Annotated in this window: 33 protein-coding genes and 2 pseudogenes; 14 read left to right on the forward strand and 21 right to left on the reverse strand. The window is 72.3% G+C overall.

All coding sequences use genetic code 11. The annotated features are described in order from the left end of the window. Positions 1-89: 89 nt before the first annotated feature. From ACZ5XS_RS40855 to ACZ5XS_RS40865, 3 genes are all read right to left on the reverse strand, one after another. Positions 90-2,105 carry an NADPH-dependent 2,4-dienoyl-CoA reductase gene (locus ACZ5XS_RS40855; protein ID WP_468660229.1) on the reverse strand — a complete coding sequence of 672 codons (2,016 nt, stop codon included), beginning with the start codon at positions 2,103-2,105 and terminating at the stop codon, positions 90-92. Positions 2,106-2,340: 235 nt separating this feature from the next. Next, on the reverse strand, positions 2,341-2,706 hold the full coding sequence (locus ACZ5XS_RS40860; protein ID WP_468660231.1) for a hypothetical protein: 366 nt from the start codon (positions 2,704-2,706) through the stop codon (positions 2,341-2,343). A 131-nt stretch (positions 2,707-2,837) separates the two neighbouring features. Then, positions 2,838-3,713: a hypothetical protein gene (locus ACZ5XS_RS40865; protein ID WP_468660233.1), complete on the reverse strand. Its 876-nt coding sequence runs from the start codon at positions 3,711-3,713 to the stop codon at positions 2,838-2,840. 322 nt (positions 3,714-4,035) lie between these two features. On the opposite strand from ACZ5XS_RS40865, the gene ACZ5XS_RS40870 reads away from it, so the two are divergent. Then, entirely contained in the window at positions 4,036-6,087 is a 2,052-nt protein-coding gene (locus ACZ5XS_RS40870; protein ID WP_468660278.1) for a SpoIIE family protein phosphatase, read from the forward strand. Between the two features lie 89 nt (positions 6,088-6,176). Here the strand turns inward: ACZ5XS_RS40870 and ACZ5XS_RS40875 are convergent, their stop codons facing one another. Further along, positions 6,177-7,019, reverse strand: coding sequence for a putative protein N(5)-glutamine methyltransferase (locus tag ACZ5XS_RS40875; RefSeq protein WP_468660235.1), 843 nt, complete (start codon positions 7,017-7,019; stop codon positions 6,177-6,179). A 263-nt stretch (positions 7,020-7,282) separates the two neighbouring features. Between ACZ5XS_RS40875 and ACZ5XS_RS40880 the strand changes: the two genes are divergently transcribed. Further along, positions 7,283-7,684, forward strand: a complete 402-nt coding sequence (locus ACZ5XS_RS40880; protein WP_468660280.1) for a MarR family winged helix-turn-helix transcriptional regulator — start codon at positions 7,283-7,285, stop codon at positions 7,682-7,684. Between the two features lie 22 nt (positions 7,685-7,706). Here ACZ5XS_RS40880 and ACZ5XS_RS40885 read toward each other — a convergent pair whose 3' ends face one another. Beyond that, positions 7,707-8,498 (reverse strand): GNAT family N-acetyltransferase, encoded by a 792-nt coding sequence (locus ACZ5XS_RS40885; protein ID WP_468660237.1) that lies wholly within the window; start codon positions 8,496-8,498, stop codon positions 7,707-7,709. Then, positions 8,495-9,421 (reverse strand): NADP-dependent oxidoreductase, encoded by a 927-nt coding sequence (locus ACZ5XS_RS40890; RefSeq protein ID WP_468660239.1) that lies wholly within the window; start codon positions 9,419-9,421, stop codon positions 8,495-8,497. The genes ACZ5XS_RS40885 and ACZ5XS_RS40890 overlap by 4 nt, the downstream gene beginning before the upstream one ends. Positions 9,422-9,640: 219 nt before the next feature. On the opposite strand from ACZ5XS_RS40890, the gene ACZ5XS_RS40895 reads away from it, so the two are divergent. The 6 genes from ACZ5XS_RS40895 to ACZ5XS_RS40920 all read left to right on the forward strand — a co-directional run bounded on the left by ACZ5XS_RS40895 (position 9,641) and on the right by ACZ5XS_RS40920 (position 14,994). After that, positions 9,641-10,246, forward strand: coding sequence for a sulfite oxidase-like oxidoreductase (locus ACZ5XS_RS40895; RefSeq protein ID WP_468660241.1), 606 nt, complete (start codon positions 9,641-9,643; stop codon positions 10,244-10,246). 136 nt (positions 10,247-10,382) lie between these two features. Then, entirely contained in the window at positions 10,383-11,063 is a 681-nt protein-coding gene (locus ACZ5XS_RS40900; protein ID WP_468660282.1) for a ferredoxin reductase, read from the forward strand. A gap of 230 nt (positions 11,064-11,293) precedes the next feature. Continuing rightward, positions 11,294-11,878 (forward strand): Rv1733c family protein, encoded by a 585-nt coding sequence (locus tag ACZ5XS_RS40905; protein ID WP_468660243.1) that lies wholly within the window; start codon positions 11,294-11,296, stop codon positions 11,876-11,878. Positions 11,879-12,331: 453 nt separating this feature from the next. Further along, positions 12,332-13,300, forward strand: coding sequence for an acetylxylan esterase (locus ACZ5XS_RS40910; RefSeq protein WP_468660245.1), 969 nt, complete (start codon positions 12,332-12,334; stop codon positions 13,298-13,300). 10 nt (positions 13,301-13,310) lie between these two features. After that, the gene (locus ACZ5XS_RS40915; RefSeq protein WP_468660284.1) at positions 13,311-13,715 is read left to right on the forward strand and encodes a nuclear transport factor 2 family protein; all 405 of its coding nucleotides are present in this window, start codon (positions 13,311-13,313) and stop codon (positions 13,713-13,715) included. A 112-nt stretch (positions 13,716-13,827) separates the two neighbouring features. Beyond that, positions 13,828-14,994 carry a serine hydrolase domain-containing protein gene (locus ACZ5XS_RS40920; protein WP_468660247.1) on the forward strand — a complete coding sequence of 389 codons (1,167 nt, stop codon included), beginning with the start codon at positions 13,828-13,830 and terminating at the stop codon, positions 14,992-14,994. 527 nt (positions 14,995-15,521) lie between these two features. On the opposite strand, the gene ACZ5XS_RS40925 is transcribed toward ACZ5XS_RS40920, so the two are convergent. Continuing rightward, complete coding sequence (locus ACZ5XS_RS40925; protein WP_468660249.1) at positions 15,522-16,247, reverse strand: class I SAM-dependent methyltransferase; 726 nt, start codon at positions 16,245-16,247, stop codon at positions 15,522-15,524. Positions 16,248-16,668: 421 nt separating this feature from the next. Here ACZ5XS_RS40925 and ACZ5XS_RS40930 point away from each other — a divergent pair, with 421 nt between their 5' ends. Next, a complete protein-coding gene (locus ACZ5XS_RS40930) occupies positions 16,669-17,937 on the forward strand; it encodes a glycoside hydrolase family 16 protein (RefSeq protein ID WP_468660251.1) in 1,269 nt (422 codons plus the stop codon). Positions 17,938-17,972: 35 nt separating this feature from the next. Here the strand turns inward: ACZ5XS_RS40930 and ACZ5XS_RS40935 are convergent, their stop codons facing one another. Continuing rightward, complete coding sequence (locus ACZ5XS_RS40935; RefSeq protein WP_468660253.1) at positions 17,973-21,185, reverse strand: SpoIIE family protein phosphatase; 3,213 nt, start codon at positions 21,183-21,185, stop codon at positions 17,973-17,975. An 869-nt stretch (positions 21,186-22,054) separates the two neighbouring features. On the opposite strand from ACZ5XS_RS40935, the gene ACZ5XS_RS40940 reads away from it, so the two are divergent. After that, complete coding sequence (locus ACZ5XS_RS40940) at positions 22,055-22,255, forward strand: hypothetical protein (RefSeq protein ID WP_468660292.1); 201 nt, start codon at positions 22,055-22,057, stop codon at positions 22,253-22,255. Between the two features lie 8 nt (positions 22,256-22,263). Here the strand turns inward: ACZ5XS_RS40940 and ACZ5XS_RS40945 are convergent. Beyond that, positions 22,264-22,332, reverse strand: a pseudogene (locus tag ACZ5XS_RS40945) (DUF4440 domain-containing protein); the annotation flags it as partial. A gap of 110 nt (positions 22,333-22,442) precedes the next feature. On the opposite strand from ACZ5XS_RS40945, the gene ACZ5XS_RS40950 reads away from it, so the two are divergent. From ACZ5XS_RS40950 to ACZ5XS_RS40960, 3 genes and pseudogenes are all read left to right on the forward strand, one after another. Further along, complete coding sequence (locus ACZ5XS_RS40950; RefSeq protein WP_468660255.1) at positions 22,443-23,270, forward strand: class I SAM-dependent methyltransferase; 828 nt, start codon at positions 22,443-22,445, stop codon at positions 23,268-23,270. A 287-nt stretch (positions 23,271-23,557) separates the two neighbouring features. After that, complete coding sequence (gene rho / locus ACZ5XS_RS40955) at positions 23,558-24,700, forward strand: transcription termination factor Rho (RefSeq protein WP_468660257.1); 1,143 nt, start codon at positions 23,558-23,560, stop codon at positions 24,698-24,700. Positions 24,701-24,807: 107 nt separating this feature from the next. Beyond that, a pseudogene (locus ACZ5XS_RS40960) lies at positions 24,808-25,644 on the forward strand (D-alanyl-D-alanine carboxypeptidase family protein); the annotation flags it as partial. 59 nt (positions 25,645-25,703) lie between these two features. On the opposite strand, the gene ACZ5XS_RS40965 reads toward ACZ5XS_RS40960, so the two are convergent. The 3 genes from ACZ5XS_RS40965 to ACZ5XS_RS40975 all read right to left on the reverse strand — a co-directional run bounded on the left by ACZ5XS_RS40965 (position 25,704) and on the right by ACZ5XS_RS40975 (position 29,565). Continuing rightward, positions 25,704-27,110 carry a glycosyltransferase 87 family protein gene (locus ACZ5XS_RS40965; RefSeq protein WP_468660286.1) on the reverse strand — a complete coding sequence of 469 codons (1,407 nt, stop codon included), beginning with the start codon at positions 27,108-27,110 and terminating at the stop codon, positions 25,704-25,706. Further along, on the reverse strand, positions 27,107-28,507 hold the full coding sequence (gene mptB, locus ACZ5XS_RS40970; RefSeq protein ID WP_468660259.1) for a polyprenol phosphomannose-dependent alpha 1,6 mannosyltransferase MptB: 1,401 nt from the start codon (positions 28,505-28,507) through the stop codon (positions 27,107-27,109). Before mptB ends, ACZ5XS_RS40965 begins: the two co-directional genes overlap by 4 nt. Before the next feature lie 128 nt (positions 28,508-28,635). Next, positions 28,636-29,565, reverse strand: a complete 930-nt coding sequence (locus ACZ5XS_RS40975) for a glutaminase (protein WP_468660261.1) — start codon at positions 29,563-29,565, stop codon at positions 28,636-28,638. Between the two features lie 232 nt (positions 29,566-29,797). Between ACZ5XS_RS40975 and ACZ5XS_RS40980 the strand changes: the two genes are divergently transcribed. After that, positions 29,798-31,549: a right-handed parallel beta-helix repeat-containing protein gene (locus ACZ5XS_RS40980; RefSeq protein ID WP_468660263.1), complete on the forward strand. Its 1,752-nt coding sequence runs from the start codon at positions 29,798-29,800 to the stop codon at positions 31,547-31,549. Here the strand turns inward: ACZ5XS_RS40980 and ACZ5XS_RS40985 are convergent. The 9 genes from ACZ5XS_RS40985 to ACZ5XS_RS41025 all read right to left on the reverse strand — a co-directional run bounded on the left by ACZ5XS_RS40985 (position 31,483) and on the right by ACZ5XS_RS41025 (position 42,966). Beyond that, the gene (locus ACZ5XS_RS40985; protein ID WP_468660265.1) at positions 31,483-32,910 is read right to left on the reverse strand and encodes a UDP-glucose dehydrogenase family protein; all 1,428 of its coding nucleotides are present in this window, start codon (positions 32,908-32,910) and stop codon (positions 31,483-31,485) included. The genes ACZ5XS_RS40980 and ACZ5XS_RS40985 overlap by 67 nt on opposite strands. Before the next feature lie 37 nt (positions 32,911-32,947). Continuing rightward, the gene (galE, locus tag ACZ5XS_RS40990) at positions 32,948-33,970 is read right to left on the reverse strand and encodes a UDP-glucose 4-epimerase GalE (RefSeq protein WP_468660267.1); all 1,023 of its coding nucleotides are present in this window, start codon (positions 33,968-33,970) and stop codon (positions 32,948-32,950) included. Positions 33,971-34,038: 68 nt separating this feature from the next. Beyond that, positions 34,039-35,910 (reverse strand): glycosyltransferase, encoded by a 1,872-nt coding sequence (locus tag ACZ5XS_RS40995; protein ID WP_468660269.1) that lies wholly within the window; start codon positions 35,908-35,910, stop codon positions 34,039-34,041. Continuing rightward, positions 35,907-36,935: a UDP-glucuronic acid decarboxylase family protein gene (locus ACZ5XS_RS41000; RefSeq protein ID WP_468660271.1), complete on the reverse strand. Its 1,029-nt coding sequence runs from the start codon at positions 36,933-36,935 to the stop codon at positions 35,907-35,909. The genes ACZ5XS_RS40995 and ACZ5XS_RS41000 overlap by 4 nt, the downstream gene beginning before the upstream one ends. A 320-nt stretch (positions 36,936-37,255) precedes the next feature. Continuing rightward, positions 37,256-38,671 carry an aspartate ammonia-lyase gene (gene aspA, locus ACZ5XS_RS41005; protein ID WP_468660273.1) on the reverse strand — a complete coding sequence of 472 codons (1,416 nt, stop codon included), beginning with the start codon at positions 38,669-38,671 and terminating at the stop codon, positions 37,256-37,258. Positions 38,672-38,787: 116 nt separating this feature from the next. After that, positions 38,788-39,804, reverse strand: coding sequence for an asparaginase (locus tag ACZ5XS_RS41010; RefSeq protein ID WP_468660288.1), 1,017 nt, complete (start codon positions 39,802-39,804; stop codon positions 38,788-38,790). A 32-nt stretch (positions 39,805-39,836) separates the two neighbouring features. Next, positions 39,837-41,279: an amino acid permease gene (locus ACZ5XS_RS41015; RefSeq protein WP_468660274.1), complete on the reverse strand. Its 1,443-nt coding sequence runs from the start codon at positions 41,277-41,279 to the stop codon at positions 39,837-39,839. After that, on the reverse strand, positions 41,276-41,953 hold the full coding sequence (locus ACZ5XS_RS41020) for a FadR/GntR family transcriptional regulator (RefSeq protein WP_468660290.1): 678 nt from the start codon (positions 41,951-41,953) through the stop codon (positions 41,276-41,278). Before ACZ5XS_RS41020 ends, ACZ5XS_RS41015 begins: the two co-directional genes overlap by 4 nt. Before the next feature lie 176 nt (positions 41,954-42,129). Next, positions 42,130-42,966, reverse strand: coding sequence for an undecaprenyl-diphosphate phosphatase (locus ACZ5XS_RS41025; RefSeq protein ID WP_468660276.1), 837 nt, complete (start codon positions 42,964-42,966; stop codon positions 42,130-42,132). Positions 42,967-43,174: the final 208 nt, after the last annotated feature.

Here is a 43,174-nt window from a genome sequence, read left to right on the forward strand (position 1 = left end):
GTGGGGGAGGAGCCACGTGGGCGTTTCGGCAACGCGGCGAGGTGCGGTGCCAGGCCGCGCGACCCGGACGGGCATAGTGAAAGGACCCCTTACAGTGCCGCCGCCAGCTCGGTGCCCTGCTTGATGGCCCGCTTGGCGTCCAGTTCGGCGGCCAGGTCGGCACCGCCGATGAGGTGGACGCTGCGGCCCGCGGCGAGCAGTGCCTCATACAGGTCGCGGCGCGGATCCTGCCCCGTGCACAGCACGACGGTGTCGACCTCCAGCACGGTGCTCGCGTCACCGACGGTGACGTGCAGGCCGGCGTCGTCGATACGGTCGTAGCGCACACCCGGGACCATCGTGACGCCGCGGTGCTTGAGTTCGGTGCGGTGGATCCAGCCGGTGGTCTTGCCGAGGCCCGCGCCGACCTTGGTGGTCTTGCGCTGGAGGAGGTGGACGGTGCGCGGCGGGGCGGGACGCTCGGGGGCGGTGAGTCCGCCGGGTGCCGCGTACTCCATGTCCACACCCCACTGGCGGAAGTACGTCGCCGGGTCCTCGCTCGTCTTGTCGCCGCCGTCGGTGAGGTATTCGGCGACGTCGAAGCCGATGCCGCCCGCGCCGAGGATGGCGACGCGGTCGCCGACGCGGGCGCCGTCGCGCAGGACGTCGAGATAACCGACGACGCTGGGGTGGTCGACACCGGGGATGTCGGGGGTGCGCGGGGTGACGCCGGTGGCGACCACGACCTCGTCGTAGTCGGCGAGGTCCTCGGCGGCCACCCAGGTGTTGAGCCGTACGTCGACACCGTGGGCGTCGAGCTGGTGGCGGAAGTAACGCAGGGTCTCGTCGAACTCCTGCTTGCCGGGGACCTTGCGGGCGACGTTGAGCTGGCCGCCGATCTCGCTCGCGGCGTCGAAGAGGGTCACCGCGTGGCCGCGCTCGGCCGTGCTGACGGCACAGGCGAGACCGGCCGGTCCCGCGCCGACGACGGCCACCCGCCTGCGCAGCCGGGTCGGGGCGAGGACCAGCTCGGTCTCGTGACAGGCGCGCGGGTTGACCAGGCAGGAGGTGATCCGGCCGCTGAAGGTGTGGTCGAGGCACGCCTGGTTGCAGCCGATGCAGGTGTTGATCGCCTCGGGGCGGCCGGCCGCGGCCTTCGCCACGAAGTCGGGGTCGGCGAGCATCGGGCGGGCCATGGACACCATGTCCGCGCAGCCGTCGGCGAGCAGTTCCTCGGCGACTTCGGGGGTGTTGATGCGGTTGGTGGTCACGAGCGGGACGGACACCTGGCCCATCAGCCGCTTGGTCACCCAGGTGTAGGCGCCGCGGGGCACCGAGGTGGCGATGGTGGGGATACGGGCCTCGTGCCAGCCGATGCCGGTGTTGATGATGGTCGCCCCGGCGGCCTCGACGGCCCTGGCGAGGGTGATCACCTCGTCGAGCGTCGAGCCGCCCGGGACCAGGTCCAGCATGGACAGCCGGTAGATGACGATGAAGTCCTCGCCGACGGCCTCGCGCACCCGCCGGACGATCTCGACGGGGAAGCGCATGCGGTTCTCGTACGAGCCGCCCCAGCGGTCGGTGCGGTGGTTGGCCTGCGCGGCGATGAACTCGTTGATCAGGTAGCCCTCGGAGCCCATGATCTCGACGCCGTCGTACCCGGCCTGCCGGGCCAGGCGGGCGGCACGGACGTAGTCGTCGATGGTCTTCTCGACGTCGGCGTCCGTGAGCTCGCGCGGCACGAAGGGGCTGATCGGCGCCTGGAGGGGGCTCGGGGCGACGAGGTCCCGGTGGTAGGCGTACCGGCCGAAGTGCAGGATCTGCATCGCGATCCGGCCGCCCTCGCGGTGCACGGCCTCGGTGATGAGCGTGTGCTCCTCGGCCTCGGCGTCCGTGGTGAGTTTCGCGCCGCCCTCGGCAGGCCGTCCCTCGTCGTTGGGCGCGATGCCGCCGGTGACGATGAGCCCCACTCCCCCGCGTGCCCGGGTCGCGTAGAACTCCGCCATCCGCTCGAAGCCGCGCTCGGCCTCTTCCAGGCCGACGTGCATCGAGCCCATGAGGACGCGGTTGGGCAGCGTGGTGAAGCCCAGGTCGAGCGGGGACAACAGGTGCGGGTAACGGCTCATCAGGGCCCTCCGTGCGCGGCGGTGTCGTGCCCTCTTGTTCTAGAGGACCGGACCCGCTTTATGCAACTAGTTGCACAATCGGGGAGGGGTGATGCCGACCACGTCGGGCGCCGGGGAAGCCGGCACGGAGGATGCCGTGCGGGGCGCGGCCGACTCGACGGCATCGACCGCGCGCTCGCGACCTGAGAGCATCGGGCGGGAGGCCCACGCGTCCCGCGCGCCGGCCGTGCCCGGTCTAGTGGCTCTCCAGCCGCACGTGCAGTTCCCTCTCCTGGTCTCCGGAGACCGTGGTGAGGTCGTGTACGGTGAAGAGGGAGTCGAGAGTGGTACGGAACCGGTCGACGGCCCAGTAGCCGCCCTGCACGTCGGCCATGACGGACGAGCCGAGACTGGCCGGCGGGCAGCCCTCGTGCTCGTCGGCCACGTCGAAGGTGCCGAGCCACACGGTCGGACGTACCTCGTGGTGGTCCCGGGGTACGTCCTCCGCGCACCGGTCGGACCCGAAGCACGCGCAGAGGCTGTCGAACACGATCCGGGCGTCCTCCTTGCTGCCGCTCAGTTCCACGGAGACGGATTCCGGGTGCGGTCGCTCGCTGTCCATCGTGATCGCTCCTCTCGTGGCCGCGCTGCGGTGCCGCGGGGCGAACCCTGCGGTACCGCACCCCACCCCCAGATAAGCACCACCGCGGGCAGAGCACTACCGGCGCCGCCCCACAGCCTCGGCCGGCGCGGTCAGCCCCGAGTGAAGCGGTAGGTCCTGCTGTCGGTCAGGACGCAGAACCCCGGCGACACGACGATCACCCGCAGGGTGCCGGTACGGCGGTCGTAGTCGATGCCCTCCGCCTCGAAGGTGCCCGAGCAGGAACTGCGCAGGGGCAGCTGACGCAGCGCGGTGACATGGCCGGTGACGTCGGACGTGCCGTTGGGTTCGGCCGTCAGGTCGATCTGGAGCAGCGGCTTGGTGATGCCGAAGAGCGTGCCCGCGGGATCGTCCGAGGAGCACAGCAGCTGGGTCGCGGTGAGGAAGTCGCAGCCCTGTACGTCGCGTACGGCGTGGTCGAGGCGGACGGTGGCGGCCTGCGGGAGGTTCGCCGAGGGCGAGGTGGCCGGGTTGACGCCCGGGGTGGGGAAGACCAGCAGCCGGCTCATGGTGCCGTACTCCCCCGCCAGCATCCACTGGCCGCCGGGCGAGACGGCGACCCAGGAGTTGTTCAGCGCCTCCCCGGAGCCCAGCGTGTGGACGTACTCCGACCAGGTCCCGTCCGGCGACTGCACGCGGAACATCTTGGTGGTGCCGGAGTCCCGCTGGTAGGGCTCGACATAGTGGCCGTCGTAGGAGGTGTCGGGGTCGCCCACGTGGTTCCAGCCGCGGCTGCTGAGGCCGACGGGGATGGTGCCGATCCCCGTGTACCGGTTGGCCGCCCCGGCCGGGACCTCGACGGAGGTGAGCCCCTGGCTCTCGGTCAGCGGGTCGGCCCGGTCGGAGCCCGCCTCGGTCCAGGTGTCGGCCGCGAAGGCGGGTGGGGCGGTTCCCAGGACAGTGGCGGCGGTGAGGGCGACGGCGGCCACGAGGACCGCCCGACAACGTTGCCGGGCGCGCAGGGGCATGGAAGGGCTCCTCCGGGGGGGTGGGAGTACTCGGCGGACAGTGTGGCCCGCCCGAATGGTCATGTACAGACCAATGCGTGAACGGGGGTGTTCGGCTCGGTCACTACGCCGTGATCCGGCTTCGCCGGACGGCCACCGCCGTGTTGCGGGATGGTGGAAGAAGCTCCCGGTGACGTCACAGAGACGGCTGGACGCGGTAGAACAGGGGAGTCATACGGGGGAACGGCGTGCCGCGAGGGCGGCCGAAGGCGGTGCGTGCAATGAGAGCAGCCGGGAGGGCCCGGTGACCGAGGGCGGCGAGCAGCAGGTACGGTCCGGCGACCTGGCCGCGCGGCCGGTGCGTGGTCCGGTGCAGCCGAGCGGGCTCCTCGACGTGCTCGGGGTGGCATCGATCGTCCTGGACACCGAAGGGCGCATCGTGCTGTGGAGCCCGCAGGCCGAGGAGCTGTTCGGCTACCCGGCCCGGGAGGCGCTCGGGCACTACGCGGCGCACCTGATGATCCACGAGCAGCATGTCGACCTGGTCGCCAAGCTGTTCGCCGACGTCATGGAGACCGGTCAGGGCTGGGCCGGCGCGTTCCCCGTGCGGCACAAGGACGGCACCACGAAACTGGTGGAGTTCCGCAACATGCGGCTGCTCGACGACCGGGGCGACATCTACGCCCTGGGCCTCGCCGCCGACCAGTCGACCGTACGGCGGCTGGAGCGGGACGTTGCGCTGTCCACGCGGATGGTCGCGCAGTCCCCGACCGGGCTGGCCGTCCTCGACACCGACCTGCGGTATGTCTCCGTCAACCCGGCCCTGGAGCGGATCAACGGCATCCCGGCCGAGGACCACGTCGGACGTGCCATCGGCGACGTCCTGCCGGACATCGACGCCGAGGCCCTCGAGTCCGCGGCCCGCGGGGTGCTGGAGACCGGACGGCCGCTGCTCGACCAGCGCAGCGTGGGCCGGACACCGGCCGATCCCGCGGAGGAGCATGCCTGGTCGGTCTCGCTCTACCGGCTGGAGGACGCGGCCGGGACCGTACTGGGTGTGGCCTGCTCGGTGGCGGACGTCACCGAGGAGCACCGGGCGGCCGTCGAGGCCGAGGCCGCGCGGCGGCGTCTGGCCCTCGTCGCCGACGCCTCCGCCCGGATCGGCACCACCCTGGACCTGGACCGCACCGCCCGGGAGCTGGCCGAGGTCGCCGTGCCCGACCTCGCCGACATCGCGGCCGTGGATCTGCTGGAAGCGGTGGTGCAGGGCAGGCCCAGCACGCTCGGCCCGGCGGAACCGGCCGTCATCCGGGCCCTGGCCGTCGAGGCGGACCGCGCCCCGGACGCCCTGCGTGCCGCCGACCCGCCCGGACACGTGGCCCGTTACGCCCCCGACCGCCACGTCACCGAATGCGTGCGCACCGGACAGCCGGTCCTGGTCGCGCAGGTCACGGCCGGGGACCTGCCCCGCATCGCCCGCTCCCCCGAGGCGGTCGAGCTGCTGGCCCGGGCGGGCGTGCACTCCTATCTGGCGGTGCCGCTGATCGCGCGCGGCGAGGTGCTCGGCGCCCTCGATCTCAAGCGCACCCGCAACCCGCTGCCGTTCACCGGGGACGACGTGCTGCTCGCGCGGGAACTGGCGTCCCGCGCGGCCGTGCAGATCGACAACGCGCGCTGGTACCAGAACGCCCGCGACACCGCCCTCACCCTCCAGCGCAGCCTGCTGCCCAGCCATCCGGCCGTGACGGGCGGCCTGGAGGTCGCCTCGCGCTACCAGCCCGCCGGCGCCACCGCCGAGGTCGGGGGCGACTGGTTCGACGTGATCCCGCTGGACGGCGGCAAGACCGCGCTCGTGGTGGGCGACGTGATGGGCAGCGGTCTCAACGCGGCGGCCACCATGGGCCGACTGCGCACGGCGACGAACACGCTGGCCTCCCTCGACCTGGACCCGGCCCGGCTCCTGGAGCACCTGGACCGGATCACCGACGGCCCTGACCAGTCGATCGCGACCTGTGTGTACGTCGTCCACGACCCGGAGCTGCGGCAGTGCCGGATCGCCAACGCCGGGCACCTGCCACCCGCCCGGCTGCGTCCGGGCCGCGCCCCGGAGCTGCTCGAACTGCCCACCGGGGCCCCGCTGGGCGTGGGCGGCGTCGCCTTCTCCACCACGACCGTCGACCTCGAACCCGGTGACCGGCTGGTGCTCTACACCGACGGCCTCGTCGAGACCCGGCAACACCCGCTCGACGAACGCCTGGACGCCCTGCTGGCCCTGCTCGACGGCCCGGACCGCCCGCTGGAGGAGGTCTGCGACCTCCTGCTGCGCACCCTGCACCAGCCCGACAACTCCGACGACGTGGCACTGCTCATCGCCCGGGTGCAGACCACCCCCTGACCTGATGTGGCAGGCGCGACCGGGGGCGCGGCCGAAGGCTCCGCCCGGCAACACCCGTGCGGGCGCCACGCCGCCGGCCCACGGTCTCGCTACGGCCGGGTTCCGACCACCACGTTGGCGTACATCTCCTCGGACACGGCCAGGCGCGTCTTGAGACCGCTGCGCAGGAAGGCCTCGACGGCCGCCGTCGCCTGGCGTTCGCTCGTCTCGACCAGGAGACAGCCACCGGGGGCGAGCCATCGGGGAGCCTCGGCCGCGACCCGGCGCAGGACGTCCAGGCCGTCCGCACCGCCGTCGAGGGCGACCAGCGGCTCGTGGTCGCGCGCCTCGGCGGGCAGGAGGGCGACCTCGCCGGTGGGGACGTACGGCACGTTGGCCGCCAGGATGTCGACGCGGCCGCGCAGTGTTGTGGGCAGGGCGTCGAAGAGGTCGCCCGCGTGGACGTGACCGCCGACGGCGGCGACGTTGCGGCCGGCGCAGCGCACCGCGGCGGGTTCGATGTCGGCGGCGTGCAGTTCGACGTGGCCGAGCGCGGTGGCGAGGGCGGCGCCGACGGCACCCGAGCCGCAGCACAGGTCCACCACGACGGACGCGTCGGGGACCTGGGCGAGGGCCTGCCCGACGAGGAACTCGGTACGGCGGCGGGGCACGAAGACGCCGGGCTCCACGGTGATCCGCAGCCCCCGGAACTCGGCCCAGCCCAGGACGAGTTCGAGGGGCCGGCCCAGGACGCGGCCGTCGACCATGGCGGCCAGCTCGGCCGGGGTGCGGGCGGCGGCGAGGATCAACCGCGCCTCGTCCTCGGCGAAGACACAGCCGGCGGCGCGGAGCGCGGCCACGACGGCGTCCTGGGACGAGCGGCAGGACTGCGGCGAAGAAGGAGAAGCGGGTGACGACGGAGAGGCAGGAGACGAGGGTGAAAGTGGAGGCATGGAAGCCGAGAGCCTTTCGGAAGCCGAAGGGTGCTCTCGCGGCCGCCTACTGGCGGTGATCCGCGCCGGTTCGAGGAGAGAGCACCCGACCTGACACAGCGGTAATGGGTCTCACCTCCTTGGTCGTTGACGACGGGCACAGCGCGGACACACTACCCCAACGATCACGAGTTGTATTATGCAACCTGTGGCGTGAGGGAGGAACCGTGAAAGCACCCGCACCAAGTGCCCATGACGCGGCCGTGGAGACCATCCATCGCGAGATGACGTCCTTCGCCCGCCGGGCCCGGGCCTCCGCCGGACGGATGCATCCCGAGCTGTCGCTGGTCTCGTACACCCTGCTCGGCCACCTGGAGGAGAGCGGCGGCTGCCGCGCCACCGACCTGGCCGCGCACTACGCCCTCGACAAGTCCACGGTCAGCCGCCAGGTGAGCGCCCTGGAGCGAGCCGGGCTCGTCGAGCGGCGCCAGGACCCTGAGGACCACCGCGTCCAGGTCCTGGACCTCACGGAGGCGGGCCGCCGCATCCTGGCCCAGGTCACCGAGAGCCGCCGCGCGGCCTTCCGGGAACGGCTCGCGCACTGGCCGGCGGACGACCTGGAGCGGTTCGCCCGGTACCTCGTGCGGTACAACGCCTGGCCGGCGGTCGGCTCCGGGGATGACTGACTCCCCTGCCCCTTCGCTGCGGCTACGACACCGGTAGGGCCGTACGTCCCTCGGGCAGCCGTTCCGGCACCCGGGCGGACATGAAGGCGGTGGTACGGCGCAGGCCGAAGCCCAGGGACTCGTAGAGCCGGATGGCATCGGTGTTGCCGGCGCCGGTGTGCAGGAACGGGGTTTCGCCGCGCTCGCGGATGCCGTGGGCGACGGCGAGGATCAGCCGGGTCGCCAGGCCTTCGCCGCGGAAGGCGGGGTCCGTGCAGACCGCGCTGATCTCGGTCCAGCCCGGCGGGTGCAGCCGCTCGCCGGCCATGGCCACGAGGGCTCCGTCCCGCCGGATGCCGAGGTAGGTGCCGAGTTCGATGGTGCGGGACAGGAAGGGGCCGGGCCGGGTGCGGGCGACCAGGTCGAGGATCTCGGGCACGTCGTCGGGGCCGAGGCGGACCGCCTCGGGTTCCGGGGCGGTGCTCAGACCGTCGTCCACGAACTGGACGCCCTCCATGCGGAAGGTGATCTCCCAGCCGTCGGGGACCCGCCCTCGGAACCCGAGCAGCGGCACCTCGGCGCCGGGGCCCGCGAGGGCCGCTAGGTCGGCCCAGTCGTCGGCGTCGGGCTCGTCGGAGAGGGCCAGCCACGGCGTGACGTCCACGGGGTAGCGCAGGATCCGGCCGTGCCGCTCGGCGAAGTGGGCATGCGGTCCGGTCAGCGCGGTGCGGGCGGGGTTGTCGAGGACGTGGGCGGCCCCGCCGATCCGCGGGCGGTCGGCGGTCTGCGCGGCGGGCCGGGGACCGTCCGTGGCCTGTACGGCGTCGGTGCTCATCCGGCGACCCCGATCACGACCTTGCCGCGGGCGTGGCCGCCCTCGACCGTGCGCAGGGCCTCGCCGGCCCGGTCGAGCGGAAACGTTTCGGTGATGTGCGGGTTCAGGTCGCCGTTCACCACGAGGTGCGCCACCGCCTCCAGGACGGCCGCGTTGCGGGCTCGGGCCACCCGGGCGCCGCCCAGCCGCTCCACGTCCTCGGGCGGGGCACCGGCGGTGATCAACTTCGACCGGTCGGTGAGCAGTCGGGCCGCCTCGGACAGCACGTCGCCGCCCACGAGGTCGTAGACCCCGTCGATGCCCTGGGGCGCGGCGGCCCGTGCCCGCTCGGCCCAGTCCGGCCCGGAGGGAACATGCACGGCGCCGAGCGACTCGACGAAGTCCTTCTTGCCCACGCTCGCGACACCGACGGCGCCCAGCCCGAAGGCGCGGGCGAGCTGCAGGGCCGCGGCGCCGACTCCGCCGCCCGCGCCGGTGACGAGCAGGGTCGTGCCGGACGGCAGACCGAGCTGGCGGATCCCGTCGTACGCGGTCGCGGCGGCGACGGGCAGGGTCGCGGCGTCGGCGAACGACAACGCGGCGGGCTTGTGCGCGGCCACCGCGGCGGGCAGCACGGCGTACTCGGCGTAGGCGCCGGCGGCCGTGTTGCCGAAGACCGCGTCTCCGACGGTGAATCCCTCGACGCCCTCGCCGACCTCCTCGACGACCCCGGAGGCCTCGCTGCCGAGGACGGCGGGGAACTCGCGGTCGCCGGTCTCTCCGGGACGGCGGTAGCCGGTGCGCAGCTTCCAGTCGACGGGGTTGACGCCGGCGGCTCGTACCGCGATCAGGAGTTGGCCGGGGGACGGCACGGGCCGGGCCACCTCGACGAGGGCCTCGGTCTCCGGACCGCCGTACCGCGTGAAGACGTACGCCTTGGGCACTGCCGCCACTCTCCTTCGCTGTCGCCGCCGCTCAGGCGGATGTATGAGACACGGGTTGCGACACCAGTCGGCAAGGAGGAGCGGCGGTCCGCTATTCCCGGGGCGCCGGACAGTTCACGCGGCCTTAATGATCGCGGCCGCCCCCAGGCCGGGGCAGGTCTGACGTGCGCGTACGGTTGAGCGCGTAAGGAACTGCCGTCGCTGACACGCTGGACCCATATGAACGTCACCCGAGGCTTCACCGGACGCGCCCGCCTCCACAACCCGGGACTGCCGCCCGGCCAGTACGATGCCGGCGACGACTGGCCCGTCCTGTCCGCGGAGGTCACGCCCGACCTGACGCCCGCCGACTGGACGCTGCGTGTCGACGGGCTGGTCGAGGCGCCCCGCACCTGGGACTGGGCGCAGGCGCACGAGCTGCCCGCGTCCGCCTACGAGGGCGACATCCACTGCGTGACGAGCTGGTCGAAGTTCGGGGTGCGGTTCGGCGGGGTGTCGCTGGACGCGTTCCTCGACGTGGTTCGGCCATATGACTCCGCGACCCATGCCGTCGCCTACTCCCACACCGGCTACACCACGAACCTTCCGCTCGCCGACCTGACCGGCGGGCGTGCCTGGATCGCGTGGGAGTACGACGGGAAGCCACTGGCCGCCGAGCACGGCGGGCCGGCACGGCTGCTGGTGCCGCACCTGTACTTCTGGAAGAGCGCCAAGTGGATCGCGGGCCTGCGGATCCTCGACCACGACGAGCCGGGTTTCTGGGAGCAGAACGGCTATCACGAGCGGGGCAACCCCTGGGAGGAGCAGCGGTACTCCGGTGACTGAGACGTCCGCTTCCCCCGGTCCCCCTGCCTCCACCACCGTCGGCTCCGTGACCCCCGACTCCGTTCCTTCCGGCTTCACGCCTGCGACGCGGTTCGCCGTGCCCGGGCGGATCGCCGTGAGCAACCGGGCCGCCTCCATGTGGCAGACCGCCACGCTCACCGAGATCCGCCGCGAGACCCGGCGCGCCTCCACCTACCGCTTCGCGGTGCCCGCCTGGGCGGGACATCTGCCCGGCCAGCACCTGATGCTGCGGCTGACCGCCGAGGACGGCTACGCGGCGCAGCGCCACTACTCGATCGCGTCCGCCCCCGACGACTCCGGGCACATCGAGCTGACCCTGGACCACGTGGAGGGCGGCGAGGTCTCGGGCTGGTTCCACACGGTGGCGGGACTCGGCGACGAGGTCCAGGTACGCGGCCCGTTGAGCGGCTTCTTCGCCTGGCCCGGCGACCGGCCGGCGCTGCTGATCGGCGCCGGCTCCGGTGTCGTACCGCTGATGTCGATGGTGCGCCACCACCGGGCGCGGGGCCTGTCCGTGCCGTTGCGGATGCTGGTGTCGGCGCGCGGCCCCGAAGAGCTCATCTACGCGCGGGAGTTGGGCGCCGAGACCACGCCGGTGTTCACGCGGAGCGCGCCGGAGGGCGTGCCGGTGGGACGTGTGTCCGCCGCACATGTGGCGCCGCTCCTGGCCGAGCAGCCTCCGGGTGGGTGGGAGGCCTATGTGTGCGGCTCCAACGCCTTCGCCGAGCACGCCTCGCGCCTGCTGGTCGAGGCGGGTCAGCCGGTGGACCGTATCCGGATCGAACGCTTCGGCTGACGGGCGGGGACCGACCGCGCCGCGGGCAGAGCCCTTCGCGTCACCGGACGGGACCGCCGTGCCCTCGTGGCCGGCTCACCCGGCCCCCGGAGCCCCTTGGCGTTTCGGCACCCCCCTGCTGGGCACTCCTGTCCGGCGGCCCGAATGCGGGGCCGCCGGTGAACGATGCCGGTGAAACGGGTACTAGATGCTTGGGGGCACTCGCAGGCGTGCGCGGTGCGGAGGTCGACATGCGAACCCGGGTGCGCGGCTGGCGCTGGCGGCGCAGTCCGCTGCGGCGCCGGTCGGACGTCGTCGAGGCGTGGACGGTGCTGGCCGTCGCGGTGCTGATCTGTGTGGGAGCCCCCCTGGTCGGGGCGTTCGCCGCCTCCTGGGCCCACTCCGAGGCACGCGCGACCGCGGTGGAACAGCGCGCCGAGCGCCATCGCGTCCGCGCGGAGGTCATCGGCAGGACGGCCGGCTCACTGCCCTCGGTGCAGGGCGGCCGGGAACACGCGTACCGGGCCACCGTGCGCTGGACGGAGCCGGGAGCCGGCCCGCGGACGGCCACCGCACGGGTCCCGGCGGGGTCGCAACGGGGTGAGGTGGTGGACGTGTGGTTCGACGGCAAGGGCCGCAGCGTGCTCCCGCCGCCGGACGAGAGCGCGGTCTGGCAGCACACGCTCTCCATCGGCGCGTGCGCGGCCGGCGGCGCTGCCGCGGTGGTGCTCCTCGGCCACTCCGTCGTACGCGGGGCGGCCAGCCGTCGCCGGATGGCCGAGTGGGAACGGGACTGGGCCCTCACCGAGCCGCAGTGGACGCGCCGCAGGGCGTGACCGGGCCGGCGGCCAGTTCTGCTGCCGCATACCCCGCGCGATTCCGCCACGGTCCGCAGAGCGTCCGCCAGTCCCGGCAGCACCGGTTCGCCCCGGTCGTCCCGTACCTTCTTGGCGACCGCCGTCGTCCACGCCCGAGCGGGCCCGCAGCGCGGCCACGCCGCCACCGGGTCTCACCGCGCCGGCCGGCGCGACTTCGTCCGCGCGTCCCAGTCAGCGGGACCGGTGACCCGACCACCCGTGACCGCACGCAGCCGCCCGGGATACCCCGCCCCCGTCGACGATGAGCAGTTCGGCGTCCCTGACCAGCACTTCCACCAGCTCGACCGGCGCTTCGACGGCAGACGTCATGGGGCCGTGCAGTCGCGTGCGAGGCAAAAGACCTGGCGAGTCGTCCGATCATCACCGTACGGTGTGATCATCCGCACGCTCTCTCCGCAAAGGCGGTTCCAGATGGCCCTGTTCGACCTTCCGCTCGACGAGCTCCGCGAGTACCGCAGCGCGTCGACCGAGCCCGAGGACTTCGACGCGTTCTGGTCCAAGACGCTCGAGGAGGCACGCGAGCACGATCTGGACGCCCGTTTCGAACTCGTCGACACGGGTCTGTCCACCGTCAAGGTGTACGACGTGACGTTCTCCGGGTTCGGCGGCCACCCGGTGAAGGGCTGGTTCACGATCCCCGCCGAGGTCTCCGCGCCGGTCCCGCTGGTGGTGGAGTTCGTCGGGTACGGCGGCGGGCGGGGTCTGCCGCACGAGCATCTGCTGTGGGCGTCCACGGGCCGGGCGCACTTCGTGATGGACACCCGCGGTCAGGGCAGCGCCTGGGGCGGCGGCGGGGGCACCGCCGACCCGGTGGGCGGCGCGCCCGCGTACCCCGGGTTCATGACGCGGGGCATCGACGCCCCGGAGAACTACTACTACCGCCGGGTGTTCACGGACGCGGTGCGTGCCGTCGAGGCCGCCCGCTCGCATCCTCTGGCCGATCCCGCGCGCACCGTGGCGATCGGTGCCAGCCAGGGCGGCGGCATCACGATCGCGGTGGGCGGTCTCGTCCCGGACCTGGCGGCCGTCGCGCCGGACGTGCCGTTCCTGTGCGACTACCCGCGCGCGGCGACGCTCACGGACCGCCACCCGTACCGGGAGATCGGCCTCTACCTCAAGACGCACCGCGGTCGCAGCGAGGACGCCCTGCGCACCCTCTCCTACTTCGACAGCGTGCACTTCGCGTCCCGCGGCCGGGCCCCCGCCCTGTTCTCTGTGGCCCTGGAGGACCAGACCTGCCCGCCCTCCACCGTCTTCGCGGCCTTCAACGGCTGGGCGCACGACGAGAAGACGATCGAGGTGTACGACTTCAACGACCACGAGGGCGGCGGGCCCTACCACGAGGCGGCCAAGGTGCGCTGGCTGCGGTCGTACGCCTGAGAGGCCGCGCCTGGAGCCGGACGAGGCCGCGGAGCGGTTCGTGCGCGGGTGGGAGCGGTCCTGGGCCCGGCACGACGTGGAGGGGCTGCTGGAGCTGTACGCCGAGGACTGCGTGCACCGTTCCATGCCGTTCCGCGCGCCGCACCACGGCCGGGCCGGGCCGGCGGAGTACCTGCGCTGGTCGTTCGCCCAGGAGCAGGTGACGGATGTCCGGTTCTCGCCGCCGGTCGTCGGCGGGGACAGGGTCGCGGTGGCCGAGTTCCGGGTGTTCTCCCGGGAGGCCGGCGAGGCGTCCACGCCGGCCGGCTGCGTCTTCGTGCGGTTCGACGCAGCCGGACTGGCGGTCGAGACCCGCGACTACTGGCACACGATCGCGGGCCACCGCGAGCCGGAAGGGGCGCTCTTCTTTCTCTGAGGCCTTCCGCCTTCGGGTACGACATCTTCCGTCCGGTCCGACCAGTCGGTATGTTCATGGCGCCCGGGTCGCGGCACCGCGGCCCGGACTTCCGGAAGGCGACGGAGGGTCCATGTCCCAGAACGAGCCGGCGGTCCACGGCCACAGCGACGAGCGCTTCGGCGCGGTGCGCACGGCGTTCGAGGAGAACTTCCGGGACCGCGGGGAGCTGGGTGCCGCGGTCACCGTGGTGGCCGACGGCGAGACGGTGGTGGACCTGTGGGGCGGCTGGTCCGACGCGGCGGGCACCCGCCCGTGGGAGCGCGACACTCTGGTCAACGTGTGGTCGACGACGAAGGGCCCGGTCGCCCTGTGCGCGCACATCCTCGCCGACCGTGGGCTGCTCGACTTCGACGCGCCGGTGGCCCTGTACTGGCCGGAGTTCGCCGCGGCCGGCAAGGAGCAGGTCCTCGTACGGCAGCTGCTCTCGCACCGGGCCGGGCTGGCGGGGCTGCGCGAGCCGCACACCCTCGCCCAGCTCTGCGACTGGGAGCTGACCGTGGAGCGGCTCGCCGCGACGGAGCCCTGGTGGGAGCCGGGGACCCGGTCCGGGTATCACGCGCTGACGTACGGCTTCCTGGTCGGGGAGGTCGTACGACGCGTGTCGGGGCTGCTGCCGGGTGCGTTCCTGGAGCGGGAGGTGACCGCTCCGCTCGGGATCGACTTCACCGTCGGGCTGCCGGAGAAGGAGGCCGGGCGGGCCGCCGAGCTGGTGCACCCGCCGGCCGCGTCGAGCAGTGAACAGGCCGCGGTGTTCAGTCAGTTGGCGCCCGCCGCGATCGCCGCGCTGGCCAACCCTCCGGTGGGCGCGGCCGAGGCCAACACGCCCGCGTGGCGGGCGGCCGAGGTTCCCGCCGCGAACGGCCACGGCACCGCGCGGGCCGTCGCCGCGCTCTACGGCGTCTTCGCGGGCCGGGGCACGTACGACGGGCACCGGGTCCTCTCCCCCGAGGCCGCCGAGCGGGTGCGCGAGGGGCAGGGCAGCTGCCGCGACCTGGTGCTGGGCGCCGGTTTCGAGCACGACACGGAGATAGGCCTGGGCCTGTGGCTCAGTGGGCCGAACGGGTCGTACGGCCCCAATCCCCGGGCTTTCGGGCACGACGGCTTCGGCGGCTCGTGCGGACTGGCCGACCCGGAGGCCGGAGTGTCACTGGGGTACGTGATGAACCGCATGGGGCCGCACATCGCCGACGACCCGCGGAAGATGGCACTGATCGACGCCCTGTACGGGGCGTTGTGACACCACTGGCCTCGGTGCGGATGCCGTAAGTACGGCTGCACCACGGAAACCCCCGGCGTCCAGGCGATCGACGCCCGGATCGCTCAACTGCCGTGGCGGGCAGCCGCATCCCATGGCGTCTGCCCACCGGCCGCGGCTGGGGCGGCAGGTGCCGGGGAGGGCAGCCGGGTGCACGCGGGCAAGACGGGCAGCCTGTGGCACACCGGGGCCCGCCACACCCGGGCGGCTGCGACAAGCCCGCCTCCAACCGGTGGTCCGACACCGGAAGTTCGAGCGTCGGCCGCCTGCCCGTCCGGGGGACGCCCGCCGCGCCGAAGCAGTCCACAACGGCCGCGAGTTGGGCACCGAGCCGGCGATCGGGCCGCGCAGGGCGACGGGTCTGTGGAGGCGGCTTCGATCAGCCCGGGCTGGGGTCGGCGAAGCCCCGGCCACGCGCGACCGAGGCCGGCATGTGGGCGCGCAGAGCGAGAACTCCCGCCGTTCGTACGCCGCTTCGTCTGGCCCCCGAGTCAGACGTCCGCGCCCGGTTACGGCAGCCGACGGGCGACGACCATCCGGACCCGTGGGCTGCCGTCCCGCCGGCGCCCGAACTCGGGGAGGGTGTGCAGGTCCACCTCGAATCCGGTGCGCTCCAACTCCCGGCGTACCTCCGAGAGCCGGAAGGCCCGGTAGTACATGACGAACGGCGGCCGCCACACGGCGTTGCGCACCCGCATCACCGCGTCGAAGCCCAGCAGCATCCAGTAGGCGCGGGACGTGGGGCGCGGCGGGGCGAGCACGGGGAAGGCGAAGCTCCCGCCGGGGCGCAGGACGGCGTGGACCTGTGCGAACAGTCCGGGCAGTTCGCGCGGCAGGAAGTGCCCGAAGGCCCCGAAGCTGACGACGAGATCGAAGGCGGGGCCGAACGGCAGGGCACGGGCGTCCGCGCGCACCCAGGACACGTGCGGCCCGGCGGGCCTGGTGCGCTCCCGTGCGACGTCGAGCATGCCCGCGCTGAAGTCGACCCCGGTGACGCTCTGCCGGCACACCTGTGCCAGCACGGGCACGCCGGCGCCGGTCCCGCAGCACAGGTCGAGCCCGGCGTCGAAGGGGCCCATGCGCCGCAGCGCCGAGGCGACGGCGTCGAGCACCGGCTCGGGCGTGCGGAAGGGCGTGTGGTCGAACTTCGGGGCGAGCAGGTCGTAGCCGCGTTCGACGGACGACAGCGCCTGAACGGCGAGTTCGCGGAGACTGGGGCCTTCGGGGCTGAACATCCGCATCAGCTTAGGCGCACCGGGAGGCGGAAGCACGGTTCGGGTGAGCACAGCCGGCCCGCCTGGCCGGTGCGCGAGGAGGCGCCGCTGACCGACCTCGACGCTTCCGCGAGATGACGCACGACGAACAGACAAGCCGTGTCCCGGCGAGGAACACGCGCGTCGAGAATCGGGCGACTTGACCATTTGACCCCATATGCAGAAAAAGCGAAACCGCTATGGCGCACATCACAACACGGGGCTCGATTCCCTCAACCGACCCCCGACACATACACATTTGGAACGGGAGGATTCAACGACCCCGTCCCGCGGTGCGCACGGTGGTTGCGGACCGGAATTGACTCCCGCAAAGTCCAGTGCGTTCGAGTCACTCCGTCGCGAACTCACAGGCGGACACGCGGGGGGAAAGGTCGACCACCACATGCACATGACCAAAAGCAAAAAACAAGGACAGCATCCCCGGCTCACCATGGTCCACACATTGTCGCCGCTGCTCCTCGCCGCGGCAGTTGTCGCCGCGGGCACCACGGCGCGAGCGAGTCAACCCGCATCGACATCGGCCGCCGTGACCGTCGACTCCCTGTCGGTCGCGGCGACACCCGGCGGACAATTCGCGGCCACCGCGACACTCCATTCCAACCGCACGACAAAGGTGCAGGAACTGACGGTCGCCGCGCGCTCAGGAAACGGTGCGCACTTCGACTTTCCTGGTGTGACCGCAGCGAGACTGGGCACCTCCGGGACGACCTACACGTCGGGCAGCCGCACGTTTCCCGCAGGTTCATACACCTATTTCGTCACCTATAAGATTCAGGGCAAACGGTACCAACTACCCCCGGCGAAGACGTTCACCTCCGACAGCTCGGGCACCTCTGCGAGCCCCACCGCGAGTGCGAGCCCGGCCCCTTCCACGGCACCCGGCCCGAGCACCAGCCCGAGCCCGACCGTCACCCCCGGCACCACCGCGACCCCCACGCCCACCCAGACCCCAGCGACCGGCTCGGCCCTTCCGGTGGGCATACCCGGCACCTGGCGGAAGGTGTTCGGTGACGAGTTCAGCGGCACCGCGCTCGACTCCACCAAGTGGAACCCCAACTGGCTGGGCTGCCCCACCTGCACCACAAAGCCGGTCAATTCCGCCGAACTCGGCGCCTACGCCCCGTCCCAGGTCAGTGTCAGCGGCGGCTCGCTGCACCTGACGGCAGTTCAGCAGCAGACCACGGTCAACGGCACGACGTACCCGTACCGTTCCGGCCTGGTCGAGAGCAACGACAAAGCCCAGTTCACCTATGGCGCTTTCGAGGCCAGAATCTACTCACCGGGGTCCGACTCACAGATCGCCAACTGGCCCGCTTTCTGGACCGACGGGCAGAACTGGCCGACCGACGGTGAAATGGACGTCATGGAAGGACTGAGCGGCCGCGCGTGCTACCACTTCCATTCCGACGCGGGCGGCCCCGGCGGCTGCGCGTCCGGTGACTTCACCGGATGGCACACGTACGGCGCCGAATGGAAATCCGGTTCCGTCACCTACTACTACGACGGAAAGCAGGTCGGACAGATCACGTCCGGAATCACGTCACAACCGATGTACCTGATCCTCAACAACGGGGTCAGCGATCAGCACGGCGGTCCAAGGCTGACTCCCGCCGACATGATGGTCGACTATGTGAGGGTCTGGCAGCACTGACCCTGTCGAATCTCCCGACCAACGCGCTGGTCGCCTCATGAGGTGTGCGGCAGGGGCTGCTCGGTCCAGATGATCTTGGCGTTCGGGGTGTAGCGGGTTCCCCAGCGTTCGGTGAGCTGGGCGACGAGGAAGAGGCCGCGTCCGCCCTCGTCCTCGGTGCGGGCGCGGCGCAGCCGGGGTGAGGTGCTGCTGCCGTCGGAGACCTCGCAGATGAGTGCGCGGTCGCGGAGCAGCCGGAGCTGGACCGGGCCGGCGGCATGGCGGATGGCGTTGGTGACCAGTTCGCTGGCGATGAGTTCGGTGCAGAAGGCGAGGTCCTCCAGGCCCCAGGCGGCCAGCTGCTCGGTGACCGCCGCGCGGGCACGGGAGACGACCGCCGGATCGCTGGGCAGGTCCCACTGGGCGACCCGGTCGGGCCCCAGGACGTGCGTGCGGGCGACGAGGAGGGCCACGTCGTCGCTGGGCCGCTCCGGCAGCAGGGCGTCGAGGACCGCCTCGCAGGTGTCCTCCGGTGCCCGGTCGGCGTGGGCCAGGACGGTCCGCAGCAGGTCGAGGCCGGAGTCGATGTCCCGGTGCCGGTCCTCGATCAGGCCGTCGGTGTAGAGGACGAGTTGGCTGCCTTCGGCCAGCTCCAGTTCGACGGTCTCGAAGGGCATCCCGCCGAGTCCGAGCGGCGGCGCCGAGGGCAGGTCGACGAACTCCACCGTGCCATCGGGGGCGACGACGGCGGGGAAGGGGTGCCCGGCGCGGGTGAGGGTGCAGCGCCGGGACACCGGATCGTAGACGGCGTACAGACAGGTCGCTCCGACGATTCCGCAGTCGGCCTGGCTGTTGTCCACCGCCCAGCCCTCGCCCCGGTCGAGACGTCCGACCAGGTCGTCGAGGTGGGTGAGGAGGTCGTCGGGCGGCAGGTCCAGGGAGCAGAAGTTGTGTACGGCGGTCCGCAGCCGGCCCATGGTGGCGGCGGCGTGCAGTCCGTGGCCGACGACGTCGCCGACGACGAGGGCGACCCTGGCCCCGGAGAGCGGGATGACGTCGAACCAGTCGCCGCCCACCCCGGCCTGCGCGGGCAGATAGCGGTAGGCGACGTCGACAGCGCTCTGCTCGGGCCGGCCCCGGGGCAGCAGGCTGCGCTGCAGGGCAAGGGCCGTGTTGTGCTCGCGGGTGTAGCGGCGGGCGTTGTCGATGCAGATCGCCGCGCGGCCGGCCAGCTCCTGGGCCAGGGAGAGGTCGTCCTCCTCGAAGGGGGCGGGCTCCTCGGAGCGGTAGAAGCTGACCACGCCGAGGGTCGCGCCGCGTGCCCGGAGCGGCACGGTGATCAGGGAGTGGATGCCGGCCGCGAGGACCTGTTCGAGCCGTGCCGGGTCCTGGGCCAGCCAGCCCTCGGCCTCGACGAGCACGGGTTCGAGTACGGACTGCCTGCTCTCCAGGCTGCGGGCCTGTGGGGTGGACGGCACGTAGTGGACCGGGTCGCCGACGCCGTACAGGTGGGGCACCTTCTGGACGGAGCCCAACGCGATCCGGCGCAACTGGCCACCGGATCCGAGCGGGCCCGGCTCGTCGCCCTGCAGCACCGCGTCCGGGAGATCCACGGCCGTGAAGTCGGCGAACCGCGAGACGGCCACCTCCGTCAGCTCCTCGGCGGTGCGCGTGACGTCGAGGGTGGTGCCGATGCGGACGCCGGCGTCGTGCAACAGCTCCAGGCGCCTGCGGGCCAGCACGGCGAGCCGACCGACCCCCGGCTCGCCGACGAGCAGCAGGCGGTCGTCGCTCCCGCCGTCGTCCTCACCGGGCCGGGTCCGGGGCGACGAGGAGTCGGGGTCCGCGGCGGGCGCGGGTTGTGGTGCGGCGGGGACGGCCACGGACGGCACGGCGACGAGCGGGCGCAGGGTCGGCATGGACGGCTTGGCGGACGGGGCGGGCAGGAGTGTGCCGGCGCCGGAGGTCGGCGCGGTCACGGGTACCGGCGCGGCCGACGCCTCCGCGAGGGCCCGGGCAGCCGCCGGCGCGGGTGCGGGCGGCACGTGCGTCACGCTGTCGGACGAGGGCGTCCCGGCGGCGGTCGTCCCGGCCTCTGCCGGTCCCGCCGAAGACGCCCCGACCTCCGCGGGTCCGGCCGGGGCCACCTCGGCCACGGGCGGGCCCGCCGCCGATCCGGCCCCGGTCACCCCGAGAGCCGTCACCTCGGCAGCTGCCACCCCGGCCCCCGGCAGTCCCGCCGCAGCCACCCCCGCCACCATCGATCCAGCACCGGTCACCCCGGCCTCCGGCAGACTCGTCGAGGCCGTCCCCGCCGCCGCTGATCCGGCCTGGCGCAGTCGTGGTCCGCCGAGGATCCGGGCCTCGACCACCACGCCGGTCTCGCCCGCCGCACCCATGACCGGGCGGCGCAGCAAGGTGGCGACGCGGCCGCCCGACAGGACGACCTCGTCGAGGGTCCGCTGGGGCGAGGCGAGGAGTTCCTCGGCCTTTTCCCGCAGTACGGCCAGGTCGATGCGGCCGAGGCCGCCGTCGCCGTGACCGTGTCCCAGGCCGGGTGCCGCGATTCGGGGCTGACGCGGCCACCCGCCCGCGTCGGGGCCCGCTCGCCGGTACGCCGCGAGCAGCGCCCGTTCGCGCTGCGTGGACTGCTCCAGCAGCCGTGCCTCGATGCCGCGGGCGGCCTCGCGGACCAGCCGCAGCATGGTGGGGTCGCTGTCGGTGCGCAGGCAGGTCAGGTCGAGGACGGCCTCGATGCGTCCGCTGAAGGGGTCGCGGACGGGCGCTCCGGCGCAGGCGAAGGGCTGGAGGCAGTCGGCGAAGTGCTCACGGCCGACGACGTAGACGGGGCTTCGCTCGGCGAGCGCGGTGCCGACGCCGTTGGTGCCGACGACCCGCTCGGAAGCGTCGAAGCCAGGCGCGAACCGCACCTCGTCGAGGCGGTCGCGGAGCTTCCGGTCGCCGCCGAGCCGCTGGACCATGCGGCCTCTCGCGTCGCAGAGAGCGATGGTCATGCCGACCTCGGTGAGCGACGCGCTCAGATCCGCCAGAACCGGGTCGGCGGCGCGCAGGAACCGGTCCTCCAGCATCAGGTCCGGGGCGTACGGGACCAGCAGCTGGTCCGGCTCGAGCCCCGCCGACCTGCATCGTTTCCAGGAGTCGAGCACCGAGTCCCGGACCGTGGCGTCGACGAGCGCACCGGCCAGGAAACGTTCGTGGGCATCGACGAGTCCGCCGATGTCGTCCCAGGCGACGGACAAGGGGATCACTTCCCTCACCCGGAGACGGGCCAGGTGGCGCACCGCGGTTCGACACGCCGCCCGTACTCCGAGCGACTTCACCCTAGCCCTTCTGTGACTGGCATCACAATGCCGGTCAACCGCCTGGGCGGAGCGTCGTCGGCCAGACGTCGGGGGCGCCCCGGCCCGTCGTACGCGTGGGGTGCGGCCGGTGCCGTCGGTCGGTGAGCTGTCGTGACTCCGCCGACGAACGGCCGCTCCGCGGATCGGCACTCCGCGAGCCGCCACTCCAGGAAGCGCCGCTCCGCGTCGTTCTCCACGAGCTCCAGCGCCCGCTCGTACGCCTGGGCCGCCTCCCCCGGACGCCCGGCGCGGCCGGCAGGCCGGCGCGGGTGGCGGGCAGCAGGTGGCAGTCGGCCGGCTCACCTCCGTATTCCAGCTCCGCCACCAGCGCGAGGCCCGCTGGGACCCCCTTGGACATGCCGACGGCCTCTGCGCGGTTGAGGCGGACCACGGCCGACGGCACGAGCCGCTCCAGTTCGCCGTACAGCCCGGCGATGTCGGCCCAGTCGGTCTCCGCCGCCGTGGGTGCCGTGGTGGGGGAGGCGGCGACGGCGCCTGGATCTGGTAGGGCCGGGGCGGCCCCGCCGCAGTGCGTTCTCCAGCAGGGCGGCGCCCTCCTCGGCCTCCGCCCCGTCCCACGCCGTACGGTCCTGGTCCTCCAGGCTCACCGGACCGCCGGCCGCGTTCCACCCGCGCGACCCGGCGGGCGTCGTGCAGCAGCAGGAGGGCGAGCAGACCGAGCACCTCGGGCTCGTCCGGCATGAGGTGGGGCCAGGACTCGGGCCAGCCGGACGGCCTCGGCGCAGAGGTTAGCCCGGACGCGATCGGCGCCGGACGTGGCCGCGTATGGGGCGGGCGGCACGCGGTACGGGATGCCGGCGTTGCGGATCCTCCGCTCGGCCCGCACCAGGCGTTGCGCCCTGGTCGCCTCGGGGACGAGGAAGGCGCGGGCGCGGCGCACCCCCATGGCCCCCATGGCCCCCATGGCCCCGATGGCCGCCACCGGGTGCTCGGCGGCCGCCTCGATCGCCTCCTGAAGACTGTCGCACTCCAGCACGTCGAATCCGGCGACACACTCCTTGGTCTCCGCGAACGGCCCCTCGCCGCGCAGCACTTCGCCTCGCGCACCCGGACGGTGACAGCGTCGGTGGCCAGGGCCGGCCGGTGGCGGCTGCCGCTTCCCTCCGGCTGGTGGTCCGGGACCGTTCAGGGTTGGATGCCGTCATGACCACCGACGAGCACGAGCGGCTGATGCGGGTCAACCGGGCGAACTGGGACGCCCGCACCCCCGTCCACCTCGCCAGCCGGTTCTACGGACTCGACCAGGACCTCGACCCCGAGCGCTGGTTCGGCGCCTTCGAGTGGGACGACCTGGGTGACCTCGCCGGCCGCGACGTGCTCCATCTGCAGTGCCACCTCGGCACCGAGACGCTCGCCTTCGCCCGGCGCGGGGCCCGGGCCGTCGGCCTCGATTTCTCCGAGGCGTCCGTGGCGGCGGCGAACGACATCGCGGCCAAGGCGGGGCTCGACGTCGGGTACGTGTGCGCGAACGTCTACGACGCCGTCGAGGCGCTGGAAGGACGGCGGTTCGACGTCGTCTACACCGGCAAGGGCGCCCTGTGCTACCTGCCCGACCTGGAGCGCTGGGCGGGCGTCGTGGCCCAACTCCTGCGTCCCGGAGGCCGGTTGTACATCGTCGAGTTCCATCCGCTGCTCAACTCGCTGGGCCCCAAGCCCGCCCCCGGCGAGGGACCCGAGCTGCTGCTGCGCCACGACTACCTGGGCGGCGAGGGCCCCGTGCGCCGGGACGCGACCCACACCTACACCGACGGCCCGCCCGTCGAGGGCGCCACCGACAGCTACGAGTGGATGCACGGAACAGGAGAGGTCGTCGGCGCGTTGACGGGAGCGGGACTGACCGTCCGGCGACTGCGGGAGAGCGACGAACTGCCCTGGCAGCGCTGGCCGCAGATGGTCCGTACGCCGTCCGGCTGGTGGCGGCTTCCCGAGCCGCGCATCCCGCTCCTGTACGGCCTGCTGGCCCAACGCTGAGTCCCGCGTCACAGATCTGACCACGCACCGCGTGGTACAGTGCTGTCAGCACTTGTGTACGCCCGTTCCGGGCGCCGGTGCCAGTTCCTCTCAACCAGCCGCACCGCCCGCCGTTCCACGGCCGGCACATCGGCTTCCCAGCACCACCTCGTCGCAGGCCTCATACGCCGTACCCGAGGTGCGTTCCCGCCGCCGAGGCGCGTCTTCGCTCCGCCTCCTTCCGCGGCTTCACCCCTTCCTTCTTCCGCATGCCTCAAACACTTCCGTCCGTGAAAGGACCACCCCTCATGACCACCACACTCGAACACCCTCCTGTCCAGCAGCAGGCCCCGGCCCGGGTCGCCACCGGCGTCCTCGACACCGACGCGCACGGGAAGGGGCACCTGCGCCCCCTGGACCTCCACCCCACGCCCTCCGACCTCCAGGTCCCTCCCCAGCTGATCCGCCGGTACGGCCTGCGCAAGGGCGACCACATCGACGGCGTACGCGGCGCCCAGCGGGTCCTCACCGAGGTCGCCCGGGTCAACGGGCGCAGCCCCGAGGAGCAGCGGGGCCGTCGCCACTTCCGGGACCTGACACCGCTGCACCCGCGGGAGCGGCTGCGTCTCGAACACCCGGCGGCCGGGCTCACCGGCCGCGTCGCCGACCTGCTCGCCCCCGTCGGCAAGGGACAGCGCGGGCTCATCGTGGCCCCGCCCAAGACCGGCAAGACCGTCCTCCTGCAGCAGATCGCAGCCGCCGTCGCCGGCAACCATCCCGAGGCCCGGCTGATGGTGGTGCTGCTCGACGAACGCCCCGAGGAGGTCACCGACATGCGGCGCTCCGTGCGCGGCGAGGTGTACGCCTCGACCTTCGACAAGGCGCCCAGGCAGCACATCGCCCTCGCCGAACTCGTCATCGAGCGGGCCAAGCGGCTCGTCGAGGAGGGCGAGGACGTCGTCATCCTGCTCGACTCCCTGACCCGGCTGTGCCGGGCCCACAACAACGCGGCCGCCGCCGGTGGCCGCACCCTCAGCGGCGGTGTCGACGCGACCGCGCTGATCGGCCCCAAGAGGTTCTTCGGTGCCGCCCGCCTGGCCGAGGAGGGCGGCTCGCTCACCATCCTCGCCACCGCCCTGGTGGAGACCGGTTCGCGCGCCGACGACTTCTTCTTCGAGGAGCTCAAGAGCACCGGCAACATGGAGCTGCGCCTGAGCCGCGACCTCGCGGGCCGCCGCGTCTTCCCGGCCGTCGACATCAACCCCTCCGGCACCCGCCGCGAGGAACTCCTCCTGCCCCCGGCCGAGTTGACCGCCGTACGCGGTCTGCGCCGGGCCCTGCAGACCCGCGACGGCCAGTCGGGCACGGAGACCCTGCTGGAGCGGATGCGCGAAACCCCGGACAACGCGACGTTCCTGCGCCGCATCCGGCCGACGCTGCCCGCCGACTGAACGAACCGCCCGGGAACGGCGACCCGGCATGCGGCATCCGGGTGCTCGCCGGCCCCGCTCGGCCCGGGCAGCGCCCTGCGCGACGACTTCATTCCTACGTTTGCGGTATGACGATCGGATTTACTTCCCGGGTTGCCCTGGCTGCCTCTGCGCTCTGCGCGGTGGGCCTGCTCGCGTTCGCGCCCGCTGCCGCGGCGGCGCACACGGGGGCCGACCCCGCCGCGCCCGGCGTGCCGCGGGCGGCGACCCCGCAGCCCGCCCTGCTGTACCGCTCCGGAACCCAGATCCGGGCGCGCACCGGGGTGCCCGGGGTACCGGACGTCTCCGCGCTCTCGTGGCTGGTGGCCGACGCCCGCACCGGCGAGGTGCTCGCCGCACACAACGCGCACCGCCGGCTGCCTCCCGCCAGCACCCTGAAGACCCTGTTCGCCCTCACCGTGCTGCCGGCCCTCCCGCGTGGCATCCGGCACACGGTCCGCGCGGCGGAACTGACCGGGATCGGCTCCGGCAGCAGCCTGGTCGGAGTGGCCGAGGGCCGCACCTACCGGGTCGCCGACCTGTGGCGCGGGGTGTTCCTCAACTCCGGCAACGACGCCGTGCACGTGCTGGCCGGACTCGGCGGCGGCTGGCGCTCCACGGCCGCGCGGATGCAGGCCAAGGCGCGTGCCCTCGGCGCCCGGGACACGCGGGTGGTGTCACCGGACGGGTACGACATGCCGGGCCAGGTGTCCTCGGCCTACGACCTCGCGGTGTTCGGCCGGGCAGGGCTGCGCAACGCGGAGTTCACGCGGTACTGCGGCACCGTCGACGCCAGGTTCCCGGGCCGCCGCGGACGGTCCTACCCGATCCGGAACACCAACCGGCTGCTGACCGGAGACGACGGCGTGCGGCGGTACCGGGGGCTGATCGGCATCAAGAACGGCTACACCAGCAACGCCGGCAACACGCTCGTCGCCGCCGCCCGCCGGGACGGGCGCACGCTCGTCGTGACGGTGATGAACCCTCAGGCGGGCGGCGGCTTCGCCGTGTACGAGGAAGCCCGGGAACTGCTCGACTGGGGCTTCGCCGCGGCCGGGCGCGTGGAGCCGGTGGGCTCGCTCGACGCACTCCGGGCGAAGCCGCGCTCCGGACCGGCCGCACGGCCGGCGACCACACCGCCCGCGACCGCGCCGTCCGCGGCTGCGCTGCCCGCCACCGACACCGGGCCTCGTTGGCCCTGGACGGGGGCGATCGCCGGTGCCGCCGCGCTCGGTGCCGGGGCCGTCGCGCTGGTGCTGCGGGGCAAGACCGTTGCCGCGGAGCGGAGTTGACCGACGGGCAGCCACAGCAGCAGTCCGAGCGTGATCCAGGTGTAGGCGTTGCCACCGAGGAATCCGCCGACGCCGGACGCGTCGTCGAACCACAGCCAGACCACACTGGTGCACAGCACCGCGTACAGGGCGCCCGCGGTCCGCGGGTGCCCGGCGCGGACCAGAACCGCGAAGGACGGCAGCAGCCAGACCAGGTGGTGCACCCAGGTGATCGGGCTGACCAGGCAGGCGGTCAGGCCGGTGAGGGCGAACGCGGTGGTCCACTCCCCCGCGGCGACCGCCCGGTGGGCGCGGAACGCCCACACGCACAGCACCAGGAGGACCGCCACGGCCCACACCGCGCGCTCCGGTTCACCCAGCCTGGCCAGGACCCCTTGCAGTGACTGGTTGGAGACGTAGTCCAGTCGGCCCACCCGGGTGGTGTCCCACATCGCCTCGGTCCAGTAGAAGCGCGAGGCGTCGGGCGCCACGCAGGCCGCGAGCACCGTCGCCGCGGCGGTGACGGCACTCGCCACCGCGGCGGCCCGCGGGCGCCGGGCGAGCAGCAGCAGCCCGATGAAGAGCACCGGCGTGAGCTTCACCGCGGCCGCGAGACCGATCCCGGCCCCCGCCCAGCGGTCCCGGCCGGCGGTGAGCAGCCGGGCGTCGGCGAGTACGAGTGCCAGCAGCAGGAGGTTCACCTGGCCGAAGCTGATGGTGTCGCGCAACGGTTCGAACAGCGCGAGTGCACAGGCGCCCAGGGCGCAGCCGTACCAGCCGTAGCGCCGCCAGGCCGGTCCGGTGAGGATGCGCAGCACCACGGCCAGGGCGGCGAGGTTGAGCAGCAGCGCGACGGCGATCGCGGCGCGCAGGTCGAGCATCGCCATCGGCAGCATGGCGACGGCCGCGAACGGCGGATAGGTGAAGCCGTACGGCGTCCCGGGCACCCGGTAGTCGTAGATCCGCCCGCCGTGGTGGACCCAGCTGTCCACGGCCCCGTGGTAGACGCGCAGGTCGAACCAGTCGCGCAGCAGCGGCACGGTCGCGGTGAACACGGTCACGACGGCGGCTAGCGCGAGCACGAACAGCAGCCTCGCGCGGTCGGTGCGGGCCGGCGTCATGCCGCCCGCCCCGGCGCCGGAGCGGGCGCCGAAGCCGCCTGGTGGACGTGCCACAGGACGACCACGGCGAGCAGACCGCCGCAGACCGCCAGGACCAGTTGCCCCGTGTCGGCCGGGCCGCCGCTGGGCAGGGTGGCCAGCGCGAGCACACCCGTCACGGCGGCCACCCGGTGCCGCACCGGGGCGCTGGGCGCCGCGGCGGCGATGAGGAACAGGGCCCACAGGGCGTACCAGGGGCGGATCGCCGGGCCGAGGGCGGCCACGGCCGCCAGGCTCAGACCCAGCGCGTACACCGGCCGGGGACGCAGCCGCAGCCAGATGACGAGGACGCCGACCACGGCCGCGACGATCCCGAAGGCGTGCCACGCCGGGACCGCGAGGGGCGCCAGATCGCTGCCGACCCGCTCCAGAAGCGCCCGCGTCGCCCGGCCGAGCAGGCTGGTCAGGGCCCAGTTCCGCGGCGAGACGGGGGTGTCGAGGGCGCCCACCCAGCCGTATCCCGTGCCGGCGACGGCGGTCGCGGCGACCGTGGTGGCCGACGCGGCGAGCGCGGTGGTGACGACGGCCTTCGTACGGCCGTGGCCCGCGCGCACCTGGAGGACGACGACCGCGGCGAGCCCGAGTACGGCGGGCGCCTTGACCAGCGCGGCAAGGGTGACGAGGACGGCGCCCAGCGCCGGCCACCTGCCCAGGGCCGCGACCAGGCCGGCGCCGAGCAGGCCGAGCATGATGGCGTCGTTGTGGGCGCCGGCGACCAGGTGGAGCAGGACCAGCGGATTCAGGGCGCCGAGCCAGAGCGCGGCGGCCGGGTCGACGCCGCTGTGCCGGGCGAGCCGGGGCAGCGCGGCGGCCATCAGTCCGACGCCGAGCAGCGCGACGAGCCGCATCCCGAGGACACCGGCGGGGAGTTCGCCCCGCGTCAGTCCGGACAGCGCGGAGGCCATGCCGATGAAGACCGGGCCGTACGGGGCTCCGGTGTGCCGCCACAGCGGGGAGACCTCGGCGGCGAGCGGGCCGCCGAGCCGGGCGGGGCCGTGCGCGTAGACGTCCAGGTGGGCGTCGACCATGGCGCCCTGCGCGAGGTAGCTGTACACGTCCCGGCTGAACAGCGGGGGCGCGAGCAGCAGCGGTGCCGCCCAGAGCACCAGGACCCCCGTCACGGCGCGCGGGCCGGGCGGCTCGGATCCGTGGATCAGCCGCCCGAGCAGGATCCAGGCCGCGATCAGCAGGACGACACCGAAGTACGCGCCGACCAGACCGAGCACGGCGTGCGCGGAGGCCGGAGCCAGGAGTTCACGCACCGGAAGGGCTCCCGCGGTCTCACCTCCCGCTGCGAGAAAGGCGGTTCCGGCGAGGCCCAGTACCTGGCAGCGGCGGAGATCGACGGGGAAAGCCATGGCCAACACTCGGGAAGCGTGTCAACGTCGGGTGGCCGGAAAGCGACGTACCCGTCTCCGGGCGGGGGCCCGTGTGTGACCGGCAGGTGAGGAGACGTTGCCGGACCGGTTCCGGGGCCGCAGGCCGGTCAGAAGACCGAGACGCCCGTCAGGGTCGTGAAGCGGTCCAGGGCTTCGACCCCGGCCACCGAGTTGCCTCGCTCGTCCAGCCCCGGGCTCCACACGCACAGCGTGCAACGCCCCGGAACCACCGCGATGATGCCGCCGCCCACCCCGCTCTTGCCGGGCAGGCCCACCCGGTAGGCGAAGTCACCCGCCGCGTCGTACGTCCCGCAGGTCAGCAGCACCGCGTTGACCTGCTTGGCCTGGCTCTGGGTGAGCAGCCGCGTGCCGTCGGCGCGCACGCCGTGCCGGGCGAGGAACGTGGTGGCCAGGGCGAGGTCCGCGCAGGAGGCCCTGAGGGAGCACTGCCGGAAGTACTGGTCGAGCAGGACCGGGACCGGGTTGCCGACGTTGCCGTACGACGCCATGAAGTGGGCCAGGGCGGCGTTGCGGTCGCCGTGCGCGGACTCGGAGGCGGCGACCTCCTTGTCGAAGTCCAGGGCGGGGTTGCCGGACTCCGAGCGGAGGAAGGCGAGCAGTTCGCCGGACGCGTCGCCGGTACGGGTGTGGAGGCGGTCGGTGACCACCAGCGCGCCCGCGTTGATGAACGGGTTGCGGGGGATGCCGTTCTCGTACTCCAGCTGGACCAGGGAGTTGAAGGGGTTGCCGGAGGGCTCGCGGCCGACGTGCTCCCAGAGTTGGTCGCCCTCGCGGGCCAGGTCGAGGGCGAGGGTGAAGACCTTGGTGATGGACTGCGTGGAGAACGGCTCCCGCCAGTCGCCCACCCCGTACACGGTGCCGTCCAGTTCGGCCACGGCCATGCCGAAACTGCGCGGGTCGCAGGCCGCGAGCGCCGGGATGTAGTCGGCGGGCCGGCCGCGGCCGGGGGTCCGTTCGATCTCGGCGGCGATGCGCTCAAGGACCGGTTGGAACTGCGGGGACATGAGCGTCATCATGCCGCACGCCTGTCCTTGGAGTGTCCCCGGGTCGCCGTGGGACCCGCGCCGGCCGTGGGGACCCGGTCCGGTCTCGTGTGCGGCAGCCGTGGCGGTACGGCAGGAGGCCAATCAGGCATGTCTTGGTCCGCACCGCGCGTGCTGGCCCGCCGATCCCGGGCTCGCACGTCAGGGTGAAAGTCTGCGGCCTCCACGAGTCGGGGTCCGCGCGGCCATCGAGCAGACAGGAGCGATGTTGCGCCAGCGGAACGAAGGCGACGGAGCCACCGGCTTGCAGCGGCAGGCCGACAGGAAGAGCACCGGGTGGTTCGCCGGTCTGCTGCGGCGAAGTACCGCAGGCGGCCTGTGCGCGACGGCGGTGCTACTGGCCGGGTGCGGCATGCCCACCCCGTACGTGCCCCTGCTGGAGAACCCGAAGGACGGACGAACGTTCTATCTCAGTCCTCGGGGAGACGACAGCGACGACGGCCGGACGCCGAAGACCGCCTGGCGCACGCTCCGGCGTGCCGATGCCTTGCGGTTCAAGCCGGGCGACCGGCTGCGGCTGGAGGCAGGCGCACGCTTCCCCGGCGGGTTGAGCATCGGCCAGGGGGACGCCGGCAACACCCGCAAGCCTGTCGTGATCGAGTCCTACGGAGAGGGTCGTGCCACGATCACGGCCCGCGGCACGCGCGCCATCGAGGTGCACAACACGAGCGGAGTCGTCGTCCGTGACCTGGTTCTCGTCGGCGACGCCGCGTCCTACAGGTCGCGCGACGGCATCGCCTTCGTCAGCGACCTGCCCGGCGAGCGGAAACTGCCGTACGTCCGGGTCTCGGGTGTCGAGGTGTCGGGCTTCCGCAACGGCATCCGGCTGCACGGCGGCACCGAGGCATCCGGCTTTCGCAACGTGGTGATCAGCGACTGCGCGCTGCACGACAACCAGGACGCCGGTCTCGTGGCGGACGGCCCTCCTTTCTCCGCCGACGCGCCCGCCTACGCGCACGACGAGGTGACGGTGTCGAGGGTGACGGCGTACCGGAATCTCGGGGACCCCCGGGCGTCCGACCGCAACACCGGCAGCGGCATCGTCCTCGGCAGCGTCCGCCGGGGCACGGTGGAGCGGTCCGTCACCCACGACAACGGGAGCTCGTCCTCGCCGGAGGCCGTCGAGGGTCCCGAGGGCATCTGGACGTACGACTCGACGCGGATGACGCTGCAGCGGAACGTCTCCTACCGGAATCACAGCGGCTCCCGGGTGGACGGCGGCGGGTTCGGCCTCGACAACAACGTGTCCCACTCGGTGATGCAGTACAACCTGGCCTACGGGAACGACGGTTCGGGCTTTCTGGCGTACTCCGCCGCCCCGAACGCGGCACACACGGGCAACATGATCCGGTACAACATCAGCCACAACGACAGCCGCGAGCTCCAGCAGTACGGCGGCATCGTCGCGCTCGGTACGCGGGTCAGCGATCTCGCGATCTACCAGAACACGGTGCTGATCACGGCCAACGGCCCGGTCCGCGCCCCGGCGCTCCGGCTCGAGCCCAGCCTGCGCGACGTCACCGTGCGCAACAACGTGTTCGTCACGGACGGCTCGCCCGTCGTCGCGGCACAGGGGACCTTCGACGCGTCGGCCGTGCTGATGCAGGGCAACGACTACCACAGCTCGGGAGACTGGGCCCTGCTGTGGGGCGGGCGCGAGTACAGCGACATGGTCGCCTGGCGCCAGGAGACGAGTCAGGAGACGCTGGGGGCGCAGGTCACCGGCACCGACCGCGACCCCTGCCTCGCCCCCGTCCCGCTGCCCGCGGCCGGCCCGGACCTGCGCGGCAGCGGACCGACGCGCGGCGCACTCGCGGGGCGGTGCGTCCACACGCTGGCCGCTGCCGCCGTGGACCTGCGTGCCATGGGGGTCGACCCCGGGCAGGTGGACTACTTCGGCACGCCGCTGAGCGGATCGCCCGGCGTGGGAGCCGTGCAGAGCGGTCCGACCGCCTGAGGGATGGTCACCCGCAGGGCATCGCCCGGGCCCGGCGGGGGAACGTGGACCGGACGTCCCAGGGCGCGGACGTGCCAGCCGGCCTCCCGCCAGAGGGCCGGGTCCAGGGCGTTGCGCGCGTCGACCATCCGCGGTGCGCGGACCACCTCGGACAGCTTCACCGGGTCGAGTGCGCGGTACTGGCGCCACTCGGTCAGGTGCAGCACCAGATCCGCGTCCCGGCAGGCCTCCATGACGTCCGTGCAGTAGGCGGGCCCGGGCAGCGCCGCGCGCGCGTTGTCGATGCCCTCCGGATCGTGCACGCGCACGTCGGCGCCCTGGGCGACGATCTCGGCGGCGACGGCCAGTGCCGGTGAGTCCCGCACGTCGTCGCTGTCGGGCTTGAAGGTGGCGCCCAGCACCGCGACCCGCCGTCCGGTGAACTCGCCGCACAGGACATGGCGGGCCAGGTCGACCGTCCGCCGACGCTGCCGGTGGTTGATCCCGTCGACCTGGCGCAGGAAGGACACCGCCTCCCCCACCTGCAGTTCCTCGGCCCGAGCGAGGAACGCGCGGATGTCCTTGGGCAGACACCCGCCGCCGAAACCGAGGCCGGCGGACAGGAACGCCCGCCCGATGCGCGCGTCGCGGCCGAGGGCGTCGGCCAGGGTCACCACGTCGGCACCCGAGGCATCACACACCTCCGCCATGGCGTTGATGAACGAGATCTTCGTCGCCAGGAAGGAGTTGGCGGCGACCTTCACCAGTTCCGCGGTGGCGGGATCGGTGCTGACGTAGGCGACACCGGCCCGCAGCATCGGTTCGTAGACGCCGCGCAGGGTCTGGTCGGCACGGGGCGAGGTGACGCCTACGACCAGCCGGTCGGGGCGCAGGGTGTCCTGGACGGCGAATCCCTCGCGCAGGAACTCCGGGTTCCAGGCGACCTCGGCGTCGACGCCGGGACGGATTCGTGCTGTCACCCTGCGGGTGAGGGCCCGGGTGGTGCCCACCGGCACGGTCGATTTCCCGGCGATCAGGCTGTCGCGGGTGAGGAGGGGGGCCAGCCCGTCGACGACCGCCTCGACGTGGCGCAGGTCGGCGGCGAGACCGTCGGCGCGTTGCGGTGTGCCGACGCACACGAAGTGCACGTCGGCGAAGTCGGCCGCCTCCTTCAGGGAGGTGGTGAAACGCAGCCGCCCGGCACGGGTGTTCCTGATGAGGATGTCCGGCAGGCCGGGTTCGAAGAAGGGCGCCCGGCCTGCCGCGAGCGCCGCGATCTTCTCGCTGTCGGTGTCGACGCCCAGGACGTCGTGTCCGATGTCCGCCATGCACGCGGCGTGCACGGCTCCGAGGTACCCCGTACCGATGACGGTCAACCGCATGGAGGTTCTCCTGTCTTGGGCCGCCGACGTCGACGGGTCAGCGGGCGTAGCCGTGAGGGTTGAGTTCCTGGAACCGCCAGGCGTCACGGCACATGGCGGCGAGGTCACGCGTGGTGGTCCAGTCCCAGGCCTCGGCCACCGCGCTCGCGTCGGCGACGAGCTCGGCGACGTCGCCGGGTCTGCGGTCGACGACCTGGTAGGGAACGGGCCGGCCGCTCGCCTCGCCGAAGGCCGCGACCAGTTGCAGCACGGAGGTGCCGGTGCCCGTGCCCAGGTTGAACACCCGCATGCCGGTGCGGTCGTCCAGGTGCTCGAGGGCCACCCGGTGTCCCTCGGCGACGTCCACGACGTGGATGTAGTCCCGCACTCCGGTGCCGTCCGGCGTGGGGTAGTCGTCCCCGAAGACGCTCAGCTTCTCCCGTCGGCCCACGGCGACCTGGGCGACGTAGGGCATGACGTTGTCGGGAACGCCCTGCGGGTCCTCGCCGAGCAGGCCGCCGGGGTGGGCTCCGACCGGGTTGAAGTAGCGCAGGGCGAGCACCTTCATGTCCGTCAGGTGGGTGCAGACGTCCTCCAGGATCCGCTCGCACATCAGCTTGGTGCGGGCGTAGGGGTTCGTGGGCGCCACCGGGCTCCGCTCGGTCAGGGGCACCGTCCGTGCGTCGCCGTAGACGGAGCACGACGAGGAGAAGACCAGCCGGCGGACGGCGTGCTCGTACATGACCGACAGCAGTGCGCAGGTGCCGCCCACGTTGGTGTCGTAGTACTCGACCGGCAGCGCCACCGACTCCCCGACCGCCTTGTGGGCGGCGAAATGGATGACGGCGTCCACCTTGTGGGTGGCGAACACCTGCGCGAGGGCTTGCCGGTCGCGCACGTCGACCCGGTAGGCGGCGGCGAGCGGCCGGCCCGCGGTCTTGGCGATGCGGTCCAGCGCGTGGGGGGAGCTGTTGACGTGGTTGTCGACGACGACGACTTCGTGACCGTGGGCGAGCAGTTCGACGCAGGTGTGGCTGCCGATGAAGCCGGCGCCACCGGTCACCAGGACCGTTTCGGGCATCGGGTACCTCGTTTTCGTCAGGGAGGGGTGGGGCGTCCCGGGCGGGTGCTCCGGGCGGTCACCCGGCATCAGCCCGGGAGGAAGCCGCGCACATAGGTGGGGAACAACAGCAGGGCGAAGGCCAGCGGTACGAGCGCGACGACCCCCAGGGTCAGCGGAAGGAGGGCCGTCCGCAGCGCCCGGTGCACGCCGACACCCGCGGACCTCGCGGTCTCACGGATGTGCAGCAGGCTGACGGTGAGGGTCACCAGCGCGTAGGCGAGGGAGCCGAGGAGACACAGGAACACGTAGCCGAGCGCGGGGCCGGTCAGCTGCCCGATCACGGCCGCGCCGGACAGGACGGTGGTGATCAGGAGGTAGGGGAGCATCAGGCGCAGCGGCAACGGCTCCATGCCGTGACGGACCTTGGGCGTCACCTTGAAGACGACCCTTCTCGGCCGCAGGCGCTGCGCCAGCGCGGCCGCGGCTCCCCAGGCCACCCACGGCCAGCGGGTCAGCCCGAACAGCCAGCCCTCCCAGCTCAGCAGCGGCGCGTCGACAGGCCGCAGCAGGCCGCGTCTGCGCAGCAGCAGGGTGAGCAGGATCAGGAACAACGACATGGCCCAGAAGTGCAGGAGGAAGGCGCCGTAGTTGACGTTGATCCACGGCTGGCCCGTGACCGCGGCGATGGGCGGCAGCAGCAGGCCGGCGGTGGTCGTCAGCGCGAGCAGCGGATAGTAGGAGAGGGCGAACGCGAACCGGATCCGCAGCCGGCCGGGCATCCGCCGCAGATGCTTCGGGAGCATGCCCAGCAGCATGAACACCAGGCTCCGCGACCACTGGAACTCCTGCGTCACCATGGCTGCGAAGGTGATGGGGCCGTCGCCGTGCGCCTCCGCGTCGATGGCGAACGCCCCGTGCCAGCCGGCCGAGTTCAGCAGGAACGTCGTCGCGAAGTCCTCGGCCAGCTCGGGGCCGAGCCCGCCGATGTCCTGGAGGGCGCGGGTTCGTACGGCGTAGTGGGAGCCGATGCACAGCGGTGCCAGGCCGTCGGAGTGACCCAGTTGCATCGGTCCGTGGAAGGTGGCCTCGCGGTGCAGCCGTCCGCGTGCCGACCACGAGGTGCGGGCGTTGGCGTCGCACACGCTGGGGGCGGCGACGTAGCCGACGGCCGGATCCGCGAACGGCCGGACCACTTCCGCCAGGTAGCGGGGGTGGGGCACGTGGTCGACGTCGAGCTGGGCGACCACGTCGTAGTCGCTGTAGCCCCAGTGGTCGTAGAAGTGTGCGAGGTTGCCCTCCTTGCACCGGGTGCGGCGGGGCCAGGCGTCGCGATGGTAGGACGCGGCACCGCGGCGGCAGGACACGCGCACGGCGTTGGCCTCGCACCAGTCCAGGATCTCCTGGCTCGGGTCCTCGTCGCACAGCCATACGTCGTAGCGGTGCGGGAAGTCCTGGCGCAGCATCGCGGTCAGAGTGGTACGGGCGACCGGCCAGGGCTCCGACGGTGCCCGGGTCACCACGAACGCGGTCCGCAGCCGGGGCACCTCGACGGCGGGGTCGAAGGTGCGCAGCCGCACCATCACGACGACGAAGTACAGGGGCAGCACGGACAGGTACAGCAGGAGGACGCTGTTCACCGCGAAGCCCGCCCAGCCGACCCGGTGTTCCGGGCGCAGCCACCACTCCCAGAAGCAGACGAGGGACGCCCACCAGCACACCGCGAGCAGGGACACCTTCATCTGGTCGAGGCGCCCCAGCCGTGGGATCCAGGACGTGGGCCCGGGCGTGAGCGATCTGCGCGGCTTGCCGAAAACCGGTCCGTCGGCCGGCATGCCGACGACGTTGCCCGCCGAGAGGGTCCACAGGTGGGTTCTCAGCATCGCCTCGTCGGTGTCCGCCCGCCCCGGAACACCGTCCAGGGCGGTGCCGCGCGTACGGCCGTGATCCGTCTGGGTCACGACGCGGCGGTGGTCGCGCCGACCGGGCGGGACTCCGCCGTGGCGACGCCGTCCTGCTGCCCGCCCTGGATCGCGGAGAGTGCGGCGGCGATGTCGTCCGGGCGGGCGCCGAACCATTCCACCGTTCGGCGCAGACCCTCCTCGATGCCGACCTCGGGGTGCCATCCCAGGCGCTGTGCCGCCCGGGCGATCACCGGCCGACGGCGGGTGGGGTCGTCGACCGGCAGCGGATGGAACTGGATCTCGGCCTGGGACCCCGTCAGGTTCAGCACCAGTTCGGCGAGTTGCAGGACCGTCAGTTCGACGGGATTTCCCAGGTTGACCGGTCCGGGTTCGTCGTGGTCGAGCATGGCCACGATTCCGCGCACCAGGTCGTCGACGTAGCAGAAACTGCGGGTCTGCTTTCCGTCGCCGTAGACGGTCAACGGCTCCTGGGCGAGTGCCTGGACGACGAAACTGGAGACGACCCGGCCGTCGTGCGGGCGCATTCGGGGACCATAGGTGTTGAAGATGCGCACGATTCCGGTGTTGGTTCCGCGGTTCGTCCGGTAGGCCTGGGTCAGCGCCTCGGAGAACCTTTTCGCCTCGTCGTAGACGCTGCGCGGGCCGATGGGATTCACATGGCCCCAGTACGTCTCGTCCTGAGGGTGTACTTCGGGGTCCCCGTACACCTCGCTCGTGGAGGCGAGGACGAAGCGGGCGGCGTGGCGCGTCGCCAGTCGCAGCGCGTTCTCCGTGCCTCGGCTGCCCACAGCGAGTGTTTCCAGAGGGCGGGCGAGGTAGTCGGGAGGCGAGGCTGGGCTGGCCAGGTGGGCGACCGCGTCCACGGTCCCGGACACCTCGACCGACCGGCTGACGTCACCACGGACCAGTTCGAAGGCCGGGTCGTTGAGAAAAGGTGCGATGTTCGCTGGATCGCCGGTCGAGAAGTCGTCGAAGCACACGACCTCGTCACCGCGCCGAAGGAGTGTTTCGCAAAGATGCGAACCGAGAAAACCGCCGCCACCTGTCACGGCCACACGCATGAATTCTCCTGGACTCGCCGAAGGGATTCCATCACTCCGCCCGGCGCAGGGTGTACGGGGATCGCTCGCCAGGACAGGAGACGGCCCCTTTCGAGGGCCGCACAATTCATCATATGAGCGTAAATAGCACTTTCCGGAGCGTGGTGACACGGGCTGCGCCGATCAGCCGGTACCGCCCGAGGGCTGCCGCCCCTCGCCATCCCGTCACCGCTCGGATGTGAGGGGCGCACCACCCCGGCGCGGTTCATCCCTTAGCGTGACGGCGCCGCGTGTCGGCCCGGCGCGGCCACCGGTGTCACACGGCACGCGGATGCCCTACGTCAGATCGCCCGCTCCGTGCCGCTGCCGGCGAGGACCTCCGGGCGAAGGAGGTCCGCCAGGCGCTCGGCCGGCAGCAGGCCCTTCTCCAGCACGAGCTCGGCCACCCCCCGGCCGGTCGCGAGGGCCTCCTTGGCGATGTCGGTGGCCGCGGTGTAGCCGATGTGCGGGTTGAGGGCGGTGACCAGGCCGATGGAGTTCTCCACGCTCGCGCGCAGCGCCTCGGTGTTGGCGGTGATGCCGTCCACGCAGCGTTCGGCGAGGGTGAGGCAGGCGGCGCGCAGGTGGGTGATGGACTCCGACAGGGAGTGCAGGATGACCGGCTCGAAGGCGTTGAGCTGGAGCTGTCCGGCCTCGGCGGCCATGGTGATGGTGACGTCGTTGCCGATCACCTCGAAGGCGACCTGGTTGACGACCTCGGGGATCACCGGGTTGACCTTGCCGGGCATGATGGACGAACCGGCCTGCACCGGCGGCAGGTTGATCTCGCCGAGGCCCGCGCGCGGCCCGGAGGACAGCAGGCGCAGGTCGTTGCAGCTCTTGGAGAGCTTGACGGCGACCCGCTTGAGCACGCCGGACATCTGCACGAACGCGCCGCAGTCCTGGGTGGCCTCGACCAGGTTGGCGGCCGTGACCAGCGGCAGCCCGGTGATCTCGGAGAGGTGGCGACGGGCCGACTCGGCGTATCCGGCGGGGGCGTTCAGCCCGGTGCCGATCGCCGTGGCACCCAGGTTGATCTCATGGATCAGCTCGGCGGCCTCTGCGAGCCGGTGGCGGTCCTCCTCGATCATCACCGCGTACGCCGAGAACTCCTGGCCGAGCGTCATCGGCACCGCGTCCTGGAGCTGCGTACGCCCCATCTTCAGCACGTCACGGAACTCGACCGCCTTGCGGGCGAAGGCGTCCTGGAGCACGGACATCGCCCTGAGCAGCTCGCTCACCGCGAAGACCGTCGCGACCTTGACGGCGGTCGGGTAGACGTCATTGGTGGACTGGCCGAGGTTGACGTCCTCGTTGGGGTGCAGGTGCCGGTACTCGCCCTTGGCGTGTCCGAGCAGTTCCAGCGCCCGGTTGGCGACGACCTCGTTGGCGTTCATGTTCGTCGAGGTGCCGGCGCCGCCCTGGATGACGTCGACGACGAACTGGTCGTGCAGCTTGCCCTCGCGGATCTCCCGGCAGGCCTCGACGATCGCGGCGGCCTTCCTCGGCTCCAGCAGGCCGAGCTCCTCGTTGGCGAGGGCGGCGGCCTCCTTGACCGCGGCGAGCGCGTCGATGAGGTGCGGGTAGGCGGAGATCCGGGTGCCGGTGATGGGGAAGTTCTCGGTGGCGCGCAGGGTGTGGACGCCCCAGTACGCGTCGGCGGGGACGTCGCGGTCGCCGAGCAGATCGTGCTCGGTGCGGGTGAGGGCGGTGGTCATGAGGGTACGGGTCCTCTTTCCGAAGGGTGAGGGTGAGCGCCCCGAAAGGGGCGCGGGGAACTGCGCGACCAGCCGCATACGGCCCGCGGACCGATGGCGGCCCGGCCGGCGAAGCGTTACGCGCAGGCAGACAAAGTGACCGGATCGAGCGCGCGCACCGGTCGTACGCAGCCGACCGGTTCGCCGCCGCCGAGCAGCGGCTCGCCCGCGAACTCGCCGAGCAGCTCCGGGTCGATGCCCGCCCGCGCGAGGGCGGCCGCGGCGACCGGGATCCGTGCCCGGTTCGCCCCGTCGGCGATCTTCACGGCAACCGCTCTGCCATCGGCCAGCGCAGCGACATGCACGCCCTCGAACCCGTCCTTGGCCAGCAGCCCCGGCACGGCCCGCATCTGCGCGGCGACGTCCCGGCCGGAGCCGGACGCCATCTCGGCGTGCTCGCGCATCGCGTCGGCCACCCGCGCCTCCGGCGTGCCGGGTGCGGCGGTGGTGATGCGGGCGGTGGCCCGGGCGAGGCCGTGCAGGGAGACGGAGAACAAGGGCGCTCCGCAGCCGTCGACGGTCACCCGGGCGATGCGCTGCCCGGTGAGGTCCTCGACGATCTCGGCGATCGCCTGCTGGAGCGGGTGCCCGGGGTCGGTGTAGTCGTCCAGGGTCCAGCCGTTGAGCCTGCAGAGGTACAGCATGGCCGCGTGCTTGCCGGAGCAGTTCTGGGCGAGCCGGGAGGGCATCCTGCCGTCCCGGATCCAGTCGTCCCGGACGACCGGGTCGAAGGGCAGGTCGGTGACGTTGCGCAGGTGGTCCTCGGTGAGTCCGGCGAGCTCCAGGATCCGCCGGGTACCGGCGAGGTGGCGTTCCTCGCCGGAGTGGCTGGCCGCGGCGAGCGAGAGCAGTTCGCCGTCGAGCGGGAGTCCCGCCCGGACCATGGCGACGGCCTGGACCGGCTTGAGGGCCGAGCGGGGGTAGAAGGCGGCCTCGATGTCGCCCAGTTGGAAGTGGACCTGGCCGCCGGTGTCGAGGACGACGACGGAGCCGTAGTGGATGCCCTCCACGACCCCGCCGCGTATGAGGTGGGCGACGGGAGCGTGAAGGGGCTCACGGATCAGGGGTGCGTCCGCGACGGAGCTGTTGTACATCACTGCCTGGGTGTGGTCGGCCGGCGCGTGGATCACGCGTCGGCTCCGGTGGTGGACTTGCGCGCGGTGTTGCGGCGGATGGCGAACCATCCGGCGACCAGCGCCCCGCCGATCAGCGGGAGGCACAGCACGGTGGTGCGGCCGGCGCCGCCGTCGGCGTACATGAGGACCAGGACGGAGGCGAGGAAGGCCAGCGTCACGAGCTCGGTCCAGGGGGATCCCGGCAACCGGTAGGAGGGGCGGGACAGTTCGCCCTTCTGCGTCTTCTGCCAGAACACCAGGTGGCAGACCATGATCATGCCCCAGGTGGAGAGGATGCCGATCGCGGCGAAGTTGAGCACGATCTCGAACGCGTCGGCGGGGACGACGAAGTTGAGGCCGACGCCGAGGACGCAGATGCCGCTGGTGAGCAGGATGCCGCCGTAGGGCACCTGGCTGCGGCTCATCACGCCCGTGAACTTCGGGGCGGAGCCGGACATCGCCATGGAGCGCAGGATGCGGCCCGTGGAGTACAGGCCGGAGTTGAGCGAGGACATGGCCGCGGTGAGGACGACGAGGTTCATCACGCCGCCGGCCGCCGGGATGCCGATGTTGGACAGCACCGTCACGAAGGGGCTCTCGCCGGACGTGTACTTGTTCCACGGGAGCAGCATGGACAGCAGGACCACCGAGCCGACGTAGAACAGACCGACACGCCACATGATCGAGTTGATCGCCTTCGGCATGATCTTCTCGGGGTTCTCGGTCTCGCCCGCCGCGACCCCGACCAGCTCGACGGAGGCGTAGGCGAAGACGACGCCCTGGATGATCAGCAGCATGGGCAGCAGGCCGTGGGGGAAGACGCCGCCGTTGTCGGTGATCAGGGACGGGCCCGGATCGTGCCCGTCGACCGGGTGCTGGGTGACCAGCAGGAAGATGCCGATGAGCATGAAGGCGACGAGCGCGCCGACCTTGATGATCGCGAACCAGAACTCCAGTTCGCCGAACATCTTCACGGATATGAGGTTCACGGTGAGGACGACCGCGAGCGCGATGAGCGCGATCACCCACTGCGGGATGTCGGAGAACATGCCCCAGTAGTGGGTGTAGACGGCCACGGCGGTGATGTCGGCGATGCCGGTGGTGGCCCAGTTGAGGAAGTACATCCAACCCGCGACGTAGGCGCCCTTCTCGCCGAGGAACTCGCGGGCGTACGACACGAAGGCACCCGACGAGGGCCGGTACAGGACGAGTTCGCCGAGCGCGCGGACGACCAGGAAGGCGAAGAGGCCGCAGACCGCGTAGGCGACGAAGAGGGAGGGCCCGGCCTCGGCGAGGCGGCCGCCGGCGCCGAGGAAGAGGCCGGTGCCGATGGCGCCGCCGATGGCGATCATGTTGACGTGCCGGGACTTCAGGGACTTGCTGTAGCCGGCGTCTCCGGCGTCGACGTGCGCGGTCTGTTTGCGGGTCGCCTCTTGGAGGTGTTGCTCGCTCACGCCTCGGGTCCGCCTTCCGTGGGGGTGTCCGTGCGCGCGGGGCGCACGATGTCGGTGAGGGTCGTCTCGACGCGGTCGAGGTGGTGGGCCATCGCCTCCACCGCGTCGGTCTCGGAACCGTCCATCAGCGCCTCGACGATCGCCCGGTGCTCGCGGTTGGACTGCTCGCGCCGGCCCCCCAGTTCGTTGAGGAACGCCGACTGGCGGGCCAGTGCGTCGCGGATCTCCTCGATGACCCGGCGGAAGACGGGGTTCTGGGCGGCCTCGGCCACGCCGAGGTGGAACAGCGTGTCCATCGCGACCCACGCGGTGGTGTCGGTCTCCCGCTCCATCCGGTCCAGGAGGTGGGCCAGGTGGTCGAGGTTCTCCGCGGTGCGGCGCCGGGCCGCGTACCCGGCGACCGGGATCTCGACGTGGCGGCGCACCTCCAGCAGGTCGCTGGCCGCGTAGTCGCCGAAGGTGGGGTCCTCGACGGCGCTCGCGACCACGAAGGTGCCCTTGCCGGTCTTGGAGACCGTCAGCCCCATGGTCTGCAGGGCCCTGAGGGCCTCGCGCAGCACGGGGCGGGAGACCTCGAGGGTGCGGCACAGCTCCGCCTCGGAGGGGAGCTTGTCGCCGATCGCGTACTCGCCGCGCTCGATGGCACTTCGCAGATGCCCGAGCACCGCTTCCATGGCACTGACGCGCCGCGGGCCCTGACTGGCTGTCTGGCTGTCTGACAGGTTCACGGGAGTGATACTCCGGGGGTCGTAAGGCCCCTGTCAAGGTGTCTGAAACAGTGAATTCACGGGGTGTGAAGCCTGAAAGTGTCTTCACGCCCCGTGCGGGCGACCGCCGGGGCCGCCGTGGGTCAGCTGCTCAGCCCGCCCGTGGCCAGCAGCCCGAACAGCAGCACCCCCACGATGATCCGGTAGACCACGAAGGCGTTGAAGGAGTGCCTGGCGACGAACCGCAGCAGCCAGGCGATGGACGCGTAGGCCACACCGAAGGAGACGACGGTACCGACGGCGAGCGGCGCCGCGCCCACGCCGGCCCCGAGGGCGTCCTTGAGCTCGTACAGCCCGGCTCCGGTCAGGGCGGGGATGCCGAGGAAGAACGACAGCCGCGTCGCCGCCACCCGGTCAAGGTCCAGGATCAGCGCCGTCGACATGGTGGCGCCGGAGCGCGAGAAGCCCGGGAAGAGCAGGGCGAGGATCTGTGAACCGCCCACCAGCATGGCGTCCTTGAACGAGGTGTCGTCCTCTCCGCGCTTGTGCCGGCCCATCTGGTCCGCCGCCCACATCACACCGCTGCCGGCGATCAGCGAGCCCGCCACCACCCACAGCGAGGCGAGCGGTCCTTCGATGAGCGGCTTGGCGGCCAGGCCGACGGCCACGATCGGGATGGTCGCGCAGATCACCCACCAGGCGAACTTGTAGTCGTGGTGGTGACGCTCCTCCTTGTTCACCAGCCCGCGGCCCCACGCCGAGACGATCCGCACGATGTCCCTGAAGAAGTACACCAGCACGGCGGCGATCGCCCCGACCTGGATCACGGCCGAGAACCCGACGACGGAGTCGTCGTCGACCGGTATGCCCATCAGCCCCTCGACGATCTTCAGATGGCCCGTGGAGGAGACGGGCAGGAACTCGGTCACCCCCTCGACGGCTCCTAGGACGACGGCCTGACCGACGCTGATGACGCTCATGGGATCCAGTTCTGCTCAGGAGACTGATGCGGGCGGGCTCCGTCTTACTACACGCACACGAGAGCCGGGCCGCACGCGGACGCCGGACCAACCGCACCGGACCGGCGGCCGAGCGCCTAGGCCCAATGCCGGTGACTTAAGTTCTGTCTCGCCGAGTGATGGTGAGGGTGTCCGGTGCGGGTGGTGTCCAGTTGCGGTGCTGGGCCCG

Source organism: Streptomyces sp. NPDC033131, assembly GCF_055578365.1.

Coding starts and splice junctions, on each gene's coding strand:
- rho (WP_468660257.1), top strand. CDS start 23,558: ATGACCACCACACTCGAACACCCTCCTGTCCAGCAGCAGGCCCCGGCC.
- ACZ5XS_RS40880 (WP_468660280.1), top strand. CDS start 7,283: ATGACGTCCTTCGCCCGCCGGGCCCGGGCCTCCGCCGGACGGATGCAT.
- ACZ5XS_RS40925 (WP_468660249.1), bottom strand. CDS start 16,247: ATGTTCAGCCCCGAAGGCCCCAGTCTCCGCGAACTCGCCGTTCAGGCG.
- ACZ5XS_RS40975 (WP_468660261.1), bottom strand. CDS start 29,565: ATGATGACGCTCATGTCCCCGCAGTTCCAACCGGTCCTTGAGCGCATC.
- galE (WP_468660267.1), bottom strand. CDS start 33,970: ATGCCCGAAACGGTCCTGGTGACCGGTGGCGCCGGCTTCATCGGCAGC.
- ACZ5XS_RS41025 (WP_468660276.1), bottom strand. CDS start 42,966: ATGAGCGTCATCAGCGTCGGTCAGGCCGTCGTCCTAGGAGCCGTCGAG.
- ACZ5XS_RS40885 (WP_468660237.1), bottom strand. CDS start 8,498: ATGAGCACCGACGCCGTACAGGCCACGGACGGTCCCCGGCCCGCCGCG.
- ACZ5XS_RS40860 (WP_468660231.1), bottom strand. CDS start 2,706: ATGGACAGCGAGCGACCGCACCCGGAATCCGTCTCCGTGGAACTGAGC.
- aspA (WP_468660273.1), bottom strand. CDS start 38,671: ATGACCACCGCCCTCACCCGCACCGAGCACGATCTGCTCGGCGACCGC.
- ACZ5XS_RS40985 (WP_468660265.1), bottom strand. CDS start 32,910: ATGCGGTTGACCGTCATCGGTACGGGGTACCTCGGAGCCGTGCACGCC.
- ACZ5XS_RS40910 (WP_468660245.1), top strand. CDS start 12,332: ATGGCCCTGTTCGACCTTCCGCTCGACGAGCTCCGCGAGTACCGCAGC.
- ACZ5XS_RS40920 (WP_468660247.1), top strand. CDS start 13,828: ATGTCCCAGAACGAGCCGGCGGTCCACGGCCACAGCGACGAGCGCTTC.
- ACZ5XS_RS40895 (WP_468660241.1), top strand. CDS start 9,641: ATGAACGTCACCCGAGGCTTCACCGGACGCGCCCGCCTCCACAACCCG.
- ACZ5XS_RS40905 (WP_468660243.1), top strand. CDS start 11,294: ATGCGAACCCGGGTGCGCGGCTGGCGCTGGCGGCGCAGTCCGCTGCGG.
- ACZ5XS_RS40875 (WP_468660235.1), bottom strand. CDS start 7,019: ATGCCTCCACTTTCACCCTCGTCTCCTGCCTCTCCGTCGTCACCCGCT.
- ACZ5XS_RS41020 (WP_468660290.1), bottom strand. CDS start 41,953: ATGGAAGCGGTGCTCGGGCATCTGCGAAGTGCCATCGAGCGCGGCGAG.
- ACZ5XS_RS41010 (WP_468660288.1), bottom strand. CDS start 39,804: ATGTACAACAGCTCCGTCGCGGACGCACCCCTGATCCGTGAGCCCCTT.
- mptB (WP_468660259.1), bottom strand. CDS start 28,507: ATGGCTTTCCCCGTCGATCTCCGCCGCTGCCAGGTACTGGGCCTCGCC.
- ACZ5XS_RS40855 (WP_468660229.1), bottom strand. CDS start 2,105: ATGAGCCGTTACCCGCACCTGTTGTCCCCGCTCGACCTGGGCTTCACC.
- ACZ5XS_RS40900 (WP_468660282.1), top strand. CDS start 10,383: ATGTGGCAGACCGCCACGCTCACCGAGATCCGCCGCGAGACCCGGCGC.
- ACZ5XS_RS40950 (WP_468660255.1), top strand. CDS start 22,443: ATGACCACCGACGAGCACGAGCGGCTGATGCGGGTCAACCGGGCGAAC.
- ACZ5XS_RS40980 (WP_468660263.1), top strand. CDS start 29,798: ATGTTGCGCCAGCGGAACGAAGGCGACGGAGCCACCGGCTTGCAGCGG.
- ACZ5XS_RS40930 (WP_468660251.1), top strand. CDS start 16,669: ATGCACATGACCAAAAGCAAAAAACAAGGACAGCATCCCCGGCTCACC.
- ACZ5XS_RS40965 (WP_468660286.1), bottom strand. CDS start 27,110: ATGACGCCGGCCCGCACCGACCGCGCGAGGCTGCTGTTCGTGCTCGCG.
- ACZ5XS_RS41000 (WP_468660271.1), bottom strand. CDS start 36,935: ATGCGTGTGGCCGTGACAGGTGGCGGCGGTTTTCTCGGTTCGCATCTT.
- ACZ5XS_RS40865 (WP_468660233.1), bottom strand. CDS start 3,713: ATGCCCCTGCGCGCCCGGCAACGTTGTCGGGCGGTCCTCGTGGCCGCC.